Source organism: Janthinobacterium sp. SUN118 (assembly GCF_030397695.1).
GTDB lineage: Bacteria > Pseudomonadota > Gammaproteobacteria > Burkholderiales > Burkholderiaceae_D > Janthinobacterium.
The window spans coordinates 223947-273213 of record NZ_JAPUBV010000006.1; the positions used below are offsets into that span (position 1 = coordinate 223947).

A 49267-nucleotide genomic window follows, 5' to 3' on the forward strand; every position below is an offset into this window, starting at 1 on the left:
CCTCCACCTGGTGCAATTTCAAATAGGCACGCGATGATGCTGCTCGCGGAGCGTGCGGGTAGAAAGCTTGAGCGCCCGAGTAATCTGGCGCCTAGAGGAATGACTGTCATAGCGCCGACCTGCAAGGGAAGGCGCCGTAACAAAATCCGGCCTACCGGCCTGCTTCACTTGAATTCTTTGCCCTCTGGCATGCCAGGAGGTGTTCGGCGACGGTGTTTTTCGCACCGCCGGTATGACCAAAAAGCCCCGGCAACGGGGCTTTTTTGTTTCTAAAAATATAGTGCTGAAGATAAAGTTGTATATACAACTAAAAATGAACAATTGGTTAAAGTTTCTGAAGTTTAATTAATTGCTGCATTGCAAAAAAAGTTTTCGCGGGTATGGCCGGCCCCCGGAAAATCGGGCAAGCGGGGCATTGTGTGCTCATTTTTTTGCCATAAACCAAGTCTTTCCAGGCACTCGATTACCGTTGTGCTCGCACGACGAAACTATTGTCATGTGTCAACTAACTGTAAAAAATTCAATTTTTTCATTTCGTCTTTTTCGATGTTTACGGTAGGAAAACACATGTGTGCAGATGAGGTAGCACATTCACTATCTTTCATAAGTATCTAATTTATCGATATATTTTTATTTGAGACTCCTTCAACGATATGCGCTAAGTCCTTAATTTCATTACTAAAATTCCTGTTTTGCCAATCGGAAACCGCTTGACCACTATCTTTGCTTACTCTAAAGTGGGCAACTGTGTGAAAAAGTGTGTTTTTGTGGGAATTTTTCCCTTTTCTGCGTGACGCCAAGGCGTCGCAAGCCAAGCTCAAAAAAGGTCTTCCGTGTTTCAAGGCGCGTCCGCAATCAGTCTCGATGCCAAAGGCAGGATGTCTATCCCTGCCAAGCACCGTGACGCGCTGGCGATTCAATGCGAAGGTCGCCTGACCCTGACGAAACACCCCGATGGCTGCCTGCTGTTTTTCCCCCGTCCCGTGTGGGAAAGCCACCGCCAGCAAATCGCCACCTGGCCCATGTCGGCGCGCGCCTGGCAGCGCATCTTCCTCGGCAACGCCGTTGACGTCGAGCTGGACTCGGCCGGCCGCGTGCTGATCTCCCCTGAATTGCGCAACGCCGTCGGGCTGTCGCGCGAAGTGATGATGATCGGCATGGGCAGCCACTTTGAAATATGGGATGCCGCCAAGTTGGCCGAGCAAGAACAGCAGGCGATCGATGCCGGCACCCCTGATGTACTTTCCAATTTTTCTTTCTAAGGCTCCGTAATGACACAACTCACGGTGCCGGAATTTCAGCATCGCACGGTGCTGCTCGATGAAGCGGTCGATGCGCTCGACCTGTCGGGCGACCGCGCGCACGGTATTTACGTCGACGGCACGTTTGGCCGCGGCGGGCATAGCCGTTTGATCCTGTCGCGCCTGGCTGCAGACGCGCGCCTGATCGGTTTCGACAAGGATTTGCAGGCTATCGCCACGGCCGAACAGATCGCCGACCCCCGTTTTGACATCGTCCACGACAGTTTCGCCACCATGACGGCCAGTCTGGCCGAACGCGGCGTGCGGCAGGTCGACGGCATCTTGCTCGACCTGGGCATCTCGTCGCCGCAAGTCGACGACGCGGCGCGCGGCTTCAGCTTCCGCAACGACGGACCGCTGGACATGCGCATGGATACCACGCGCGGCATTTCCGCGGCCGAATGGCTGGCGGTGGAAACCGAGCAGAATTTAGAAAAGGTGATACGCGATTATGGGGAAGAACGGTTTGCTTTTCAGATTGCAAAGGCGATTGTTGCTGGCCGGGCAGTCCAGCCAATTTCAAGCACACGACAGCTTGCCAGCATCGTGGCAGGCGCCGTCAAGACCCGCGAGAAGGGTAAGGACCCCGCTACCCGCACCTTTCAGGCCATACGCATTTTCATTAACAAAGAGCTCGAGGATCTCGAGATCGGCCTGAACCAGGCGTATGCCTGCCTGGCGCCGGGCGCGCGCATGGCCGTGATCAGTTTTCACTCGCTGGAAGACCGCATGGTCAAGCGCTTCTTCGCCTCGAAGGCGAATGTGGAGCAGCCTGACCGCCGCCTGCCGATCCGCGCCGTCGACTTGCCGCAGCCGGAGATGAAGCTCATTTCCAAGATGAAGCCGTCCGACGCCGAGATCGAGGCGAACCCGCGTTCGCGCTCGGCCGTGATGCGCGTGGCACAACGCCTGCCGCTGGCGGCGCCTGCAAGCGGCGGCGCCCGATGACTGGCAAGCTCAGTGTCGTGCTGTCGGCCCTGCTGGTGTGCTGCGGCCTGTCGCTGGTGAACGCGCAGTACCAGGCGCGCCACCTGCTGATCGACCTGGAGCGCGCGCAAGCGCTGTCGCGCCAGCTCGACATCGACTGGGCGCAGCTGCAGCTGGACCAGTCCACCCTGGGCAAGCATGAGCGCATCGAATCGATAGCGCGGCGCGACCTGAGCATGACGCCGCTGACGGCGGCACGCACGCAGTACCTGACGGAGGGCGAATAATGAAGTTGGGCGGTAACAGCAACGGCCGGGTGGCGGCGTCGAAGGGCGTGCCATTCTCGAAAAACCCCGTACTGGCAGTGCGTCTGCCCGTCTGGCGTTCGCGCGTCGTGCTGTTCCTGCTGTTCTTCGCTTTCGCCGGCCTGGGCGCGCGCGCCTTGTGGCTGCAGGGCGTCTCGACGCAGTTCCTGCAAAAGCAGGGCAAGGCGCGCTATGAGCGCACGCTGGAATTGCCTGCCACGCGCGGCAAGATCACCGACCGCAACGGCCAGGTGCTGGCGTCGTCCGTTCCCGTGAAGGCCATCTGGGCCATTCCCGACGACGTGCTGCAGGCGACACCCGAAAAAATCAATGCGCTGGCCGGCCTGCTGGAAATGAACGTCAACGAATTGCGCAAGAAGCTCGATTCGGACCGCAGCTTCGTTTACCTGAAGCGCCAGGTCGAGATGGACGTGGCCGACAAGATCTCCAAGCTGGGCATCGACGGCATCGACGAACGCAAGGAATACAAGCGCTTTTATCCACAGGGCGAAGTGATGACCCACGTGGTCGGCTTTACCAACGTGGAAGACGTGGGCCAGGAAAGCATGGAACTGGCGCAGCAGAAAACCCTCGTCGGCACCACCGGCAGCCGCCGCGTGATCAAGGACCGCCTGGGCCATATCGTCGAAGACATCGGCTTCATCCACGAACCGCATGACGGCAAGGACCTGACCCTGTCCGTCGACAGCAAGATCCAGTACATCGCCTTCACGCAGCTGAAGGAAGCGGTGGAAAAGTTCAATGCCAAGGCGGGCGGCGCCGTCGTGCTCGACGTGCATACGGGCGAAGTGCTGGCCCTGGCCAATTACCCGAGCTACGACCCGAACGACCGCCGCAAGCTCACCGGCCAGCAGCTGCGCAACCGCGTCATGACCGATACCTTCGAACCCGGTTCGACCCTGAAGCCGATCACGGTCTCGCTGGCGCTCGACACGGGCCGGGTCAAGCCGGGTACCCTGATCGACACGGGTCCGGGCCGCTACACCATCGCCGACCGCACGATTACCGACACCAAGCCGCACGGCGTGATCAATGTCTCCGAGATCATCGAAATGTCGTCGAATATCGGCACCTCGAAAATCGCGCTGGGCATGCCGTCGCAGGAAATGTGGGAAATGTTTACCAAGGTGGGCTTCGGCCAGCAGCCGAAATGGGGCTTCCCCGGCGCCGTGGCCGGCCGCGTGCGTCCGTATAAATCCTGGCGCCCGGTGGAGCAGGCGACCATGAGCTACGGTAATGGCATTTCCGTGTCGCTGATCCAGCTGGCGCGTTCCTACATGATGTTCGCGCGCGATGGCGACACGATTCCCCTGTCGTTCCAGAAAGTCAATGAACTGCCTGTGGGCCAGCAAGTGATCAAACCGAAGACGGCCGCCGAAATGCGCGCCATGCTCGAGCTGGTGGTGTCGGGCGCGCACGGCTCGGCCAAGCGCGCCCAAGTTGCCGGCTACCGCGTCGGCGGCAAGACGGGCACGGCCTACAAGGTGGAAAACGGCCGCTACGCGATGCCGCGCAAATATATCGGCTCTTTCGTGGGCATGGTGCCGATGTCGGCGCCGCGCTTCATCATTGCCGTGATGATCGATGAACCGACCGGCCCGGCCCACTATGGTGGCCAGGTTGCCGCTCCCGCTTTCGCGGCGATTGCGACCAACGCGCTGCGCGCGATGAACGTACCGCCCGATTCCTCCGTTACCGAAATCGTGGTTCCGGCCAATGCCGGTCCGGAGGCCATGTGAAGTCACTCATGACCATACAAGAAATCAGTTTGTGGATCAAAGCGGCTGCCCCGTCCGGGCAGCTGACGTCCGATTCGCGCCGCGTGCAGCGCGGCGACGTGTTTTTCGCCTATGCCGGCGCCACCCATTTCATCGCCGCCGCCATCGCGCGGGGCGCCGCCGCCATCGTGCATGATGGCGCCGACTGGGACGCTGCATGGACCGTGCCGCAGTTGGCAGTGGCCGACCTGAAACGCCAGGCCGGCCCCATCGCCCATGCGTTCTACGGCATGCCCGACAGCGCCATGTTCAGCGCCGGCGTGACGGGTACGAATGGCAAGACCTCGTGCGCGCTGTGGCTGGCGCAGGCCCTGGCGCGCCTCGGTGAAACTTCCTCCGTGATCGGCACCCTGGGCGTGGGCCTGTGCAAGCCGCGCGGCGAGATCGACTTCGACGTCACCGGCTACACCACGCCCGACGCCGTGCTGCTGGCGCGCAAGCTCGCCGCCATGCGCGACGCCGGCGCGCAAGCCGTCGCCATCGAAGTGTCGTCGATAGGCCTGGACCAGGAACGCGCGGCCGGCATGCATTTCGACGTCGCCATGTTTACCAACCTGACGCGCGACCACCTCGATTACCACGGCGACATGGCGGCCTATGAGGCGGCGAAAGTCAAATTGTTCGACTGGCCCGGCCTGAAAACGGCCGTCATCAACCTGGATGACGCCATGGGCCTGCGCCTGGCGCGCCACGTGGACGGCAAGCTGGCCGGCGAGTATCCCGTCATCGGCTATACCTTGCAGGATGCGGCAGCCTTGCCCGACCTGCCGGGCGTGCTGATGCTGCGTGCCAGCCAGTTCCGCAGCCGCAATGCCGGCACCGACTTCCACCTGGAATGCCCGCTTGGCGTGGCGCTGGTCAAGACGCAGCTGGTGGGCCACTTCAATATCAGCAACGCGCTGGCCGTGCTGGGCGCCTTGCTGGCGCACGGCACCGGCCTGCGCGCGGCCATCGACGGCATCGAATCCCTGCAGCCGGCGCCGGGCCGCATGCAGCAGGTGGGCGGACAGGAAGCGCCGATGGTCGTCATCGACTATGCGCATACGCCTGACGCGCTGGAAAAAACCCTGGCCGCCTTGCGCCAGGTGGCGCAGGAACGCGGCGGTCAGCTGTGGTGCGTGTTCGGCTGCGGCGGCGACCGCGATCCGGGCAAGCGCCCGCAGATGGGCGCCATCGCGCAGCTGGCCGATCACGTGCTGGTCACCAGCGACAATCCGCGCAGCGAAGACCCGCATGCCATCATCGCGCAGATCGTCGCCGGCATGCGTGCGAATGGCCCGCAGCCGCAGGCCATCGAAGACCGCGCCGCCGCCATTCTGTCGGCCATCAAGCATGCGGCCAAGCCGGATGTCATCCTGTTGGCGGGCAAGGGCCACGAGCCGTACCAGGAAATCAAGGGCAAGAAATTGCCGTTCTCCGATGCCGACCATGCGCAGCTGGCCCTGTCCGCGCGCCTGACGATGATGAGGACGAACTGATGGATAGCCTGATGCACGCAAGCCTGGCTGAATTGATGCCGTCGCTGGATGGCGCACAGCTGATGGGCGACGCCAGTTTTTCGGGTGTGTCGACCGACAGCCGCAGCGCGCCTGCCGGCTCGCTGTTCGTTGCCCTGCGCGGCGAGAATTTCGATGCCCACGATTTCCTCGAGCAGGTGGCCGCCAGGGGCGTCGCCGCCGTGCTGGTCGAGCGCCTGCCGGAAGGCTGGGACAGCAGCAAGGTGCCGGCCATCGTCGCCGCCGACACGCTGGTGGCGCTGGGCCGCATCGCCAATTACTGGCGCCGCCGTTTCAGCCTGCCCGTCATCGGCGTTACCGGCAGCAATGGCAAGACCACCGTCAAGGAGATGATTTCTTCCATCCTGGCGGCGGCCTTTGGCGAAGAAGGCCGTCTGGCCACGCGCGGCAACCTGAATAATGAAATCGGCGTGCCATTGACCCTGTTCCGCCTGAGCGGGCAGCACAAGGCAGCCGTCATCGAAATGGGCATGAACCACCCTGGCGAGATCGCCCGTCTGGCCGCGATTGCCGCGCCGACCCTGGCGATGGTCAACAACGCGCAGCGCGAACACCAGGAATTCATGCATACGGTGGAAGCCGTGGCGCGCGAAAACGGCGCGGCGCTGGCCGCCCTGGCGCATGACGGCGTGGCCGTCTTCCCGCACGGCGATGAATTTACCGCCCTGTGGCGCGAGCTGGCCGGCGCGCGCACGGTCATCACCTTCGGCCTGTCGAAGGATGCGGAAGTGAGCTGCACGCACCGCGCCGCAGAGGATTTTGGCAGCGACCTGTTCGTCAGCGTGCGCGCGCAGGACGGCGGCTTGCGCCAGTTCTTCGTCGGTTTGCAGGCGGCGGGCGAACACAATGTGCGCAATGCGCTGGCCGCCGTGGCATGCGCCGTCGGCGCCGGCATCGCCATCGAACATATCAAGCAGGGCCTGGAGGCGTTCGCGCCGGTGAACGGCCGCCTGCAGAAAAAACGTGCCGCCAATGGCGCCACCATCATCGACGACAGCTACAACGCCAATCCGGATTCGGCGCGGGCAGCCATCGATGTGCTGGCGCAGGCCGCAGCGCCGCGCATCCTGGTGCTGGGCGAGATGGGCGAAGTCGGCACGCAGGGGCAGCAGTTCCACGAAGAGATCGGCGCCTACGCCGCCGCCAAAGGCATCGAACACGTGCTGGCGACGGGCGGCCTGGCGCGCCATCTGGTGAATCCGGCGCAGGCGGCCGCAAGCCAGGAATCAGGCACGGTCGTGGAGTATTTCGAACAGTTCGACGGCTTGCTGGCGGCGCTCGATGCGCATTTGTCCGGCCGATCGGATGCAACAGTATTGATCAAGGGCTCCCGCTTCATGAAAATGGAACGGGCCGTGCAGCATTTGATTGGTTCAAACAACAAAAACAAGGAAGCTCACTAATCATGCTGCTCTGGCTCGCTCATTATTTCCAGGACGACATTGGCCCACTGCGGGTCTTTAACTTCATAACCTTCCGCGCCGTCTTCGCGACCCTGACGGCCATCCTGATCGGCCTGTGCGCCGGTCCGGCCGTGATCCGCATGCTCACGCGCATGAAGGTCGGCCAGGCCGTGCGTACGGACGGCCCGCAAACGCATCTGAAAAAACACGGTACCCCGACCATGGGCGGGGTGCTGATTCTGATCGCCATCGGCATTTCCACCTTGCTGTGGGCCGACCTGTCGAACCGCTTCATCTGGCCCGTGCTGATCGTTACCCTGGGTTTTGGCGCCGTCGGCTGGGCCGACGACTACCGCAAGGTGGTGCACCAGGATCCGGAAGGCATGCGCTCGCGTGAAAAATACTTCTGGCAGTCGCTGATCGGTATCATCGCCGCCTTCTACCTGGCGTTTTCCGTGTCCGTCTCGGAACCCGACGCAGGCCATGTGTGGAACCTGATCTACGCATGGGTGCAGTCCGGCTTTGCCATGGACCTGCCGCCCAAGGCCGACTTGATCGTGCCATTCTTCAAGACCATCAGCTATCCGCTGGGCGTCTGGGGTTTCATCGCGCTGACCTATTGCGTCATCGTCGGCACCAGCAACGCCGTCAATTTCACCGATGGTCTCGATGGCCTGGCCATCATGCCGACCGTGATGGTGGGCACGGCCCTGGGCCTGTTCGCCTACCTGACGGGTAACGTCACGTACGCGCGCTACCTGTTCATCCCGCACATTCCGGGCGCCGGCGAACTGGTGATCTTCTGCGGCGCGCTGGCCGGCTCCGGCCTGGCCTTCCTCTGGTATAACACCCATCCCGCCAAGGTCTTCATGGGCGACGTGGGCGCGCTGGCCCTGGGCGGCGCGCTGGGCACCATCGCCGTTATCGTGCGCCAGGAAATCGTCCTGTTCATCATGGGCGGCATCTTCGTCGTCGAAACGCTGTCCGTGATCATCCAGGTGGCGTGGTTCAAGTACACCAAGAAGCGCTATGGCGTAGGCCGCCGCGTCTTCCTGATGGCGCCACTGCATCACCATTTTGAACAAAAAGGCTGGAAGGAGACGCAGGTCGTCGTGCGTTTCTGGATCATCACCATGATGCTGGTGCTGCTCGGCCTGACCACCTTGAAGCTGCGCTGATGATGTACGACGCTAAAACCGCACTGGTGCTGGGCCTCGGCGAATCGGGGCTGGCCATGGCCCTGTGGCTGGCCCGCAGCGGGGCTGCCGTGCGCGTGGCCGATACGCGCGAAGCGCCCGAGCGCCTGGCCGCCCTGCAGGCCGCCGTGCCGCAGGCGCAGTTCATCGCCGGCGCCTTCACGGCCGACCTGCTCGATGGCGTCGATTTCGTCGCCGTCAGCCCCGGCCTGGCGCCGGGCCGCGAATTGGCGCAGATTGCGCCGGCCGCGCTGGAAAAGAATATTCCCGTGTGGGGCGAGATCGAACTGTTCGCGCAAGCGCTGGCGTTCCTCAAGGCGGAGCGCGGCTATGCGCCGAAAGTCATCGCCATCACGGGCACGAATGGCAAGACGACGGTGACCAGCCTGGTGGGCCTGCTGTGCGAGCGCGCGGGCCTGGCCACGCGCGTGGCCGGCAATATCAGCCCGGCCGCGCTGGACGTGCTGCGCGAGGTGCTCGACGCCGCGCCCGCGCCGCAGCCTGTGTCTCAGCCTGAGAGTGACGGCGAGGACGCTGCAGAAGCCGCGGCACCCGTCGCCGGCAACCTGCCGCAGGCGTGGATCCTCGAGCTGTCCAGCTTCCAGCTGCACACGACCTTCAGCCTGCAGGCCGATGCGGCCACGGTGTTGAACCTGTCGCAGGACCACCTGGACTGGCATGGCGACATGGCTGCCTACGCCCAGGACAAGGCGCGCATCTTCGGCGACGAGACCGTGCGCGTCCTGAACCGCGACGATGCCGCCGTCATGCGCATGGCCAATCCGCTGGCGGAGAGCATCACCTTCGGCACGGGCGAGCCGGCCGAAGTGGACAGTTTTGGCCTGGTCAATGAACGCGGCATCTTCTGGCTGGCGCAAGCCGTGCCGAGCGAAGAAGTGATCGAGAAAAAGCGCAAGAAGAACGATCCGGCGCCGGAACCGGTGCCGACGATGGCGAAAAAACTGATGCCGGCCGATGCGCTGAAAATCCGCGGCCAGCACAATGCCTCGAACGCGCTGGCGGCGCTGGCCCTGTGCCGCGCCATCGGCCTGCCGTTCGCGCCGCTGCTGCATGGCTTGCGCGAATACCAGGGCGAACCGCACCGCGTGGAACTGGTCACGGCCGTCAACGAAGTCGAATACTACGATGACAGCAAGGGCACGAACGTGGGCGCCACGGTGGCGGCCCTGTTCGGCCTGGGCAAGGCCTTCGGCGGCGCGGAGCAGCGCCTGGTGCTGATCGCCGGTGGCGACGGCAAGGGGCAGGACTTCTCGCCGCTGGCCGAACCCGTGTCGCGCTATGTGCGCGCCGTGGTGCTGATCGGCCGCGATGCGCCTGCGCTGCGCGCAGCGCTCGAACCGGCCGGCGTGGACATCATCGACTGCGCCACTTTGCCGGAAGCGGTCAAGCGCGCCAGCGCCCTGGCCCTGGCCGGCGATGCCGTGCTGCTGTCGCCGGCGTGCGCCAGCCTGGACATGTTCAAGAACTATGCGCACCGCGCGCAGGTGTTTGTCGACGCCGTGCGCGACATCGCCCTGGAAAACGGACAGGATATCTGATGGCCTTCCAACTGCCCTTCAGCTTCGGTTCCGGCTCGGCTGCCAAGCCGCTGGATAGCCGTGCGCGGCAGTCGAAAATGATGGATTACGACCAGCCGCTGGTGTGGGTGGTCCTGCTGCTCATGCTGCTGGGCATGGTGATGGTGTATTCGGCCTCGATCTCGCTGTCGGATGCGCGCAAGTTTGCCGCCTACACGAACAATTATTTTGTCGTGCGCCAGGCGCTGTTTATCGGCGTGTCGATCATCGCCGGCGCGCTGGTGTTCCGCATCCGTATCGCGACCTGGCAAAAGATGGCGCCGTGGCTGTTCATCGGCACCCTGGTGCTGCTGGTGATGGTGCTGATACCGGGCCTGGGCGTATCGGTCAACGGCGGCCGCCGCTGGCTGAATCTGCCGGGCCTGCGGCCGCAGCCGTCCGAGCTGATGAAAGTGGTGATGGTGCTGTACGCGGCCGATTACACGGTGCGCAAGCAGGAATACATGCACAAGCTGACCAAGGGCTTCATGCCGATGGCGCTGGCCGTCAGCTTCGTCGGCTTGCTGCTGCTGATGGAGCCCGACCTGGGCGCCTTCGGCGTGATCGTCTGCATCGCCATGGGCATCCTGTTCCTGGGCGGCGTCAATGCGATCTGGTTCGGCGGCATCGGCGCCATGCTGACGGCGATTTTCGTCACCATCATCGCCCTGTCTAAATTCCGCCGCGAGCGGTTTTTTGCGTATCTCGATCCGTGGCAGGAAGACAATGCGCTGAACAAGGCATATCAGCTGACGCACTCGCTGATCGCCTTCGGGCGCGGCGAACTGTTTGGCGTGGGCCTCGGCGGCAGCGTGGAAAAACTGCATTACCTGCCCGAAGCGCATACGGACTTCCTGCTGGCCGTGATCGGCGAGGAATTGGGCCTGGTCGGCGTCCTGGTCGTGATTGGCATGTTCTACTGGATTATCAAGCGCGCCTTCGACATCGGCCGCCAGGCGATCGCCATCGACCAGACCTTCGCCGGCTTGACGGCGAAAGGCATCGCCATCTGGATTGGCGTGCAGACGTTCATTAACATGGGCGTGAACCTGGGTCTGCTGCCGACCAAGGGCCTGACCCTGCCGCTGATGAGCTATGGCGGCACGGGCGTATTGATTAACTGTATCGGCCTGGCGATTTTGCTGCGCATCGATTATGAAAACCGGATCCTGATGCGTGGGGGCCGGCTATGAGCAACGTGACGAATTTGAATCCGACTAAACGACTGATGATCATGGCGGCCGGCACCGGCGGCCATATTTTCCCTGGCCTGGCGATTGCGCAGACGATGCGCGCGCGCGGCTGGGAAGTGAGCTGGCTGGGCACGACCCACGGCATGGAGCAGGAACTGGTGCCGAAGAGCGGCATCCCGATGGACGCCATTGCGTTCTCGGGCATGCGCGGCAAGGGCCTGGCGCACACGCTGAAGGGCGGCTTTAAGATGCTGGCCAGCTTCTTTGCCATCCGCCGTTTCATCGCCAGCCGCAAGCCGGACGTGGTGATGGGCATGGGCGGCTACGTCACCGTGCCGGGCGGCCTGATGGCGCGCCTGAAAGGCGTGCCGCTGGTGCTGGTCAATGCCGACGCGGCGCTGCTGCTGTCGAACAAGACCCTGGTGCCGCTGGCGCAGAAAGTGTGTTTCGGTTTTCCCGCCGACTTCGGCAACGCCGCCGGCAAGGCCGTCGTCACGGGCAATCCCGTGCGCGCCGAGATCCTGGCCATGGCGCCGCCGGCGCCGCGTTTCGCGGGACGCAGCGGACCGCTGCGCATCCTGGTGGTGGGCGGCAGCCTGGGCGCGAAAGCGCTGAACGACAACCTGCCCGCCGCGCTGGCGCTGATGCCGGAGGGCGAACGCCCGCTGGTGACGCACCAGTCGGGCAAGAAGAATATCGACGCCCTGCATGCCGCCTATGCGCAGGCGGGCGTGCAAGCCAATGTGGTCGACTTCATCGACGACATGGCCAGGGCCTATACCGAGGCCGACCTGGTGATCTGCCGCGCCGGCGCGATCACCCTGTCGGAACTGACGGCGGCCGGCGTGGCAAGCGTGCTCGTGCCGCTGGTGGCGTCGACCACCAGCCACCAGCGCGACAACGCGCAATGGATGGCGCAACAAGGCGCGGCGATTCACCTGCCGCAGACGGAAATGAGTGCGGCGTCGCTGAGCGCCTTGCTGGCGTCGCTGGACCGCGACAGCTGCCAGCAGATGGCGCAGGCGGCACTGGCAGCAGGCAAGCGCGACGCCAATGAGGCGATCGCAAACGTATTGGAAAAACTGGCATGAGGTTAGCTCTGTGAAGCATAAAGTAAACAATATCCACTTTGTCGGCATTGGCGGCAGCGGCATGAGCGGCATCGCCGAAGTGCTGGTCAATCTGGGCTACAAGGTGTCGGGCTCCGACCTGGGCAGCAATGCGGCGACGCAGCGCCTGGCGAGCCTGGGCGCGACCGTCATGCTCGGTCACGCGGCTGAAAATATCGGCGACGCCGATGCGGTGGTCACGTCGGGCGCCGTCCCGCAGGACAATCCGGAAGTGGCGGCAGCGCGTGCGCGCAAGATCCCGCTGGTGCCGCGCGCCGTGATGCTGGGCGAGTTGATGCGCCTGAAACGCGGCATCGCGATCGCCGGCACGCATGGCAAGACCACCACCACCAGCCTGGTGGCATCGGTGCTGGCGCAGGGCGGCCTCGATCCCACCTTCGTCATCGGCGGTCGCCTGACCAGCGCCGGCGCGAATGCGAAACTCGGCTCGGGAGACTACCTGGTGGCCGAAGCCGATGAATCGGACGCCTCGTTCCTGAACCTGACGCCGATGATCGAAGTGATCACGAATATCGACGCCGATCACATGGACACCTACGAGCACGATTTTGAAAAGCTCAAGCAGGCGTTCGTGCAGTTCACGCACCGTTTGCCGTTCTATGGCCGCGCCATGCTGTGCATCGACGATCCGCACGTACGCGCCATCATCCCGTCCGTGACCAAGCCGGTCACCACCTACGGTTTTGCGGAAGACGCGCAAGTGCGCGCCATCAATGCGCGCGCCGTAGGGCTGGAAATGCATTTCACCGTGCTGCAGGAAGGCTATCCGGACCTCGACGTGGTGCTGAACCAGCCCGGCATGCACAATGTGCAGAATGCCTGCTCGGCGATCGCCATCGCGCGTGAAATCGGCATCGCCGATACCGCCACGCAGCAGGGCCTGGCCGAATTTTCCGGCGTGGGCCGGCGTTTCACGCGCTATGGCGACGTGGCGCTGCCGAACGGCGGCAGCTTCGCGCTGGTCGACGATTTCGGCCACCACCCTGTGGAAACGGAAGTGACCCTGGCCGCGGCGCGCGCCGCCTACCCGGGCCGCCGACTGGTGCTGGCTTTCCAGCCGCACCGCTACAGTCGCACGCGCGATCTGTTCGAGGATTTCGTCAAGGTGCTCAGTGCACCGGACGTGCTGCTGCTGTCCGAAGTGTATGCGGCGGGCGAAGCGCCTATCGTCGCCGCCGATGGCCGCGCACTGGCGCATGCGCTGCGCGCGCGCGGCAAGATCGAACCGATTTTCGTCGAGTCCATGAAGGACATGGCCGACACCATCATGAGCGTGGCGCGCGACGGCGACGTCGTGCTGACCATGGGTGCGGGCTCCATCAGCGGCATCCCGCAACAACTGACTACGTATCAATCCAACACTGTAAAGGCCTGATGTGAACCAAGCTTCAGCTATCGACGTAAAACAATTGGGCAAGGTCGGCGTCCTGTTCGGCGGCCGCTCGGCCGAGCGCGAAGTGTCGCTGATGTCCGGCGCGGGCGTGCTGGCCGCATTGAAAAGCCATGGCGTGGATGCGCATGGCTTCGACACGGGCGAACGCAGCCTGGCCGAACTGGCCGCCGAGAAATTCGACCGCGTCTTCATCGCGCTGCACGGCCGCTTCGGCGAAGACGGCAGCCTGCAGGGCGCGCTGGAACAGCTGGGCATTCCCTACACGGGCAGCGGCGTGATGGCCTGCTCGGTGGGCATGGACAAGGTCTACACCAAGATGATCTGGCTGATGCACCAGCTGCCGACGCCCAAGTACGCGGTGCTGAACGACAGCTCCGACCTGGCCAAGGTCGCTGCGGAACTGGGCTTGCCGCTGATCGTCAAGCCGCCGCATGAAGGTTCGAGCATCGGCATCACGACGGTCAACGAAGCGTCGGCCTTCCAGGCCGCCTACGACATCGCCGCCGGCCTCGATGATTCGGTGCTGGCCGAGGAATTCATCAAGGGCCGCGAATTCACCGTCGCGATCCTGGGCAAGGGCGCCACGGCGCGGGCGCTGCCGCCGATCGAAATCGTCGCCCCGCAAGGCAATTACGATTATCAGAACAAGTACTTCACGGACGATACGCAGTATTTCTGCCCGCCGCAGCTGGACCAGGCGATCATCGCAGAGATGGAACGTATCGCGCTGGAAGCCTACCGCGCCCTCGGCTGCGAAGGCTGGGGACGGGTCGATGTGCTGATGCGCGCGGCCGACAGCAAGCTGTTTTTGCTGGAGGTGAATACCTCGCCGGGCATGACCGGCCATTCGCTCGTGCCGATGGCGGCGCGCGCGGAAGGCACCAGCTATGAAGACCTGTGCCTGGAAATCGTCGCCGGCGCAAGCCTGAAAATGCACAAGGGAAAACGCTGATATGTGGCATGACGCTAAAAGCCTGAATACGACTGCCAACGGCTTGCTGGCCGCGGTGCTGGTCGTGTGCGTGGCGGCCGGCGTCTGGTGGGTGTCGCAGCGCCCGATGTTCGACCTGCGCAGCATCAAGGTGGAAAGCGCGGACGACAAGGGCCTGCGCCACGTGAATTACCTGACCCTGCGCAGCGGCACGCTGGGGCGCATCAAGGGCAATTTCTTCACGACCAACCTGGAAAGCGTGCGCGGCGTGTTCGAATCGGTGCCCTGGGTGCGCCGCGCCAGCGTGCGGCGCGAGTGGCCGAACCAGCTGATCGTGGCGCTGGAAGAACATGAGGCGCTGGGCACCTGGGGCGAGGATGGACGCCTGCTGTCGGTCAAGGGCGACGTGTTTACCGCCAATGTGGCCGAGGCCGAGGATGACCATGAATTGCCCGCGTTTTCCGGCCCCGATGGCAGCGAGAAGGAAGTGCTGGCCACTTACGTGCAGCTGGAAAAATGGTTCGCGCCGCTGAAGATGGTGCCCGAGACCCTGTCGCTGTCGAGCCGTTATGCGTGGACCGTGAAACTGAATAACGGCATGAGCGTGGCGCTGGGGCGCGAGCAGAATCATACGACCCTGAAGGCGCGGGTCGACCGGCTGGTGGGTATCTACCCGCAGCTGGCGAGCCGGCTGGAAAATATCGACACGATCGATATGCGCTACCAGAACGGCTTGGCCCTCAGTTCCGCAGGCCTGGTGATACCGGCCGAAGGCAAGGATGGCAGGCCGGCAGCAGCGATCAGGAAGAAAAATGGCAGTCCGATTAAAAAACCGACTTAACCGAATAATCAATTAACGAATAGCCCATACATTAGGCGACAGAAATGACAAAAGACGCGAAAAACCTGATCGTCGGCCTCGACATCGGCACCTCGAAAGTGGTGGCGGTGGTAGCCGAAGTGATGTCCGACGGGCGCCACGAAGTGATCGGGCTGGGCCAGCACGAATCGAAGGGCCTGAAAAAAGGCGTGGTGGTCAATATCGAGGCCACGGTGGAGTCCATCCAGCGCGCGCTGGAAGAGGCCGAGCTGATGGCCGACTGCAAGATCCGCAATGTCTACGCAGGCATCGCGGGCAGCCATATCCGCAGCTTCAATTCCAGCGGCATGGTGGCCATCAAGGACAAGGAAGTGACGGCGACCGACGTGGCGCGCGTCATCGAGACGGCAAAAGCGGTTAACATTCCGACCGATCAGCAATTGCTGCACACGGTGCCGCAAGAGTTCATCGTCGACAGCCAGGAAGATGTGCGCGAGCCGATCGGCATGAGCGGCATCCGCCTGGAGGTGAAGGTGCATATCGTCACCGGCGCCGTGTCGGCGGTGCAGAACATCGTCAAGTGCGTGCGCCGCTGCGGCCTGGAAGTGTCGGACCTGATCCTGCAGCCGATGGCATCCGCCGACGCGGTGCTCACGCCCGATGAAAAAGAGCTGGGCGTGGTGCTCATCGACATCGGCGGCGGCACGACCGACGTGGCGGTATTCTCCGATGGCGCGATCCGCCATACGGCAGTCATCCCCATCGCCGGCGACCAGATCACCAACGACATCGCCATGGCCTTGCGCACCCCGACCGCGGAAGCGGAAGAAATCAAGATCCGCTATGGCGTGGCCAAGCAGGTCCTGGCCGATCCCGGTGAATCGCTGGAAGTGCCAGGCCTGGGCGACCGCGGTCCGCGCAACCTGTCGCGCCAGGCGCTGGCGGCAGTGATCGAACCGCGCGTCGAAGAGCTGTTTGCGATGGTGCACCAGGTGGTGCGCGAATCCGGTTACGAAGGCGTGCTGTCGTCGGGCATCGTGCTCACGGGCGGCACTTCCATCATGCCCGGCATGGTGGAAATGGCGGAAGATATTTTCCTGAAACCGGCGCGCCTGGGCACGCCCGAGTATCGGGGACAGCTGGCCGACGTGGTGCGCAGTCCGCGCTATGCCACGGTGCTTGGCCTGCTGCTGGAAGCGAAGAAGCAATACCTGCGCGGCCACATCGTGACGCGTCAGGACGGCTCGGTGAAGGCAGTCTGGCAGCGCATGAAGGAATGGTTTTTAGGGAATTTTTAAGGGCGTGCTTCAGGCCCGGCATGACAGGTTTTTTGGCAGCATCGCAGGTAAACACACATAACTTAATTTTATATTTAACCGCAGTTTTCAATCTCCAGTTCTCCTACCAATATGAGGCCTGGCGCTTGGAAACCGCATCTGATAGGAGCACATCATGGAGTTCGATATGGTCGATAACACAGCTTTAGGTACCGTCATCAAGGTCGTCGGCGTCGGCGGTGCGGGTGGCAATGCAGTCCAACACATGATCAACAAAGGCATGTCGGGCGTGGAGTTCATTGCCGCCAATACCGACGCACAGGCCCTGTCGACATCGAAGGCCCACAACATCATCCAGATCGGCGATACGGGCCTGGGCGCCGGCATGAAGCCGGCCGTGGGTCGCCAGCTGGCCGAAGAATCGCGCGCGCGCATCGCCGATTCGCTGCGCGGCGCGCACATGGTCTTCATCGCTGCCGGCATGGGCGGCGGCACGGGCACGGGCGCGGCGCCTATCGTCGCGGAAGTGGCCAAGGAACTGGGCGCGCTGACGGTGGCCGTGGTCTCCAAGCCATTCTCGTACGAAGGCCAGAAGTGCATGGACATCGCCGACGAAGGCCTGGAGCAGCTGTCCCTGCACGTCGACTCGCTGATCATCATCCTCAACGAAAAACTGGAAGAGATCTACGAAGACGAAAGCATGCTGGAATGGATGCAGCATGCCGACGATGTGCTCAACAACGCGGTGGCCGGCATCGCCGAGATCATCAACGTGCCGGGCCATATCAACGTCGACTTCAACGACGTGAAAACCATCATGGGCGAGCAGGGCAAGGCCATGATGGGTACGGCGACCGCTTCCGGCGTCGACCGCGCGCGCATCGCCGCCGAACAGGCTGTCGCTTCGCCGCTGCTGGATGGCATCGATCTCTCCGGCGCGCGCGGCGTGCTGGTCAACGTCACGGCCAGCCGTGGCTTGAAAGGTAAAGAGATCAAGGAAGTCATGGCTGCCGTGCGCGCGTTTGCCGCGCCGGACGCGTCGATCGCGCAAGGTATCGCCTACGACGACGCCATGGGCGACGACATCCGCGTTACCGTGGTGGCCACGGGCCTGGGCCGCGCCAAGAAAAACATCCAGCTGGTACCGCAGCAAGTGCTGCGCACCGGTACCCACAACAGCCCGTTGACTCCATCGGCTGCCATGGGTAGCGCGCAAGCGGCGACGACGACGGTTGGCGTGGCTACGCCGGCTGCCGGTTTCGACGGCATGAAGGCGCCGGCAGTATGGCGCCGCGAATCGGCTTCCGAGCAGGTGCGCGCGATGGAAAAAAATGGCATGGAGACGTACGACATTCCAGCCTTCCTGCGCAAGCAGGCCGACTAAGGTGATCTGATGTCGGCAAACATGACGGCGGCCTGAGGGCCGCCGTTTTTTTATCTGTTTTCTTGATGTTTGCCTTTGCCTTCCCGGCCATTTTCTGCACAAATACGGCAAGTCAGGCATACTATCGCGCTGAGCCAGCATAAGTCATCCTTGAGAAATCACCATCATCGATTGGGGATGACTTTACGCTAGCCGAACCAGATCACGGCACTGTCCGCTTCATGGAGCGGACAGTGCCTTCAACCGACAGTACACAAGGAGTCAACATGACCATCAAGATCGGCGACACCCTGCCAGAAGGCACCCTGGCCGAATTCATCGAAAGCGAAACCGAAGGTTGCGCACTGGGCCCGAACACGTTCAACGTGCAAGACCTGGTCAAAGGCAAGAAGATCGCCATCTTCGGCCTGCCAGGCGCCTACACCCCGACTTGCTCCGCACAGCACGTGCCGGGCTACGTGCAGCACGCTGCCGACCTGAAAGCCAAGGGCGTCGACGAAATCTGGTGCATCTCCGTCAACGACGCGTTCGTGATGGGCGCCTGGGGCCGCGATCAGAAAGCCACCGGCGTGGTGCGCATGATGGCTGACGGCAATGCCGCCTACAGCAAGGCGCTGGGCCTGGACGCCGACTTCAGCAAGTTCGGCATGGGCACGCGCTCGCAGCGCTACTCGATGCTGGTCGACAATGGCGTCGTGACGCAATTGAACGTCGAGCAGGGCGGCAAGTTTGAAGTGTCGAATGCGGAAACGCTGCTGGGCCAACTGGCTTAAGCGCTACTCGCTTGCATGAAAACGGCGCCATCGGCGCCGTTTTCACGTTTACTGTACCGACGGCTTGGTGGCCTCGAACATGGCCGCATCGATGCTGAACGAGTAATCGTCCTGCAGCGCGAAATACCGGCGCGCTTCCTCGGGCGTGCCGTCGAACAGGTTGCGGATGGCGGCCACTCGCTCGGCCGGGGTGCGCATGCGCGCCGTCCATTCGTCGAACCGCATGGTCAGCTTCCACACGCTGCGCAGCTGGTGCGTGAAACCGGCGTTGTCGAACTTGGCGCCCCATTCGCAGGCGCGGTAGTTGCGCACGTGCGAAGCGTCGCGCAGCATTTCCACGGCTTGCAGGGTGGTGTCGTACAGGGCCGTTTTCGGCGCCACGATGTCGACCACCAGCAGGGTGCCGTTCGGACGCAGCACGCGCCACGCTTCGGCCAGGGCGCCGGCCACGTCGTTCCAGTGGTGGGCGGAAAAGCGCGTGACGACCATGTCGAAGCTGGCGTCGGCAAACGGCAGGCGCGCCACATCGCCTTGCTGCGTACGGATATTGGCTAAGCCGCGCTGCGCCCTGGCGTGGTCGACGACGTCGAGCATCGGCTGCGCCAGGTCATAGGCGACGACGGAGGCGGCCACGGGGGCGACGGCAAAGCTGGCGTGGCCGGCGCCGCAGCCCAGGTCCAGGACGGCCGGCTTGCCATGGCGGCGCGCGCATTCCTGCATCAGCACCAGGTCGGCGCCCTGCGCGTGGATTGCGCTGCTCAGGTAGGCGTTGGCGGTCTTGCCGAATTGTTCGGCGACAACATCGTGCTGCTGCATGGTTTTCTCCGGTTCGTGAGTAAGTTCCTGCAGCATAGGCATAAAATTATCCTGTAACAAGACCATAACTTATACTGGTATAACTACTACCATAAAACCCTGAGCCCTGAACCCTGCCATGTCGACCAAACTCGCTGAATTCATCCGCGCCCGGCGCGAAGCCCTCACCCCCGCCATGGCGGGCTTGCCCGGTGGCGGGCGGCGGCGCACGCCCGGTTTGCGGCGCGAAGAGCTGGCGCAGCTGTGCGACGTCAGTCCCACCTGGCTGACGTGGCTGGAGCAGGGGCGGCCCGTGTCGGCCTCGGCCAGGATGCTGGCGCGCCTGGCCCAGGTGCTGCAGCTGAGCGTGGCCGAGCGCGCCTATCTGTTCGAAGTGGCTGACAGGCATGACCCCAGCCAGGGGGCAGGAGAGGGCGATGGTCCCGCCGCCGCCGAACTGGCGGCCATCGTTGCCGCCATCGCTGCCCCCGCCTATATCCTGGACCGTGCATGGAATGCCGTGGCATGGAATGGGGCGGCGGCGATCCTGTTCGCCGACTGGCTGCGCGGCGATGCCGTCGCGCCGAACCAGCTGCGCTTCATGTTTCTCGAGCCGTGCGCGCGTGCCCTGGTCGTCGGCTGGCCCGAGCGGGCGCAGCGGCTGGTGGCGGAGTTTCGCGCCGATATCGGCCGCCATGCGGATCAGGCGCCGCTGGCCGGGCTGATCGCGGAACTGGCCGCGGCCAGCGCTGACTTCCGCCTGTGGTGGGGCGCGCAGCAGGTGCAGGGCCGCGATGGCGGCTTGCGCCGCTTCCAGCATGCGCAGCAGGGGCCGCTCAGCTTCAACCAGGTGACCCTGCACCTGGCGCGCCAGCACGAGCTGAAACTGGTGATGCTGTTGCCCGTATAGTTGTCCCTTTGAAAATGTAAAACGGTCGCGCTTGTTATAATCAGGCTGACCGCATGGCCTTGCCATGGGGTCCTGGCTCCGGCCGTCGCCATGATGACGGTCCAAGCTGCAACGAGCAGCCGAAGTTAGCCGCATTGTCGCCAGGAGTTTCCTTTGTCTTCCCCATCCTCGAACCTGCGCAGCATCTATGTGATGCTGGCCGCGGTCGCCATGTTTTCCCTGATGGACACAGCCATGAAGCTGTTGTCTGCCCACTATCCCGCCATGCAGGTGACGGCCTTGCGCGCGCTGTCGTCCCTGCCGCTCGTGTGCCTGTACCTGTTGTGCCGTGGCGCCTTCAGGAACGTGCTGAAGGTGCGCTGGCCGCTGCATGTGCTGCGCGGCGTGCTGGGCGTGCTGATGATCACGCTGTTCGCGTACGGCTTGAAGCGCATGTCGCTGGCCGAGACGTATGCGCTGTTCTTCGTCGCCCCCTTGCTGATCACGGTCCTGTCGGTTTTTATCCTGAAGGAAAAAGTCGACCTGGCGCGCTGGTGCGCCATCGCCGTGGGCCTGCTGGGCGTGCTGGTGGCGCTGCGCCCCGACGGTTCGGGATTCTTTTCGCTGGCAGGGCTGGCGGTGCTGGGCTCGGCCGCCTGTTACGCCATTTCCGCCGTCACGGGGCGCATCCTGAGCCGCACCGATGCCAGCGAAAGCATGGTCTTCTGGCTGATGGTGATGATGGCCATCGGCGGCGTGGCCCTGTCGGCGCACGAGTGGGTGAGCATTCGCCGCGAGGACTGGTGGCTGCTGGCGGGCCTGTCCGTCAGCGGCTTCCTGGGCCAGCTGGCCATCACGGAGGCGTTTCGCCATGGCAAGGCATCGAGCGTGGCACCGTTCGAATACTCGGCCCTGGCCTGGGGCATGGCCCTGGACTGGCTGCTGTGGCGCGCGCTGCCGGACCAATATACCCTGATCGGCGCGGCCATCATCATCGGCAGCGGGATTTACCTGGTGCGCCGTGAAGCCGTGCATGCGGAAAGCGAACATCCGTGAGGAACGCTTGTGGTATTTCTGGCGTGAGCCATGCCGCACCGCAACGAAAATCCGGCAAATAGATATAATCGTGGGATGTTAAAACAACGCACTATCAAACAATTGGTCCGCACCATCGGTGTCGGCTTGCATTCGGGAACCAAGGTGGAGCTGACCTTGCGTCCCGCCGCCATCGACACGGGCATCGTGTTTCGCCGTATCGACCTCGATCCCGTGGTGGAGTTTCCCGCCAGCGCCATGGCCGTGGGCGATACGCGCATGGCTTCCGTGCTGATCAAGGATGGCGCCAGGGTGTCTACCGTGGAACATCTGATGTCGGCCGCGGCCGGCCTGGGCGTCGACAATATGTATATCGACGTGAATGCGGAAGAGATTCCCATCATGGATGGTTCCGCCTCGTCCTTCGTCTACCTGCTGCAGCAAGCGGGAGTGGAAGAGCAGGAAGCGCCGAAGAAGTTCATCAAGGTCATCAAGCCGGTGGAAGTGCGCCATGGCAAGGGCGACGCGGAGAAATGGGCGCGATTGTCGCCGTACGACGGCTTCAAGCTCGATTTCTTCATCGAATTCAATCATCCGGCCGTCGATGGCACGATGCAGCGCGCCTCGGTCGACTTCGGCGACGTGTCATATGTGCATGACGTGGCGCGCGCGCGCACCTTCGGCTTCATGCAGGACGTGGAAAGCTTGCGCGGCATGGGCCTGGCGCGTGGCGGTTCGCTGGAAAACGCCATCGTCATGGATGAGTACCGCATCCTCAACGCGGATGGCTTGCGCTATGAAGACGAGTTCGTGCGCCACAAGATCCTCGACGCCATCGGCGACCTGTATCTGGTCGGCCACCCCTTGCTGGCCTATTACACGGCGCACAAGTCCGGCCACGCGCTGAACAACCAGTTGCTGCTGGCGCTGCTCGAGCAGCCGGAATCGTATGAAATCGTTTCGTTTGCCACCAACGAGACGGCGCCGCAATCGTACCTGCGCCAGATGGAGCGCGAATGGTCGCTGACCTGATCTGAGCGACACCTCATTAAACCTACTGCGCGTCGGTATAGGCGGCCTGCGATGCTCACCGGCTCGGCGCCCCCGTACTTCGTGCGGTTGCGCTTCTTAGCCACCTCTCCCTTCCGCTCGCTACGGTTTTCTGAGGTGTCAAAATGTCGTCGGACAGTCTTAATCTTTTGATTCGCGGTGGTGGCGCACTAAACTGCGCAGTGCCGCGATCAACTGCTCGTTCTGCTTCGATGCGGGCAGGGCCGTGCTCAGCTCTTCCAGGGCCGACATGGCCTTTTCCGGCAAGACCAGCGCCCGCGTGTGCACGATGGGCGCGATGCTCTTGATGACCTGCACTTTCAGCTTGATGCCTGAAATCTGCCAGCCCTTCCTTTCCAGTTCCCCTTGCAGTTTCGGCAATTGCTGCTTGAGCTTGGCCGCCAGCGCCGCATTGGGCGTGGCCAGTACCAGCTGTCCGCTTTCGAACTGCAGGATGTCGCAATGCTCGAACATCGCCGGCAAGGCCTTGGCGCAGTCTTTTTGCAGTGCGGCCAGGCGCGTGACGGTCGGCATCAGCGATGCCATCGTCGCGTTGCCGCGCAGAAAGTCAGTTGCGCCCGTGGCGGCCGGGCCCGAACGGGCAAAGCCGTAGCCGCGGCGCGGTGCCGGAGAATAAGTGGGAGTTCGCATGGCCGAAACATATCACACTCGCCCGCGCATGACGAGCGCGGCGGCCGGCGCGCCGTTGTCTGGCCCGTCGCATTGCCTTACAGTATGGAAAATGTCCGCAATTTCTGCCATTTGTTTGTCATTAAGCTATTGTTATATGGCGCATTACCCCAACCATGTCGGGAACGCATGATAAAATCATCGTCTTTTGCCATAGTCGAACTCCGTGCGGTGACGCGATTACTACCTCGTTGTTGCCTACCGAGCTTTTTTTAACGGCGTTTTTTCAAGAATTCAAGCATGTCATTACTGACCCAGATTTTCGGTAGCCGCAACCAGCGGCTGCTCAAGCAATACCAAAAAACGGTACGCGAGATCAATGCGCTCGAGCCGACCATCGAAAAGCTGACGGATGCCGAGCTGCAAGCGAAGACGCCGGCCTTCAAGGAACGCATCGCCGGTGGCGAATCGCTCGATGCCTTGTTGCCTGAAGCGTTCGCCGTCTGCCGCGAGGCCAGCAAGCGCGTCCTGCGCATGCGCCATTTCGATGTGCAGATGATCGGCGGTATGGTTTTGCACTATGGCAAGATCGCGGAAATGGGCACGGGCGAGGGCAAGACCCTGATGGCAACGTTGCCCGCCTACCTGAACGCCTTGTCGGGCAAGGGCGTGCACATCGTTACCGTCAATGATTACCTGGCACAGCGCGATGCCGAGACCATGGGCCGCCTGTATGCCTGGCTGGGTCTGTCGACGGGCGTGAACATGTCGCAAATCGAGCACAGCGCCAAGCAGCAGGCGTACAACTCCGACATCACCTACGGCACGAACAATGAATTCGGTTTCGACTTCTTGCGCGACAACATGGTCTACGAAGCGCGCGAGCGCGTGCAGCGCAGCCTGAACTTCGGCATCGTCGATGAAGTCGACTCGATCCTGATCGATGAAGCGCGCACGCCGCTGATCATTTCGGGCCAGGCCGAGAACCATACCGACCTGTATCACAAGATCAATTCCGTGCCTGGCATGCTGACCCTGCAGATCGGCGAAGAAACGCCGGACGGCAAGGGCAAGGTCGAGGTGCCGGGCGACTACACCAAGGATGAAAAAGCGCACCAGGTGCTGCTGACGGAAGCGGGCCACGAAAAAGCCGAACGCATCCTGATGGAGATGGGCCTGCTGCCGGAAGGCGCATCGCTGTACGATTCGGCCAACATCACCCTCGTGCACCACCTGTATGCGGCCCTGCGCGCGCATGCCTTGTACTTCAAGGATCAGCACTATGTGGTGCAGAACAATGAAGTGGTGATCGTCGATGAATTCACGGGCCGTTTGATGACGGGCCGCCGCTGGTCCGATGGCCTGCACCAGGCTGTCGAAGCAAAAGAGGGCGTGAAGATCCAGAACGAGAACCAGACCCTGGCCTCGATCACCTTCCAGAACTACTTCCGCATGTACGCGAAGCTGGCCGGCATGACCGGTACGGCCGATACGGAAGCGTACGAATTCCAGGAAATCTACGGCCTGGAAACGGTCGTGATCCCGCAAAACCGTCCGCTGCAGCGCAAGGACCGTCAGGATCAGGTCTACAAGTCGTCGGCGGAAAAGTACAACGCGATGCTCAACGACATCCGTGACTGCTACGAGCGCGGCCAGCCCGTGCTGGTGGGCACGACCTCGATCGAGAATTCGGAACTGCTGTCGGGCATCCTGACCAAGGCCGGTTTGCCGCACAACGTACTGAATGCGAAGCAGCATGCGCGCGAAGCGGAAATCATCGCCCAGGCCGGCCGTCCGAAAGCCATCACCATCGCCACCAACATGGCCGGTCGCGGTACCGACATCGTGTTGGGCGGTAACGTGGAAAACCAGATCAAGTTCATCGAAGCCAATCCCGAGCTGAGCGACGCCGACAAGGCGGAGCAGGCGCAGAAGCTGCGCGATGAATGGCAATCGCTGCATGACCACGTGGTCAATGCGGGCGGCTTGCACATCATCGGCACCGAACGCCACGAATCGCGCCGCGTCGACAATCAGCTGCGTGGCCGTGCCGGCCGCCAGGGCGATCCGGGTTCGTCCCGCTTCTACCTGTCGCTCGACGACGCGCTGCTGCGCATCTTCGCCGGCGACCGCGTGCGCGCCGTGATGGACCGCCTGAAGATGCCGGAAGGCGAACCGATCGAAGCGGGTATCGTCTCGCGTTCGATCGAATCGGCCCAGCGCAAGGTGGAAGCACGCAACTTCGACATCCGCAAGCAATTGCTGGAATACGATGACGTCGCCAACGACCAGCGCAAGGTCATCTACCAGCAGCGTAACGAGCTGCTGGAAACGACCGATATTTCTGACATGATCGCCTCCTTGCGCCATGGCGTCTTCACCGACCTGGTGCACCAGTACGTGCCGCAGGAATCGGTGGAAGAGCAGTGGGATATCAAGGGCCTGGAAAACACCCTGTCCGGCGAGTGGCAGCTCGATCTGCCGCTGCAGCAGATGCTGGAAGCCGATGCGACCCTGACGGACGAAGAAATCCTGGAAAAAGTGCTGGTCGCGGCCGATGCCGTGTACCAGTCGAAGATCGATATCGTCGGCAAGGAATCGTTTGGCGGCTTCGAGCGCAATGTCATGCTGCAAAGCGTGGACAGCCACTGGCGTGAACACCTGGCGGCGCTGGACCACCTGCGCCAGGGTATCCACCTGCGCGGTTACGCGCAGAAGAACCCGAAACAGGAATACAAGCGTGAAGCGTTTGAACTGTTTGGCCAGATGCTCGACATGATCAAGAACGACGTCACCAAGCACGTGATGACGGTGCGCATCCAGTCGCGCGAAGAAGTCGATGCGGCCGAGCAGGCGATGCAGCAGTCGCACGTGGAAAACGTGCACTACCAGCACGCCGAGTTCGACCCGAACGCGGCGCCGGAAGAGTTGCTGGCCCCTACGGCCGGCGGCAATATGGATAACGTCGACGACTTGAGCGTGAGCATGGGCGTCAAAGTGGGCCGCAACGACCCATGCCCATGCGGCAGCGGCAAGAAGTACAAGGCTTGCCACGGCAAGCTTGCTTAAGCCAAGCCGATAGGCAGGACAAGAACGGAGACTGCGGTCTCCGTTTTTTTATGTCCGGAATATCATGCACGGCTCCTGCTCAGGGAAATGCCCAGTATTGCGGCGCTCCGGATGGAATGCCTTTCAAGCCACCGCGGTTCCTTGCCCGTTGCCCCGTCTTGATCATGGTGGCGATATCGGTCAGCAAGATGCGGTTGCTGGCGAAGTAATCATGGCCCATGAAATTCATGATGACGGCCGAGGCGTCGACGAGTTCCATGCCGGGTATGCCGACGACGGGGCCGCGGATGTCGCCTATCCTGTCCCAGTCGGCAAAATTGTAGGAAGCGCGGATCGCCTTGTCGTTCGCGGAAGCGTACAGGGTGGCGGGGAGCCTGAGGCTGGCAAAGCGGGGGGCGATCTGGTCGCGGAAGACATCGGCATTGATGTCCGGCGCCGCCAGCACCACCTGCTTGAACAGGGGCAGCAGGTCGGGGCGCCGTTCCAGCAGGCTGGCCAGGGCCAGCGTCATCGGGCGGTTGCCCATGCTGTGGGCGATGATGTAGATATCCGTGGCGGACGAGTGCTCCGCGAAGTCGGCCAGGAAGGCTTGCAGGTGCGCCTGCGTCCATTCAACCGAATTCTGGTCGTATTCGTAGCCGGCCAGGGTGCCTTTCGACGGCCAGCTGTAGAACACGGGCAGGGCGCCGATATCGAGGTCGACCGCCATCTGCGCCGTGCGCCGGGCGGCGTCGTCGAACGAATTGCTGTAGCCATGGATATAGATGAAGGCGGCGCGGCGTTCCGGGGCGGCCTGTATCCTGGCCTTGACGGTGGCGAGGAAATCCGCGCGCGACAGGCGCGTGCCTCCCTTGATCAGCACATATTGTTGCGCATCGTCGCCGGACAGGATGTCGTACCAGGGCGGCAGCGGCAGTTCGCCCGGCGCTCTTTTTTCAGGGATGCTGACGAGGACGCTGCCGTAGCTTAGGTAGGGGGCCGCGCGGTTGGGCTGCCAGCCATAGTTGCGGCTGGCGGGCTGGTATTGCCTGTCGGTGGCGTAATACACGGTGACGTGCACGGCGCCGTCTGGCGGCGGATCGTTGTCGGACTTCAGCGTGGCGCTGCTGCCGGCCAGGTTGCCCAGGTTGCCGAGCAAGCCGCCGATGCCCGACCAGGAGCTGCTCCATGGGAAGGTGGATGGCGGAGGCCCCCAGGTCGAGGGGGGCAATGCTGGAGCTGGCGGCGTTTCGGCGGCCGGCGGCGCTGTGGAGGACGGTTCAGTGGCGTGGTCGACTGCGCGATCGTTTGCTCCAGGCTGCACCGTACAGGCCGTCAGCCAGGCCAGCAGGCAAAGCAGGCATAGGAGGCGGTGCAGCAGGCCTGAGGGTCCTGCGCCGTTGCGTGGCATTCGGTATGACTGAGCATGCGCCATGACATCCTCCCTGGGCGGCGCGCTTGCCAGACTCGCTATCGTCTGTTTCTATACCTTAGCGCCGCCAGGCGGCAGCGTTCTGATAAATCGCAAGGGCCATGCTGCCGGCCCCCATCGGCGCTGCCCGGGCCGCCGCGACGATTCCCTTGCCGCATGTTCACCCGGGCCGCGAAGGCGCTACAATAGCGCTTCCATTTTCCCACGCAGAAGAACTCATATGGCCGTCAATTCTCCCAAGCCCGTCGCCGCCGACCTGAAAGCCGTTGCCGGCATTGAAATCGGTGTTGCCGAAGCCGGCATCAAGAAACCCAACCGCAAGGATTTGCTGGTGTTGAAACTGGCGCCGACGGCCACCGTGGCCGGCGTCTTCACCCTGAACCGCTTCTGCGCCGCACCGGTGCAAATCTCGAAAGCCAACCTGGCCGCCGTGACGGCAGGCGCGGCGCCGATCCGCGCGCTGCTGGTCAACACGGGCAATGCGAATGCGGGCACGGGCGAATCGGGTCTGGCCGACGCACAAGCCAGCTGCGCCGCGCTGGCCGAGCTGCTGGGCTGCACGCCGCAGCAGATCCTGCCGTTTTCCACCGGCGTGATCCTCGAACCGTTGCCCGTGCAGCGCCTGGTGGCCGGCCTGCCGCAAGCGGTGGCCGCGCTGACTTCCGATAACTGGTTCTCGGCTGCCGAAGCCATCATGACCACCGACACGCAGCCGAAAGCCGGCTCGCGCACGGTGACCATCGCCGGCCATACGGTCACCCTGACGGGCATCAGCAAGGGCGCCGGCATGATCAAGCCGAACATGGCCACCATGCTTGGTTTCCTCGCGTTCGACGCCACCGTGGCCCAGAGCGTGCTCGATCAGCTGGTCAAGCAGGCGGCCGACAAATCGTTCAACTGCATCACCATCGACGGCGACATGTCCACCAATGACTCGTTCATGCTGGTGGCCACGGGCGCCGGCAGCCTGGTGATCGATTCCATCGACTCGCCGCACTACGCGGCACTGGCGGCCGCCGTCACCGAACTGTCGACCTTCCTGGCGCAAGCGATCGTGCGCGACGGCGAAGGCGCGACCAAGTTCATGACGGTCACCGTAGAAGACGGCCGCAACGTGGAAGAATGCCGCAAGATCGCCTATTCCATCGCCCATTCGCCGCTGGTCAAGACGGCCTTCTTCGCTTCCGACCCGAATCTGGGCCGCATTCTGGCCGCCATCGGCTACGCCGGCGTGGACGACCTCGACGTGGGCCAGCTGAACCTGTACCTGGACGACGTGTGGGTGGCCAAGAATGGCGGCCGCAATCCCGATTACCAGGAGCAGGATGGCCAGCGCGTGATGCAGCAGAGCGAAATCACCATCCGCGTCAAGCTGGCGCGCGGTGATGCCACGGCGACCCTGTGGACCTGCGACCTGTCGCATGACTACGTGTCGATCAACGCCGACTACCGCTCATGACCAGCCTCGATCAATTCCTGCTGCGCGCGGAAAGCCTGCTGGCGCGCGTGGAAGCGATCCTGCCGCAAGCCGTGCCGGCGCCGGACTGGAACAGCTTTGCGTTCCGCTGGCGCCGCCGCCAGGGCGCTGCCAGCCATTTGCAGGCCGTGGCCCATGTGTCGAACATCGCGTTTGACGACTTGCACAATATCGGCACGCAAAAAGCGCAGATCGAGCAGAACACGCGCCAGTTCGTCAGCGGACGCCCGGCCAACAACGTGCTGCTGACGGGCGCGCGCGGCACGGGGAAATCGTCGCTGATCAAGGCCTGCCTGAACCAGTTCGCCGACCAGGGCCTGCGCCTGATCGAAGTCGATAAAGCCGACCTGGCCGACCTGCCCGACATCGTCGACCTGGTGGCGGCGCGTCCCGAGCGCTTCATCATCTTTTGCGACGATCTCTCGTTTGAAGAGGGCGAGAGCGGCTACAAGGCGCTGAAAGTGGCGCTCGACGGCAGCATCGCCGCGCAATCGGACAATGTGCTGATCTACGCCACCTCGAACCGCCGTCACCTGATGCCGGAACGCATGTCGGACAACAGCAGCTACAAGACGGACGACGATGGCGATCTGCATCCGGGCGAAACGGTGGAAGAGAAAATCTCGCTGTCCGAGCGTTTCGGCCTGTGGCTGTCGTTCTATCCGTTCAAGCAGGACGATTACCTCGATATCGTCGCCCACTGGCTGGCCTCGTTCGGCTGCACGCCGGAGCACATCGCCGCAGCGCGCGGCGACGCCCTGCGCTGGGCCTTGCAGCGCGGCTCGCGGTCGGGCCGGGTGGCCTGGCAATTCGCGCGCGATTACGCGGGGAAGTTGCCGCAATGAGCGAAGTGACCTTGAAGGAAAAAATCCAGCCTGTCGATGTGGCCGTCGGCATCCTGATGAAGCCGAATGGCGACGTACTGCTGGGCCAACGCCCGGCCGGCAAGCCGTATGACGGCTACTGGGAGTTTCCTGGTGGCAAAGTGGAGCCGGGCGAAGCCATTCTCGATGCCTTGAAACGCGAGTTTGTCGAGGAGCTCGGCTTATATATCGACAGCGCCGAACCCTGGTGCGGCGTGGAATATGTGTATCCGCACGCCCATGTGCGCCTGCACTTCTACATCAGCCGCCACTGGCGCGGCGAACCGCAAAGCCTGGAAGGGCAGGCGTTCGCCTGGCAGGGCACGGTCGGCGTGGAACCCTTGCTGCCGGCCACCATTCCCCTGCTGGAATGGCTGGACGAGGTACGCCGGGTAGCGTTGCTGGCAACGGCCTGATTCCGCTTGCGCCAGGCATGCGGCGAGGAGCTGCATGGCTGGCGCAAGCTTTCCTCGACCTGCCCTTGTATCGGCGGCGCTTTGCGCTACAGTGCTCTAATCAGACACCGGGAGCTACGCATGGCGCTGACCCTGACCTTTACCGACACCGATGAATTGCTGCTGGCGGCGCTGCACAAGCGTGCCCGCGCGCATGGTCGCAGCATCGAGGAAGAACACCGCGACATCCTGCGCCATGCCTTGCGTCCGCTACCGAAGCGCCCGCTCGAGGATATCTTGCGCAGCATGCCCGCCGTGGGGCTCGACACGGATTTCGAACGCCGCTCCTGATGCCTGATCCGGCTTATCTGCTGGATACGGACGTGATCGTTGCCGCGCGCCGCGGCAGCGCTGCGCCGGCGGGCGTGGGGGCTTTTTTCGAACGCGTGGCGCCCGCGGCCCGCTATGTGCCGGTGCAGGTCATCGCGCAATTGCGCGCGGGCATACAGCAAAGCTGGCGGCGCGAGGCGGCATTGGAAGCGCTGGCCCTGGAAGCGTGGCTGGAAGCGCTGCTGGTCGAGTATGCGCCGCGCCTGCTCGAGTTCGACCTCGATTGCGCGCTCGTGTGCGCGCGCCTGCATGGCCGTGCCCATGCGCATGGCGTGGACGGGCAGATCGCGGCGATGGGCATCGCCTATGGCTTGACGGTGGTCAGTGGCAGGCTCGGCAGTTTCGTGGCGCAGGGGCTGCGCCTGGAAAATCCGTTTATCTGATGCGTGCTTCGCGGCGTCGCATGACGCCGTAGCGGGCGAAAGGGGATGTGCTTGAGCGGCGCAGCCCTGCCTTGGCAAGGTAGCGCAGGCCGGCGCCCACGCTGCCGGTGTTGGGCGCGGTTCTTATTGCGGCTTGTTGTCTTCGTCTGCCAGCGGATCCTCGAACGGATCGGCGGCGGGGATCGTGTACTTTTCCTCGGCCCAGGCGCCCAGGTCGATCTGCTTGCAGCGCTCCGAGCAGAACGGGCGGTATTTATTGGCTTCAGTCCATTCGACTTTGGCGGCACAGGTAGGGCAGTTGACTACGGTCATGGCGATTACAGTTAAAAATTACAGAGCGTGAGCTCGAATGGGACATCGTCTTCCAGCGGCTTGGGTTTCAAGTCGCCGCCCTGGGTGGTGAAGCGCACCCACAGCATGTATTTGTTGGCGGAAATTTCCGGGATGGCGCCGCTGGTTTCATCCAGGCTCAGGCGCAGCATCTGGTAGACCTTGCCTTGCAGCATTTGCTGGTAGCTGCCGCCATTGGCGATCAGTTTCACGGGGCCGCCCGAATCGCGCAGCAGGCGCAGCACGAGGGCCAGCGCATCGAACAGCGGGGCCAGCGGGGCAAACCAGGCGTGAATATCGGCCAGCCGTTGTTCCGAGCTGCGTTTTTGCCAGGCAAAGTAGGACGGCAAGTCGAATTCGCAGGCGCCGCCCGGGATGATGGTGCGGCCGCGGATGCTCATCAGCCATTCATTGTCGCGGATATTCTGCCCCGTCTTGCCTTGCGCCGCCACCAGGGCGCCGCTGACACTGTCGAGTTCCGCCAGGATGGCGTCCAGGGTTTCCGGTTCCACATTCGGATTGCTGCGGTAGCCCAGCAGGCTCTGGCGCTGGCGCTCGAGCTCCTGCAGCAAGTCGGATTTCAGGTCGGCGCGGCCGGCCACTTCGAGCATATCGAAAATAGTTGCCAAAGCAACATGGTGTTGCATTGCATGTTCCTGCTGGACGAAGAACTTGAATTTGTCGTACAGGTCTTCCAGCCGCAACAAGGTACGTATGCGTTCGTTGAAAGGGTATTCGTAGACAATCAAAATAGTTCCCTTAAGTAAGGACCTGCAAACAATCCCGTGATTTTGAACCAAGCGTCGACAAATTACAAACGTTGCGACCCGATTCCAGCCATTCTTTTTGAAAATGCCAGATATAAATCGTGCAACTGGGCAATCTGCGGCTCGAGTGCTGCCAAATCGCCATTGTTATCGATCACGTCGTCGGCCGCGGCCAGGCGCATGGTGCGCGTCGCCTGCGTCGCCATGATGGCCTTGACTTGTTCTTCCGATAAGCCATTGCGCGCCATCACGCGCGATACTTGCAGGCTTTCCAGGCAATCGATGACCAGCACGCGGTCGACCCGCTCCACCCATCCGCCAGACTCGACCAGCAGGGGCACGGCAAAGATCACGTAGCTGCCCGTCGCTTCGGCGGCCGCCGCCAGGGTCGCCTGGCGGATGCGTGGATGCAGGATCGCTTCCAGCCGCGCCTTGGCGTCGGCATCGGAAAACACGAGAGTGCGCATCCTGGCACGGTCCAGGGCGCCGCGCGCATCGGCATAGGCGGCGCCAAATTCGGCCACCAGGGCCGGCATGGCCGCGCCATTCGGTGCCGTCAGGCTGTGCGCGATCTGGTCGGTGTCGACGATGGTGGCGCCGCGCGCGGCGAACATGTCGGCCACCGTGCTCTTGCCGCAGCCGATGCCGCCAGTGAGTCCTACGCTGAAATAGGGCGCGTTCTGTGTTTCCATATCTGTTGTCCAATCCGGGGCAGCCATGCTGCGCGAAGAAAATCAGCCGATCAGGCCAAGCGTGAGTTGCGACAGCGGCGTGCCGTACAGCAGGGCGATAAGGCCCGCGGCGGCCAGGTAGGGGCCAAACGGAATCGGCTTGTCGCGTCCCCGCCGGGCAAACACGATCAGGCCGATACCGACCAGGGCGCCGACCAGCGACGACAATAAGATGATTGTCGGCAACATGGTCCAGCCCAGCCAGGCACCGAGCGCCGCCAGCAATTTGAAGTCACCATAGCCCATTCCTTCCTTGCCTGTCGCCAGCTTGAAGGCCCAGTACACGCTCCACAGGGCCAGATAGCCGGCGGCCGCGCCGATGACGGCATCCTGCAGGGGCACGAAAGTACCGTTGATATTGACCAGCAGACCGGCCCACAGCAGGGGGAAGGTGAGGTCGTCCGGCAGCATTTGCGTATCGGCGTCGATGAAGGTCATGGCGATCAGCAGGTAGGCAAAGACGAGCGTGGCCAGCCCCGTCCAGCCGCTGCCGAAATGCCAGACCAGCACGGCCGACAGCGCGCCCGTGAGCAATTCCACCAGCGGATAGCGGGCCGAGATCGGTGCCTGGCAGGCGCTGCATTTTCCGCGCAGCAGCAGGTAGCTGATGACGGGAATGTTTTCCATGGCCGTGATGCGGTGGCCGCAGGCGGTGCAGTTCGAATGCGGCAGCATCAGGTTGTAGCGGTCCGTATGCGGCAACGGCTGGCCGCTTTCTTCCGCCACGTAATTATCGGAGTCGCGCTGCATCATTTTCGGGATGCGGTGGATCACGACGTTCAGGAAGCTGCCGACGATCAGGCCGAACAGGGCGGCGACGAGGGCGACGGGCAGGTTGCCGGGCGCGGCGAACAACAGGGTATCTTGCAGCATGGTGACTAGTCTGAAGTGAAGATTGTTGCCGCGCAAACATTGCCTGGCACTGCCGCAGTGTAAAACATCCGCCAGCGCATGGGGGTGTTTTGGCGGCGCGATCGTTCAAATCACGGCGCCGAGCTTAAAAATGGGCAAATACAGGGCGATCACGAGGGCGCCGACCAGCACGCCCAGCACCACCATCAGCGCCGGCTCCAGCAGCGATGCCAGGACCGATATGCTGGCTTCGATTTCCCCTTCGATGATCTCGGCCGCGCGCGACAGCATGGCGTCCAGCGCGCCCGATTCCTCGCCGATCAGCGCCAGTTGCGTCAGCAGGTCGGGAAACACGCCGGCATGCTCCATGGCCAGGGCCAGGCTGCCGCCGGCGCGAATGTCGCGTTCGATGCGCTGCGTCGCTTCCCGGTACAGCGCGTGGCCCGAGGCGGCACCCACCAGGTCGAGCGAGTCGAGCAGGGGCACGCCGGCCGCGAACATGGCGGCCAGGGTGCGTGTCCAGCGCGCGATCGCCGCCTTGCGCAGGAGCGGGCCGAACAGTGGCAAGCGCAGCGCCTGCCATTGGGCGTGGCGGCGCAAGGCGGGCCAGCGGCGCCAGGCCAGGCGCAGCAGCAGGGCGGCCACGGCCAGCGCGACAGCCAATCCTGGCCAGTAGCGCACGAAAAAGGACGACAAACCCATGACGAGCAAGGTCGGCAGCGGCAACGGTGCGCCGAAGCTGTCAAAGACCTGGCGGAAGGCGGGCACGACCACGCTCATGATGATGGCCGTGACGACGATGGCGACAAGCACGATGGCCAGCGGATACATCAGCGCACCGCGCACTTGCCGCCGCAGGGCGATGGCTTTCTCCTGGTGAGTGGCCAGGCGCGCCAGCAATTCCTGCACGATGCCGGCCTGCTCGCCGGCGGCCAGCAGGTTGCAATACAGTTCGTCAAACAGCAGCGGATACTGGCGGAACGCCTGCTGCAGGCTGCTGCCCGCTTCGATATCGCTGCGCAAGTCGCGCATCAGCTGCGTGATGGCCGGCTTGGCGTGGCCCTTGCCGGCGATGTCGAAGGCATGCAGCAGCGGCACGCCGGCGGCCATCATGGTCGACAGCTGGCGCGTAAACAGGGCGATATCGTTGTGCGTGATGGCCTTGCCGGGCGCGGCGCGCGGGGCCTTGACCTTGCTGGCGAGGATGCCCTGACGCCTTAGCGCGACCTTGGCGGCGCCGGCATCGGCCGCGCGCAGGACGCCGTCCACCGTCTTGCCATGGCGGTCAGTGCCTTTCCATGCAAACCGCTGCTCGGCCGCCATGTACGCCTCCTGCCGTCAAGGTAGCAGCGGCAGGCCAAAGCGCCAGCGGCGCTGGCGGCAAGCTTGATCTGGCTCAGCCTTTTGTCGTTTGCACTTCCGTCTGCACAACGGCCTGGGCTTTCACATCGGCGGCGTCTTCCTCGTCGATGTCCGTGCCCTTGCTGATGCTTTCGCCATCGTCGCGGCGCAAGGTCCAGAAGGTCAGCGAGGACAGCACCGTCAAGGCGGCCAGGGTCAGGAAGGCGTGGTGCAATGCCGTGCTCAGCATGGCGCGGTCCGACTGCGGCATGTCGCCCAGGTACCAGCCCGTGATCAGCGAGCCGAAAGCGAGGCCAAAGCTCATCGACAGCTGCTGCATCGAGCTGGCGATGGTGCTGGCCATGCTGGAGTCGGCATTGTCCACGTCGGCATATGCGATGGTGTTCATGCTGGAAAACTGCAGCGAATTGAAAAAGCCCATGCACAGGCTGATGGCGACGATCACGTACAGGGGCGTACCCACGCCCACCTGCGAGAACATGGCGATGGTGACGCCGATCAGCACCGTGTTGACGATCAGCACCTGGCGGTAGCCGAAGCGGGCCAGCACGCGCGCGGAAATGAATTTCATGCCCATGGCGGCGGCGGCCGACGGCATCATCAGCAGGCCCGACTGCCAGGCGGGCAAGCCCAGGCCCAGCTGGTACAGCAGCGGCAAGAGGAAGGGCAGGCCGCCCACGCCCAGGCGCGTGACGAAGCCGCCCACCACGGAGACGCGGAAGGTGCGGATCTTGAACAGGGTCAGGCGCAGCAGCGGATGCAGCACTTCGCTCGAGTGCCAGGCATACGCGGCCAGCAGGCTGATCGAGATGAACAGCAGCACGGCAAACGAGGTGGGGTCGATGCGGTGTTCGCCGAAGATTTCCAGCAGCCACGACAGCAGCGCGATGCCCGTGCCGAACAGCACCAGGCCGATCAGGTCCAGCGGGCGCGGCTTGTCGCCGTAATAGTCGGGCATGTAGCGGTGCGCCAGGTAGAGGGCCACGAGGCCCACGGGCACGTTGACGAAGAAAATCTCGCGCCAGGACAGCCAGTGCACGATCAGCCCGCCCACCGTGGGGCCCAGCAGGGGGCCGATCAGGGCCGGGATGATGACGAAGTTCATGGCCGCCAGCAGTTGCGACTTGGGAAAGGTGCGGATGATGGTGAGCCTGCCCACCGGCATCATCATGGCCGCGCCCACGCCCTGCAGCAGCCGCGCCGCCACCAGCATCGGCGAATTGACGGACAGGCCGCACAGGATCGAGGCGATGGTGAAGATGGCGACGGCGGCGGAAAACACGCGCCGCGTGCCGAAGCGGTCGGCCATCCAGCCGCTGATGGGGATGCACACGGCCAGACTCAGGATATAGCTGGTGACGACGGCCTTCAGGCTCAGCGGCGTCACGTTCAGGCTGGCTGCCATGGCGGGAATGGCGGTGTTGACGATGGTGGAGTCGAGTTGCTCCATGAACAGGGCGGTGGCGACCACCCAGGGAAGGTAGCTTTTAATCGGGGAACTGGTCATGGATGCGGAGCCTGGTCGTGGATACTGCGCCTGTGTATGCCAGCAATTGTCACATAAATGGCCCCGCCACGTCGCCGGCTCCCCCTGCCATGATATTGCCTTATGGAAATATCGACGCTTTCTCCAGCTTGTCGAGCGCGTCCAGCAACGGTTGCGCCGCATCGGCGATGCGTTCCAGGCTGGCTTCGCGCAGGGCGCCGGTGTCGACCGCATGCCCGGATTTCAGTCCGGCCCAGCGCAGCAGCGCCACGCAGGCGGCGGGCGTGTCGAACATGCCGTGCAAATAGCTGCCCAGGATCTGCCCGTCGGGCGATACGGCTCCTTCGGGCCAGCCCTTGATGACAAACGCCGGCTGCTGCAAGGCCGCGCCCTGCGAGACGCCCATGTGGATTTCATAGCCGGCGACGGCAATGTCAGTCGCTTCGTCAAATGCGCAGTGGCCCGTGACCTGTTCCAGCGTCTTTTCGGCCGTCAGCTGCGTGTGCATGTCGAGCAGGCCCAGCGCCGTCGATACGCCGCTGGCGCCTTCCACGCCCAGCGGGTCGTGCACGGACTGTCCCAGCATCTGGAAGCCGCCGCAGATGCCGATCACCTTGCCGCCATAGCGCAGGTGTTTCGCCAGGTAGGCGGGCCAGCCCTGCTGCTGCAGCCAGGCCAGGTCGCCGCGCGTGTTTTTGCTGCCGGGCAGGATCACCAGGTCGGCCGGCGGGATCGGCTGCCCCTGCTTGATGAATTGCAGGTCGATATCGGGATGCGCGCGCAGGGCGTCGACATCCGTGTGGTTGCTGATGCGCGGCAGTTGCGGCACCACGACTTTGAAGGCTCCCCGTTCCGCCTGCGTCGCTTCGACGGCGTCTTCCGCATCGAGGAACAGGCCTTGCAGGTAGGGCAGCACGGCCAGCACGGGCTTGCCCGTCTGCTGTTCCAGCCAGTCGATGCCGGGCGCCAGCAGCGAGATGTCGCCGCGGAAGCGGTTGATGACGAAGCCGACGATGCGCGCCCGCTCGCTGTCGGACAAACAGGCCAGGGTGCCGATGATGTGCGCGAAGACGCCGCCGCGGTCGATGTCGGCCACCAGGATCACGGGGCAGTCGACGGCTTCCGCAAAGCCCATGTTGGCGATATCGCGCGCCCGCAGGTTGACTTCGGCGGGACTGCCCGCGCCTTCGACAACGACGGCGTCGTATTGCCCACGCAGGCGCGCATAGGATTCCAGCACGGCGCCCATGGCGATGGTTTTGTACTGCTGGTAGTCGCGCGCATCCATCTCGGCACGCACCTTGCCATGGATGATGACCTGCGCGCCCGTGTTCGACGAAGGCTTTAACAGCACCGGGTTCATGTCCGTGTGCGGCGCGATGCCGCAGGCCAGCGCCTGCAAGGCCTGGGCGCGTCCGATCTCGCCGCCGTCGGCCGTCACCGCGCTATTCAAGGCCATGTTCTGCGGCTTGAACGGCGCCACCGTCACGCCGCGCCGTTTCAACAATCGGCACAGGGCCGCGACGACGGTGCTCTTGCCGGCGTCGGACGTGGTGCCTTGCACCATCAGCGCCGGAAATGGCGCTTGTCGCGTCATGGGACGGCTTTCGCGCGGCGCTGGCGGGCCAGCTCCAGCTGCTCGCACATGGCGGCCGTGCCTTCGATCATGCGCGGGCCGGCGCGGTTCAGCAAATCGCCATTCAAGCGGAACAGGTTATTGCGGCGCACGGCCGTCATCGACGGGAAGGCGCGCCACATGGCCAGTCCGCCTTCGCTGCGCGCATCGCTTTTCTCGCTGGTACCGAAGATGACTTCCGGGTCTTCCTGCAGCACGCCTTCCGGCGTGACGACGGGCGCCACCACCTTCATCGCGGCAAACACATTCTGGCCGCCGCATACGCGCATCGAATCGCTGATGATGCTGGCGCCGCTCAAGGTATAGAGCGGCTTGTCCCACACCTGGTAAAACACGCGCACGGGCGGACGCTGCGCGTATTGCGACGTCAAGCTGGCCAGTTTGGCGCGCAGCTGGGCGGCCGCCGGTCTGGCGACTTTTTCCGTCCCCATCAGCTGGCCCAGGCGCTCCATGCTGTCGGGGATGTCGGCCAGCTTGCGCGGTTCGCTGTGGTAGATGGGCACTTTCAGCTGGCGCAGCATGGCGATCTGGCGCTCGGCGCTGCCATGCATCCAGACGACGATCAGGTCCGGCTTCATGGCGATGATGCGCTCCATGTCGTATTGGCGGTTGTCGCCCACCTGCGTGATTTTTTTCGCCGCCTCCGGGTAGTCGCTATAGCTGACGACGCCGGCGATCTTCTCGCCGCCGCCGGCCGCGAACAGCAGTTCCGTGACGTGCGGCGCCAGCGCCAGGATGCGCTGCGCGGGTTTTTCCACGGTGACGGTATTGCCGTCGTCGTCGCGCACGGTGATGGCGGCATGCGCCTGCAGCGAAATCAGTCCGGCCAGCAGCAGCGATCTGTTCAGGTTTTTCATGTGTGCTTCCATGCTGTGAGGGCCTGCTGCAGGCGCAGCCAGGCAGGTTCGTCGGGGGGCAGGCCCAGGCGGATGCCGTGGGCGGCGTGGCGGAACAGGCGCACCCAGATACCGGATTCCGCCATGTGGCGCCAGAAGGCGTCGGCGCGTTCTTCCGGCCACCATTGAAACAGCGCCGTGCCGTTGCTGGCGATGCCGTGGGCCGCCAGCAGCTGCCGCAGACGTTCGCCTTCCGTTTGCAGGCGTGCGCGCATCGCCTGCTGCCAGTACGTGTCGTTCAGGGCGGCCAGCGCCACTTGCTGGGCCGGACCGCTGACGGTCCACGGGCCCAGCAGGTCGGCCAGTTGTGCCAGCAGCGCGGGCTGGGCGGCGACAAAGCCCAGGCGCAGGCCCGCCAGGCCAAAGAATTTGCCCACCGAACGCAGCACGATGAGTCCCGGCTGCTGCGTATGGCGGCCCAGGCTGGCGTGCGATTCCGTATCGCCAAACGCTTCGTCGACCACCAGCCAGCCGCCGCGCGCGGCCAGCCTGGCGGCCCACTCCCGCAGCAGTTCGGGGGCGATGCGTTCGCCCGTGGGATTGTTCGGATTGCAGATGACCAGCACGTCGCAGTGGTCCACGGCGCCGGCCAGTTGCGCATACGGCATCTGGCGCAATTGATGGCCATGCTGGCCCCAATGGTGCGCGTGTTCCGCATACGACGGCGCGGCCACCACCACGCGCGATGGCGCGCGCAGCCGGGGCAGGGCCTGGATGGCGGCCTGCGTGCCCGCCACGGGCAGCATGGCCGGCGCGCCGTAGTAGGCGCAGGCGGCAGCGGCCAGCGCCGGATCGGCTTCCGGCAGCCGGTGCCAGGCGTTGGCGTCCGGTGCTGGCGCCGCATACCAGTGCGGGTTGATGCCGGTCGACAGGTCGATCCAGTCGGCCAGCGGCCGGCCATATTCGCGCGCCGCATCGCGCAGGTTGCCGCCGTGTTCAAGCAAGATAGGTCTCCCGCAGGTAAGACAGGCCCGCCAGCAGCGCCACCCAGATCAGCCACAGCACGGCCGTCTCGGCGACCAGGCGCCAGGCGCGGTCGATATCGTGCGCTTCGGCCGGGCGTCCGCTGCCCAGCGGCGGGCGGCGTTCCAGCTTGCCGTCGTAGATGGCGTCGCCGCCCAGGGCCAGGCCCAGAGCGCCGGCACCGCTGGCCATGACGGGCCCCGCATTCGGGCTGCCCCAGTGCGGCGCCTGACTGCGCCAGCAGTGCCAGGCGCGCTGCTTGTCCGCCATGCGCTTGCCCAGCAAGACATACGACAGGGCCGTCAGGCGCGCCGGCAGGTAGTTCAATATGTCGTCGATGCGCGCGGCGCAGCAGCCGAACCAGTCGTAGCGTGCGTTGCGGTAGCCCCACATGGCGTCGAGGGTATTCGCCAGCCGGAATAGCACGGCGCCGGGGCCGCCGGCCACGGCAAACCAGAACAGGGTGCCGAAGACGGCGTCGTTGCCGTTTTCCAGCAAGGATTCCGTGCTGGCCTTGGCCAGGCTGGCCGCATCGGCGTTGGCCGTGTCGCGGCTGACGATGCGCGCCGTCAGCAGGCGCGCGTTGTCCAGATCCCCGGCGGCCAGCGCGTCGGCGATCGGCTGGTTATGGTCGCGCAGGCTGCGCAAGCCGAGGCATAGATACAGCAGGAAGACGTGGAGGGCCGCACCGGCCAGGCCGCACAGCCGGTAGGCGGCATAGCTGATCGGCAGCACGGCGAGCATCCATGCCAGCGCACCGCGCACGAAGCGCCCGCGGCCCCGGTTCAGCAGGCGCTCGAGCGCATTCGCGAGGCGGCCAAAACCGACCAGCGGATGCCAGCGGCGCGTCTCGCCCAGCAGCATGTCGAGCAGCACGCCGGCCGTCATCAGGCCCGCCAGCATGGGCAGCGACAAGCCGCTCAGCATGGGCCGCCCTTCAGGTGCAGCGGCAGGCCGGCGGCGACAAAAACGGCCCTGTCGCAGAGAGCCGCGACGGCCTGGTTCAGGCGGCCCGCTTCGTCGGTGAAGCAGCGCGAGATGGCGCCATACGGCACGATGCCCATGCCCACCTCGTTCGATACCAGCACGAGGTCGCAGCCGGTTTCCTCGATTTCGGCCAGCGCGTACAGCAGGTGCGCGCGCTCGCTGTGAAACAGTTCGGGCAGGGCGATGTCGCCCACGTCCGGATAGGTCTCGCCGGTGGAAAACATCAGGTTCGTCAGCCACAGGGTCAGGCAGTCGACCAGCAGCAGGCGGCCGGGCAGCGCCTGCCGCAGGATGGCGTCGCCCAGGCGCAGCGGTTCTTCCACGGTGGGCCAGTCTGCCGGGCGCTGCGCCCGGTGATGCGCGATGCGCGTGGCCATTTCGCCGTCGCCCGCCTGCGCGGTGGCGATGTAGATGACCTCCTTGCCGGACGCTCGTGCCAGTTGCTCGGCGTAGGCGCTCTTGCCGCAACGGGCGCCACCGAAGACCAGGGTGCGCGTCATGGCGCTGTTACCACTCGGTGCCGAGTTGCGCGCCAATGCCGGCCGCATACGCATGCTTGACGACGGCCATTTCGGTGACGGTGTCGGCGATGGCGATCAGTTCATCGGGCGCGCCGCGGCCCGTGATGACCACGTGCTGCATGGCCGGGCGCTCGAGCAGGTCGGCAATCACCTTGTGCACGTCCAGGTATTTGTACTTGAGGGCGATATTGAGTTCATCAAACAGTACCAGGCCATAGGCTGGATCGGCCAGGAAGGTCTTTGCCTGTTCCCACGCCAGTTCCGCTTTCTCGATGTCGCGTTCACGGTTCTGGGTTTCCCAGGTATAGCCTTCGCCCATCGCGTGGAAGCTGATTTCGTCGGGGAAGCGGCGCAGGAATTTCTCTTCGCCCGTCGACATGGCGCCCTTGATGAACTGCACCACGCCCACTTTCATGCCGTGGCCCATGGCGCGGATGGCCATGCCGAAGCCGCTCGAGCTCTTGCCCTTGCCATTGCCCGTGTTGACGATGATGATGCCGATTTCCTTGTCGGCCTTGGCGATGGCCGCGTCGATGATGGCCTTTTTTCTCTCCATGCGCACGCGGTGGCGTTCGTTGATGGCGGCGGTGTCCGCGTCGATGTTCTTGTTGTCGCTCATGTCAGTCCTCTTTCGGTATGAATATTTTGCGTTTGCCGTGGGCGATGATTTCGATCGGGTGGCCCAGGTAGTCGCTCAGGGTTGGCGCCTGCATGACTTCGGCCACGGGGCCGGCCAGCCAGCCGCCATCGCCCATCAGCAGCAGCGCATGGGTCGAGACGCTGTGCGCCAGGTTCAGGTCATGGCCCACCATGACCACGGTTTTATTCTGTTCGCGGCAGAGTTTGGCCAGCAATCCCATGACGCTGACCTGGTGTGCCAGGTCCAGTGCGTTGGCCGGTTCGTCGAGCAGCAGCAAGGGCGTATCCTGTGCCAGCATGGCGGCGATGGCCACGCGCTGGCGCTCGCCGCCGGACAGGCTGCGCACGTCACGTTCGGCCAGGTGCTCGACTTCCATCGACGCCAGCGCCGCCAGGGCGATGCGCTGGTCGTCGCTGCCTTCCCAATAGTGGTTGTCGTGATACGGGTGGCGTGCCGACAGCACCGTTTCGATGACGCGGTAGGAGAACGCGTCGTGGCGCGCCTGCGCCAGGAACGCCCGTTCGCGCGCCAGCTCGTCGAGCGGCCAGTCGATCAGGGCGCGGCCCTGTATCGTCACGTGGCCAGCATCCGGTTCGCGCAAGCCGGCGAGGGCGCGCAGCAGGGTGCTCTTGCCGGCGCCGTTGCGGCCGATGACGCTCCAGCATTCGCCCTCCTGGATGCGCCAGGTGAGGTTTTCCACGAGGCAGCGCGCGCCGGCCTTCAGGCCCAGTTGATAGGTGCGGATCATGTTTGTTTCATCCCCTGCGCAATCGATGCAGCTGGTACAGGAAGACGGGCGCGCCTATCATCGCCGTGACGACGCCGACGGGCAGCTGCAACGGTGCCAGCACGGTGCGCGCCAGTGTATCGGCCAGCACCAGGAAGGTGCCGCCGGCCAGGGCGGCGGCGGGAATCAGCAGGCGGTGATCGGGACCGCAGGCGAAGCGCAGCGCATGCGGCACGATCAGGCCGACGAAGCCCACGCTGCCGGCGCTGGTGACGGCGCTGGCCGTGAGGAGGCCGGAACAGAAGAACAGGCCCTTGCGCAGGGCGCCCACGCGCACGCCCAGCGTGCTGGCCGCTTCCGCGTGCAGGGCCATGACGTTGAGCGAACGCGCGCAGCGCAGCGCGAAGACCATGGCGCCGCCCAGGACCAGCCAGGGCATCAGCCGCGCCGGCGCGCCGGACAGGTCGCCGATCATCCAGAACACCATGCTGCGCAAGCGGCTTTCCGGCGCGATCGACAGCATCAGGGTGACGATGGCCATGCAGGCCGAAGCCAGGATCACGCCCGTCAGCAGCAATAGCGAGGCGCCGCCTTCGGCCGCCGTGCCGCCGCGCAGGTCGCGCCGCGCAAACAGGTACAGCAGCATGGAGACGCCGACGGCGCCGGCGAACGCCGCCGCGTCGACCACCCACAGTGCGCACATGAACAGCAGCGCGGCCAGGGCGCCGACGGAGGCGCCGGCGGAAATGCCCAGCACGTACGGGTCGGCCAGTGGGTTTCGCAGCAGCGCCTGCATCATCACGCCGGCCAGCGACAGTGCCGCGCCGGTGACAAACGCGGTCAGCGCGCGGCCAAGGCGCAGGTCGAGCAGGGTGGCGGCGAGGGTGTCGGTCTTGCCCTGTACGACATGGAACAGGGCGGAGGGCAAGTCGGCGAGCGGAATCGCGATCGAACCGATCATGCCGGAGAAAATCAGGCTGGCAACTGCGCACGCGACCAGCACCGTGAGGATCACGGTGGCGCGGTGGCGCATGTTGCGGAAAAATGGGTGCATGCATACCTTTAAAACGGGGACTACAGAACTGCACTGCGGGCGATGACGGATAGCGTCACCGCCCGCAGCTTACATCATTACTACGTGCTTATTTCATACCGTAGCGCACACCGACGAAGAGGTTTGAGCCTGGTGTCGCGTAGAAACGGCCCAGTTCATAGTCCTTGTTGGTGATGTTGTTCCAGCGAGCCAGCACCGACCAGTCGCGTGCGAACTGGTAGGTGGTGTACAGGTTCAGCAAGCCATAGCCGCCGAGAGTGGTTTTGTTGGCGGTATCTTCAAAACGCTTGCCCGACAATTGCCACTCAGTACCAGCGGTCAAGGAACCTGTCGTGTAATCGACGGCGAAATTGGCGTGCTTTTTCGCGCGGCGTGTCAATTGTTTGTCCATCGATTCATTGCGTGGATCTTGCAGGTCGATATTGCCACTGACGTTGAAGGCGCCGAACTTGTGTCCACCAGCCAGCGTCACACCTTTGAGCACGGCTTTGTCGACATTCATGCTGCAGCCATAGCCTGGTTTCCAGCCAATGACTGGACACGCCGATACGTAGTTGATCAAATCGGTAATCTTGTTATGGTAGTAGATCGCGCTCAGTTGCGACTGGCCGTCGTTGTAATGCAAGCCGATTTCAGCGTTGCGGCCCTTTTCTGGCTTGTTCGTGGGGAGGCCGGAATCAGGGTAGTAAAGATCGTTGAAGGTCGGGGCGCGGAAGCTGGTGCCATAGCTGGCGTTGGCGCGCAAGGAATTGCTGAAACGATAACCATAGGCGACGCTACCGGTGTTATGCGTGCCAAACGCCGAGCTGTCGTCGCGACGGCCGCTGATGCTGGCCAGGTGAGCGCCGCGTACCAGGTTGTACGATGCTGCGAAAGATTTTGTATTACGTCCGCCGGACAGGCCTTTGGCGGAGCTCACGACATCTTCGTCACGGTATTCACCCAGCAATTGCAGGTTGTCGCGGCCAATGAGAATATCGTTTTGCCAGCTGATGTCCGTTTGCTTGGTGTCGAACTGGCTTTTGCCGAAGGCGCCAACTGCGGAAACAGAGGTTTGTTTGTCCTTGGCTTGTGCATAGCGCAGCTCGCTGGTCCAGTTTGGCAAGAATTGATTCTTCGTGAAGACCGAGATGCTTTCCAGCTTATTGTGATTGCGTGCGTCGAAGTTCAATCCCGAATCGTATTGTGCATCCAGTTTGCTGTTCAGGAAAACCAGGCCGACGTCATGCCCTTTCGCCATCTGGTAGCCAAACTGGCCGCTGACGCTTTCCTTGTCGTAGCCGTCCTTGTCCGGATTGTAGGTGTACGTCGAGGCGCCCAGCTTGGAAGCGGAAAAGCCATCCGATTTTTCCTTGCCCGCGGTCAGCGCGTAGCTGAAGCTGTTGTCGCCACCGGTAGAGCCGGCAACACTGGCTTCGGCCTGGCGCGTGTTGTAGCGGCCGTAGCCAGCGAAGGCGGAAAAGCGCGTCGCGCCATCGCCTTTCTTGGTAAAGATCTGAATCACGCCGCCGACGGCATCTGCGCCATACATGGTGCTCAGCGGACCGTAGACGATTTCAACGTGGTCGATGCTCGACAGGGGCAGGGCGCTCCAGTTGGCAGCGCCCGATGTGGCGGAACCAATGCGGACGCCGTCGACCAGCACGATATTCTGGTTGCTGTTTGCGCCGCGAATGAATACGCTCGAATTTGTCCCTGGGCCGCCATTGCGATTGACTTCAATGCCGCGCTGCTTTTGCAGCAGGTCGATCAGCGTACCGGCGCCCGAGCGCGCGATGTCTTCCGAGCTGATGGTCTGCGTGTCGCTCAATACTTCGCTCAGGTGCTGTGGGTAGCGGCTGGCGGTAACGACAACGGGATCGAAGGTGTCGGGCGTGGTCTGGGCGAAAGCGGCAGGTGCGGCAATGGCTAGCGCGAGCGACGTGAGCGCCGCGTGGCGGGAAACAGCATGGGTCATGATAATTTTCAGTAAGTAATATGCAACCAGCCGACGTCCCCGTAGGCCAGATTGAACAGAAGTGGGAACTGAAGATGACGATCGAAGATGGCCATGGGCCATTTGGATCGCGAACATCCCCGTTCGCACACTTCCACCTGTCCTGGCCGGTATCCGGGCTGGCAAGTACAGCGATCCCACCTTCCCATGCTCGATGCTTGCAAGCACAGTGGTTGTCAGAGATAGCTTGTCGCCCGCTTCCTGTAGGGAGGGGCGACACTTGCTTACCGTTGCGGGGGCAGCACACGTTCGCCGCGAGCGCGGCATCGTGTTTCCCGTTTAACTGCGCTCATGGACATGAGCGCGGGCACCAAAACCCCGCCATTATACGTGCAGCAGGCATGGACTGACATGACTGGCTGGACAATTCGATATCAGAAATCGACGACGACCGTCGCACCGTAGCCGATTTTATGGACCGAATTGGCTGCCAGCAGGGCCGTTTCCTCCAATGGCAGCCCGGCTTGCAATGCGCAGAGCAGGCGGATGGTGCCCGCATGGCAGATGATGACCGCCGTTTCGTGTTGTTCGCGCAACAGGTCATGCAGAAATGCATCGATGCGGGCGGCCATTGCCAGCACATTTTCACCGCCGCCGGGGCGGTAGTGGGCCAAGTCGGCCGCCCAGGCGTCGATCGCGGCGCGCTCGATGGCGTGCCAGGGGTGCATTTCCCAGGAGCCGAAATCCATTTCGGCTAGCCGGTCGTCAAAGCGCAGGGCGCTGGCAGGCAGGTCTTGCGCCAATGCTGTCGCCAGGTCGGCGCAGCGGCGCAGCGGGCTGGCGTAGAGCGGCACATGTGCCGGCAAGCTTGCTTGCAGGCTGGCTCGCACGGCAGCCATGTCATGCGGCGCCACCGCCACGTCGCTGCGGCCATAGCAGGTACCGCTGGCGACTTGCGGCGCGGGGTGGCGGACGAGGATCAGGCGCATGCGTGTTTAATAGAAGCGCACGGGAGGCTGGAAGCTGGAGAGGATGGCCAGGTAGACAGCCACTTCCGCCATCTGCTGCACGGCGCCCAGGCAGTCGCCCGTGTAGCCTTGCAGGCGGCGCTGGCATTTGCGGCCCAGCCAGAATGCGCAGGTGGCCGCCGCCACGATGGCAAAGGCCAGCGCGCCCCAGTCAAATATTCCCAGTACGCCGCAGGCAGCGGCCGGCAGCAGGCCGCAGACGGCGGCGATGATGAATTCACCCGTGCGCATTTCCTGCGCCATCGGCTTGGCCTTGCCTTCGTCGCGCGCGTAGTCCATGAACCGGATCAGCGAGACGGCGGCCAGGCGCGAGAGCGGATTGGCGATGAACAGGGTCGCCACGACGACGGCTGGCGGCAGCGAGGCCAGTGCCGCGCATTTGATGGCCAGCAAACAGAGGATGCCGATGGCGCCATAGGCGCCGATGCGCGAATCCTTCATGATTTCCAGCACGCGCTCACGCGTCAAGCCGCCCCCGAAGCCGTCGCACATGTCGGCGAAACCGTCTTCATGGAAGGCGCCCGTCAGGTAGATGCCGGCGGCGACGGCCAGCAGCACGGCCACAGCCGAAGGCAGCAGCCAGTTGGCCAGCAGATACACGGCGCCGCAGATGGTCGCCACCACTACGCCGACCAGGGGAAAGTAGCGCGAGGCGTGCTGCAGCCAGGCTGGCTCGAACCCCACCCAGCGCGGGATGGGCAGGCGCGTGAAGAACTGCAGCGCGATAAAGAACAGGCGGCACTGGTGGACTGCGGCGGGAAGGGGATTGGCCATGGTCTTAGTCCGGCGTGGACTTTTCGCTGACCTGGGCCGAGGCGAAGGTGGCCATCTCGCGCATGAAATTGACGGCCGCGTGCAGCAGCGGCAAGGCCAGCGCGGAACCCGTGCCTTCACCGAGGCGCAAATCAAGCTGCAGCAGCGGACGCGCGCCCAGGCTGGCCAGCAGCTGGCGGTGGCCGTTTTCATCGGAGCAGTGCGAAAACACGCAGTAATCGAGGATGGCCGGCTGCAAACGGGCCGCCACCAGCAGGGCGCTGCTGACGATGAAGCCGTCGATCAGCAATATCATGCGCCGTTCGGCCGCTTTCAGCATGGCGCCCGCCATCATGGCGATTTCGAAACCGCCAAAGGTGGCCAGCACATCGAGCGGCTCATTGGCTGCCGCATGATGCGCGACAGCCGCTTCGATCACCTGCTGTTTATGTAGTACGCCTTCTTTCGAGAGGCCCGTGCCGGCGCCGACGCAATCGGCGACGGGCGTGCCGGTCAGCTTGTGCATCAGTGCGGCAGCGGCCGTGGTGTTGCCGATGCCCATTTCGCCAAAGCCCAGCACGTTGCCGTCCAAGGTGGCGACCAGATCCATCCCGGCCTGCATGGCGGCCAGGCATTGCTCCTGGCTCATGGCCGGTTCCGTGGCGAAGTTGCGTGTGCCAGGACCTTGCTTGCGGTCGAGCAAGCCATCGCGCACACCGAAATCGTGGTTCACGCCCGCGTCTACTATATAGAGGGCGCAATCGGCCTGGCGGGCGAAGACATTGATGGCGGCGCCGTTACCGAGGAAGTTTTCCACCATTTGCCAGGTCACGCTTTGTGGATAGGCGGAAATACCTTCGGCGACGATGCCATGGTCGGCTGCGAAAACGATGATGGCCGGCTGGTGCAGCGCCAGTTGCGTGCTTTGCTGGATCAGGCCGATCTGACGGGCCAGGGTTTCCAGCATGCCGAGGCTGCCCAATGGCTTGGTTTTGCTATTGATGGCATGGTCGAGTGCGCTGGCCAGGGTAGGATGGGCGGTGGGGGAGATGTGTGGGATAGGCATGGGAATCTATGTGGATGAGGCAGGGGGCGGTCGGCGCTACGATATCACACGGCAATATTTGCCCAACTGCAAAATAGCGCTTGCGGGGCGTGCTGCGCTTTGCTATAGTTCGCCTCCCCAATGAGACGCAGTCAAATGCGGCTTTGAGGATCACCGGAAACGGCGATGCAGTAAAAAGAAGGTGTTGACGATTGTGCTGAAATGCTTCATACTCTTCCT

General features: G+C 63.6%; 46 protein-coding genes, 1 other RNA gene and 1 riboswitch (1 of these 48 running past the window's edge). Of the genes, 26 read left to right on the forward strand and 21 right to left on the reverse strand.

What is annotated here, in order from left to right; all coding sequences use genetic code 11:
• From rnpB to O0880_RS26795, 17 genes are all read left to right on the forward strand, one after another.
• Positions 1-170, forward strand: an RNA gene (gene rnpB, locus O0880_RS26715) — RNase P RNA component class A; it begins 192 nt to the left of the window's first position.
• A 663-nt stretch (positions 171-833) separates the two neighbouring features.
• Entirely contained in the window at positions 834-1262 is a 429-nt protein-coding gene (gene mraZ, locus O0880_RS26720; protein WP_071325291.1) for a division/cell wall cluster transcriptional repressor MraZ, read from the forward strand.
• 9 nt (positions 1263-1271) lie between these two features.
• Positions 1272-2249 (forward strand): 16S rRNA (cytosine(1402)-N(4))-methyltransferase RsmH, encoded by a 978-nt coding sequence (rsmH, locus tag O0880_RS26725; RefSeq protein WP_071325290.1) that lies wholly within the window; start codon positions 1272-1274, stop codon positions 2247-2249.
• Positions 2246-2515, forward strand: a complete 270-nt coding sequence (gene ftsL, locus O0880_RS26730; RefSeq protein ID WP_071325289.1) for a cell division protein FtsL — start codon at positions 2246-2248, stop codon at positions 2513-2515. The genes rsmH and ftsL overlap by 4 nt, the downstream gene beginning before the upstream one ends.
• On the forward strand, positions 2515-4293 hold the full coding sequence (locus tag O0880_RS26735; RefSeq protein ID WP_071325288.1) for a penicillin-binding protein 2: 1779 nt from the start codon (positions 2515-2517) through the stop codon (positions 4291-4293). Before ftsL ends, O0880_RS26735 begins: the two co-directional genes overlap by 1 nt.
• An 8-nt stretch (positions 4294-4301) precedes the next feature.
• Positions 4302-5810 carry a UDP-N-acetylmuramoyl-L-alanyl-D-glutamate--2,6-diaminopimelate ligase gene (locus tag O0880_RS26740; RefSeq protein WP_289889488.1) on the forward strand — a complete coding sequence of 503 codons (1509 nt, stop codon included), beginning with the start codon at positions 4302-4304 and terminating at the stop codon, positions 5808-5810.
• Between the two features lie 11 nt (positions 5811-5821).
• Positions 5822-7252: a UDP-N-acetylmuramoyl-tripeptide--D-alanyl-D-alanine ligase gene (murF, locus tag O0880_RS26745; protein ID WP_289889516.1), complete on the forward strand. Its 1431-nt coding sequence runs from the start codon at positions 5822-5824 to the stop codon at positions 7250-7252.
• A gap of 2 nt (positions 7253-7254) precedes the next feature.
• The gene (gene mraY / locus O0880_RS26750) at positions 7255-8430 is read left to right on the forward strand and encodes a phospho-N-acetylmuramoyl-pentapeptide-transferase (protein WP_071325286.1); all 1176 of its coding nucleotides are present in this window, start codon (positions 7255-7257) and stop codon (positions 8428-8430) included.
• The gene (gene murD, locus O0880_RS26755) at positions 8430-10007 is read left to right on the forward strand and encodes a UDP-N-acetylmuramoyl-L-alanine--D-glutamate ligase (RefSeq protein WP_289889489.1); all 1578 of its coding nucleotides are present in this window, start codon (positions 8430-8432) and stop codon (positions 10005-10007) included. Before mraY ends, murD begins: the two co-directional genes overlap by 1 nt.
• Positions 10007-11218, forward strand: coding sequence for a putative lipid II flippase FtsW (ftsW, locus tag O0880_RS26760; RefSeq protein ID WP_071325284.1), 1212 nt, complete (start codon positions 10007-10009; stop codon positions 11216-11218). Before murD ends, ftsW begins: the two co-directional genes overlap by 1 nt.
• 35 nt (positions 11219-11253) lie before the next feature.
• On the forward strand, positions 11254-12309 hold the full coding sequence (gene murG, locus O0880_RS26765) for an undecaprenyldiphospho-muramoylpentapeptide beta-N-acetylglucosaminyltransferase (RefSeq protein ID WP_071326694.1): 1056 nt from the start codon (positions 11254-11256) through the stop codon (positions 12307-12309).
• 10 nt (positions 12310-12319) lie between these two features.
• Positions 12320-13723 carry a UDP-N-acetylmuramate--L-alanine ligase gene (gene murC / locus O0880_RS26770; RefSeq protein WP_071325283.1) on the forward strand — a complete coding sequence of 468 codons (1404 nt, stop codon included), beginning with the start codon at positions 12320-12322 and terminating at the stop codon, positions 13721-13723.
• 1 nt (position 13724) lies between these two features.
• Positions 13725-14693, forward strand: coding sequence for a D-alanine--D-alanine ligase (locus O0880_RS26775; protein WP_289889490.1), 969 nt, complete (start codon positions 13725-13727; stop codon positions 14691-14693).
• Position 14694: 1 nt separating this feature from the next.
• A complete protein-coding gene (locus tag O0880_RS26780; RefSeq protein WP_071325281.1) occupies positions 14695-15513 on the forward strand; it encodes a cell division protein FtsQ/DivIB in 819 nt (272 codons plus the stop codon).
• Between the two features lie 44 nt (positions 15514-15557).
• Positions 15558-16790: a cell division protein FtsA gene (gene ftsA, locus O0880_RS26785; protein ID WP_010394955.1), complete on the forward strand. Its 1233-nt coding sequence runs from the start codon at positions 15558-15560 to the stop codon at positions 16788-16790.
• Positions 16791-16944: 154 nt separating this feature from the next.
• Complete coding sequence (gene ftsZ, locus O0880_RS26790) at positions 16945-18153, forward strand: cell division protein FtsZ (protein WP_034784974.1); 1209 nt, start codon at positions 16945-16947, stop codon at positions 18151-18153.
• Between the two features lie 266 nt (positions 18154-18419).
• Positions 18420-18926, forward strand: a complete 507-nt coding sequence (locus tag O0880_RS26795) for a peroxiredoxin (RefSeq protein ID WP_071325280.1) — start codon at positions 18420-18422, stop codon at positions 18924-18926.
• Between the two features lie 48 nt (positions 18927-18974).
• Here the strand turns inward: O0880_RS26795 and O0880_RS26800 are convergent, their stop codons facing one another.
• Positions 18975-19742: a class I SAM-dependent methyltransferase gene (locus O0880_RS26800; RefSeq protein WP_289889517.1), complete on the reverse strand. Its 768-nt coding sequence runs from the start codon at positions 19740-19742 to the stop codon at positions 18975-18977.
• A 118-nt stretch (positions 19743-19860) separates the two neighbouring features.
• Between O0880_RS26800 and O0880_RS26805 the strand changes: the two genes are divergently transcribed.
• The 3 genes from O0880_RS26805 (at position 19861) to lpxC (ending at position 22677) form a co-directional block, all read left to right on the forward strand.
• Positions 19861-20631, forward strand: coding sequence for a helix-turn-helix transcriptional regulator (locus O0880_RS26805; RefSeq protein ID WP_289889491.1), 771 nt, complete (start codon positions 19861-19863; stop codon positions 20629-20631).
• Positions 20632-20823: 192 nt separating this feature from the next.
• Positions 20824-21666: a DMT family transporter gene (locus O0880_RS26810; RefSeq protein WP_289889518.1), complete on the forward strand. Its 843-nt coding sequence runs from the start codon at positions 20824-20826 to the stop codon at positions 21664-21666.
• Positions 21667-21741: 75 nt separating this feature from the next.
• Complete coding sequence (gene lpxC / locus O0880_RS26815; RefSeq protein WP_289889492.1) at positions 21742-22677, forward strand: UDP-3-O-acyl-N-acetylglucosamine deacetylase; 936 nt, start codon at positions 21742-21744, stop codon at positions 22675-22677.
• Positions 22678-22836: 159 nt separating this feature from the next.
• Here the strand turns inward: lpxC and O0880_RS26820 are convergent, their stop codons facing one another.
• Positions 22837-23346, reverse strand: coding sequence for a DciA family protein (locus O0880_RS26820; protein ID WP_289889493.1), 510 nt, complete (start codon positions 23344-23346; stop codon positions 22837-22839).
• A gap of 279 nt (positions 23347-23625) precedes the next feature.
• Between O0880_RS26820 and secA the strand changes: the two genes are divergently transcribed.
• Entirely contained in the window at positions 23626-26394 is a 2769-nt protein-coding gene (gene secA, locus O0880_RS26825) for a preprotein translocase subunit SecA (protein WP_289889494.1), read from the forward strand.
• A 79-nt stretch (positions 26395-26473) separates the two neighbouring features.
• Here secA and O0880_RS26830 read toward each other — a convergent pair whose 3' ends face one another.
• Positions 26474-27604, reverse strand: coding sequence for an alpha/beta hydrolase (locus tag O0880_RS26830; RefSeq protein WP_289889495.1), 1131 nt, complete (start codon positions 27602-27604; stop codon positions 26474-26476).
• A gap of 421 nt (positions 27605-28025) precedes the next feature.
• Between O0880_RS26830 and argJ the strand changes: the two genes are divergently transcribed.
• The 5 genes from argJ to O0880_RS26855 all read left to right on the forward strand — a co-directional run bounded on the left by argJ (position 28026) and on the right by O0880_RS26855 (position 31313).
• Positions 28026-29264 carry a bifunctional glutamate N-acetyltransferase/amino-acid acetyltransferase ArgJ gene (gene argJ, locus O0880_RS26835; protein ID WP_289889496.1) on the forward strand — a complete coding sequence of 413 codons (1239 nt, stop codon included), beginning with the start codon at positions 28026-28028 and terminating at the stop codon, positions 29262-29264.
• The gene (locus tag O0880_RS26840) at positions 29261-30127 is read left to right on the forward strand and encodes an ATP-binding protein (protein WP_289889497.1); all 867 of its coding nucleotides are present in this window, start codon (positions 29261-29263) and stop codon (positions 30125-30127) included. Before argJ ends, O0880_RS26840 begins: the two co-directional genes overlap by 4 nt.
• Positions 30124-30561, forward strand: coding sequence for an NUDIX domain-containing protein (locus tag O0880_RS26845; RefSeq protein ID WP_071325272.1), 438 nt, complete (start codon positions 30124-30126; stop codon positions 30559-30561). The genes O0880_RS26840 and O0880_RS26845 overlap by 4 nt, the downstream gene beginning before the upstream one ends.
• A 120-nt stretch (positions 30562-30681) precedes the next feature.
• The gene (locus O0880_RS26850) at positions 30682-30891 is read left to right on the forward strand and encodes a hypothetical protein (RefSeq protein ID WP_071325271.1); all 210 of its coding nucleotides are present in this window, start codon (positions 30682-30684) and stop codon (positions 30889-30891) included.
• Positions 30891-31313 (forward strand): PIN domain-containing protein, encoded by a 423-nt coding sequence (locus O0880_RS26855; RefSeq protein WP_071325270.1) that lies wholly within the window; start codon positions 30891-30893, stop codon positions 31311-31313. The genes O0880_RS26850 and O0880_RS26855 overlap by 1 nt, the downstream gene beginning before the upstream one ends.
• Positions 31314-31436: 123 nt before the next feature.
• On the opposite strand, the gene yacG is transcribed toward O0880_RS26855, so the two are convergent.
• From yacG to cobT, 18 genes are all read right to left on the reverse strand, one after another.
• Entirely contained in the window at positions 31437-31625 is a 189-nt protein-coding gene (yacG, locus tag O0880_RS26860) for a DNA gyrase inhibitor YacG (protein ID WP_071325269.1), read from the reverse strand.
• An 11-nt stretch (positions 31626-31636) separates the two neighbouring features.
• Entirely contained in the window at positions 31637-32392 is a 756-nt protein-coding gene (gene zapD / locus O0880_RS26865; protein ID WP_071325268.1) for a cell division protein ZapD, read from the reverse strand.
• A gap of 62 nt (positions 32393-32454) precedes the next feature.
• Positions 32455-33102 (reverse strand): dephospho-CoA kinase, encoded by a 648-nt coding sequence (gene coaE / locus O0880_RS26870; protein WP_289889498.1) that lies wholly within the window; start codon positions 33100-33102, stop codon positions 32455-32457.
• Positions 33103-33144: 42 nt separating this feature from the next.
• Positions 33145-34014: an A24 family peptidase gene (locus tag O0880_RS26875; RefSeq protein ID WP_071325266.1), complete on the reverse strand. Its 870-nt coding sequence runs from the start codon at positions 34012-34014 to the stop codon at positions 33145-33147.
• 105 nt (positions 34015-34119) lie between these two features.
• Positions 34120-35316, reverse strand: coding sequence for a type II secretion system F family protein (locus tag O0880_RS26880; protein ID WP_289889499.1), 1197 nt, complete (start codon positions 35314-35316; stop codon positions 34120-34122).
• Positions 35317-35389: 73 nt separating this feature from the next.
• Positions 35390-36862: a DHA2 family efflux MFS transporter permease subunit gene (locus tag O0880_RS26885; protein WP_232250971.1), complete on the reverse strand. Its 1473-nt coding sequence runs from the start codon at positions 36860-36862 to the stop codon at positions 35390-35392.
• Between the two features lie 100 nt (positions 36863-36962).
• Positions 36963-38438, reverse strand: a complete 1476-nt coding sequence (locus tag O0880_RS26890) for a cobyric acid synthase (protein ID WP_289889500.1) — start codon at positions 38436-38438, stop codon at positions 36963-36965.
• Positions 38435-39334 carry a cobalamin-binding protein gene (locus O0880_RS26895; RefSeq protein ID WP_289889501.1) on the reverse strand — a complete coding sequence of 300 codons (900 nt, stop codon included), beginning with the start codon at positions 39332-39334 and terminating at the stop codon, positions 38435-38437. The genes O0880_RS26890 and O0880_RS26895 overlap by 4 nt, the downstream gene beginning before the upstream one ends.
• A complete protein-coding gene (gene cobD / locus O0880_RS26900; protein WP_289889502.1) occupies positions 39331-40317 on the reverse strand; it encodes a threonine-phosphate decarboxylase CobD in 987 nt (328 codons plus the stop codon). The genes O0880_RS26895 and cobD overlap by 4 nt, the downstream gene beginning before the upstream one ends.
• Positions 40310-41263: an adenosylcobinamide-phosphate synthase CbiB gene (gene cbiB, locus O0880_RS26905; RefSeq protein WP_289889503.1), complete on the reverse strand. Its 954-nt coding sequence runs from the start codon at positions 41261-41263 to the stop codon at positions 40310-40312. The genes cobD and cbiB overlap by 8 nt, the downstream gene beginning before the upstream one ends.
• Positions 41257-41823 (reverse strand): bifunctional adenosylcobinamide kinase/adenosylcobinamide-phosphate guanylyltransferase, encoded by a 567-nt coding sequence (cobU, locus tag O0880_RS26910; protein WP_289889504.1) that lies wholly within the window; start codon positions 41821-41823, stop codon positions 41257-41259. Before cobU ends, cbiB begins: the two co-directional genes overlap by 7 nt.
• A gap of 7 nt (positions 41824-41830) precedes the next feature.
• Positions 41831-42463 (reverse strand): cob(I)yrinic acid a,c-diamide adenosyltransferase, encoded by a 633-nt coding sequence (cobO, locus tag O0880_RS26915; RefSeq protein WP_289889505.1) that lies wholly within the window; start codon positions 42461-42463, stop codon positions 41831-41833.
• Between the two features lies 1 nt (position 42464).
• Positions 42465-43232 (reverse strand): ABC transporter ATP-binding protein, encoded by a 768-nt coding sequence (locus O0880_RS26920; protein WP_071325257.1) that lies wholly within the window; start codon positions 43230-43232, stop codon positions 42465-42467.
• A 7-nt stretch (positions 43233-43239) separates the two neighbouring features.
• Entirely contained in the window at positions 43240-44265 is a 1026-nt protein-coding gene (locus tag O0880_RS26925; RefSeq protein ID WP_289889506.1) for an iron ABC transporter permease, read from the reverse strand.
• A gap of 88 nt (positions 44266-44353) precedes the next feature.
• Positions 44354-46222 (reverse strand): TonB-dependent receptor, encoded by a 1869-nt coding sequence (locus tag O0880_RS26930; RefSeq protein ID WP_289889507.1) that lies wholly within the window; start codon positions 46220-46222, stop codon positions 44354-44356.
• Between the two features lie 126 nt (positions 46223-46348).
• Positions 46349-46591: riboswitch (cobalamin riboswitch) on the reverse strand.
• 44 nt (positions 46592-46635) lie between these two features.
• Positions 46636-47190, reverse strand: coding sequence for a histidine phosphatase family protein (locus tag O0880_RS26935; RefSeq protein ID WP_289889508.1), 555 nt, complete (start codon positions 47188-47190; stop codon positions 46636-46638).
• A 6-nt stretch (positions 47191-47196) separates the two neighbouring features.
• Entirely contained in the window at positions 47197-48003 is an 807-nt protein-coding gene (locus O0880_RS26940) for an adenosylcobinamide-GDP ribazoletransferase (protein ID WP_289889509.1), read from the reverse strand.
• A gap of 4 nt (positions 48004-48007) precedes the next feature.
• Positions 48008-49048: a nicotinate-nucleotide--dimethylbenzimidazole phosphoribosyltransferase gene (cobT, locus tag O0880_RS26945; RefSeq protein ID WP_289889510.1), complete on the reverse strand. Its 1041-nt coding sequence runs from the start codon at positions 49046-49048 to the stop codon at positions 48008-48010.
• Positions 49049-49267: the final 219 nt, after the last annotated feature.

Excerpts from the sequence above, each read along its gene's own strand:
- rsmH (WP_071325290.1), top strand. The coding sequence starts at position 1,272 with ATGACACAACTCACGGTGCCGGAATTTCAGCATCGCACGGTGCTGCTC.
- ftsL (WP_071325289.1), top strand. The coding sequence starts at position 2,246 with ATGACTGGCAAGCTCAGTGTCGTGCTGTCGGCCCTGCTGGTGTGCTGC.
- O0880_RS26735 (WP_071325288.1), top strand. The coding sequence starts at position 2,515 with ATGAAGTTGGGCGGTAACAGCAACGGCCGGGTGGCGGCGTCGAAGGGC.
- O0880_RS26740 (WP_289889488.1), top strand. The coding sequence starts at position 4,302 with ATGACCATACAAGAAATCAGTTTGTGGATCAAAGCGGCTGCCCCGTCC.
- murF (WP_289889516.1), top strand. The coding sequence starts at position 5,822 with ATGCACGCAAGCCTGGCTGAATTGATGCCGTCGCTGGATGGCGCACAG.
- mraY (WP_071325286.1), top strand. The coding sequence starts at position 7,255 with ATGCTGCTCTGGCTCGCTCATTATTTCCAGGACGACATTGGCCCACTG.
- murD (WP_289889489.1), top strand. The coding sequence starts at position 8,430 with ATGATGTACGACGCTAAAACCGCACTGGTGCTGGGCCTCGGCGAATCG.
- ftsW (WP_071325284.1), top strand. The coding sequence starts at position 10,007 with ATGGCCTTCCAACTGCCCTTCAGCTTCGGTTCCGGCTCGGCTGCCAAG.
- murG (WP_071326694.1), top strand. The coding sequence starts at position 11,254 with ATGATCATGGCGGCCGGCACCGGCGGCCATATTTTCCCTGGCCTGGCG.
- O0880_RS26780 (WP_071325281.1), top strand. The coding sequence starts at position 14,695 with ATGTGGCATGACGCTAAAAGCCTGAATACGACTGCCAACGGCTTGCTG.
- ftsA (WP_010394955.1), top strand. The coding sequence starts at position 15,558 with ATGACAAAAGACGCGAAAAACCTGATCGTCGGCCTCGACATCGGCACC.
- ftsZ (WP_034784974.1), top strand. The coding sequence starts at position 16,945 with ATGGAGTTCGATATGGTCGATAACACAGCTTTAGGTACCGTCATCAAG.
- O0880_RS26795 (WP_071325280.1), top strand. The coding sequence starts at position 18,420 with ATGACCATCAAGATCGGCGACACCCTGCCAGAAGGCACCCTGGCCGAA.
- O0880_RS26800 (WP_289889517.1), bottom strand. The coding sequence starts at position 19,742 with ATGCAGCAGCACGATGTTGTCGCCGAACAATTCGGCAAGACCGCCAAC.
- O0880_RS26805 (WP_289889491.1), top strand. The coding sequence starts at position 19,861 with ATGTCGACCAAACTCGCTGAATTCATCCGCGCCCGGCGCGAAGCCCTC.
- O0880_RS26810 (WP_289889518.1), top strand. The coding sequence starts at position 20,824 with ATGCTGGCCGCGGTCGCCATGTTTTCCCTGATGGACACAGCCATGAAG.
- lpxC (WP_289889492.1), top strand. The coding sequence starts at position 21,742 with ATGTTAAAACAACGCACTATCAAACAATTGGTCCGCACCATCGGTGTC.
- O0880_RS26820 (WP_289889493.1), bottom strand. The coding sequence starts at position 23,346 with ATGCGAACTCCCACTTATTCTCCGGCACCGCGCCGCGGCTACGGCTTT.
- secA (WP_289889494.1), top strand. The coding sequence starts at position 23,626 with ATGTCATTACTGACCCAGATTTTCGGTAGCCGCAACCAGCGGCTGCTC.
- argJ (WP_289889496.1), top strand. The coding sequence starts at position 28,026 with ATGGCCGTCAATTCTCCCAAGCCCGTCGCCGCCGACCTGAAAGCCGTT.
- O0880_RS26840 (WP_289889497.1), top strand. The coding sequence starts at position 29,261 with ATGACCAGCCTCGATCAATTCCTGCTGCGCGCGGAAAGCCTGCTGGCG.
- O0880_RS26845 (WP_071325272.1), top strand. The coding sequence starts at position 30,124 with ATGAGCGAAGTGACCTTGAAGGAAAAAATCCAGCCTGTCGATGTGGCC.
- O0880_RS26850 (WP_071325271.1), top strand. The coding sequence starts at position 30,682 with ATGGCGCTGACCCTGACCTTTACCGACACCGATGAATTGCTGCTGGCG.
- O0880_RS26855 (WP_071325270.1), top strand. The coding sequence starts at position 30,891 with ATGCCTGATCCGGCTTATCTGCTGGATACGGACGTGATCGTTGCCGCG.
- yacG (WP_071325269.1), bottom strand. The coding sequence starts at position 31,625 with ATGACCGTAGTCAACTGCCCTACCTGTGCCGCCAAAGTCGAATGGACT.
- coaE (WP_289889498.1), bottom strand. The coding sequence starts at position 33,102 with ATGGAAACACAGAACGCGCCCTATTTCAGCGTAGGACTCACTGGCGGC.
- O0880_RS26875 (WP_071325266.1), bottom strand. The coding sequence starts at position 34,014 with ATGCTGCAAGATACCCTGTTGTTCGCCGCGCCCGGCAACCTGCCCGTC.
- O0880_RS26880 (WP_289889499.1), bottom strand. The coding sequence starts at position 35,316 with ATGGCGGCCGAGCAGCGGTTTGCATGGAAAGGCACTGACCGCCATGGC.
- O0880_RS26885 (WP_232250971.1), bottom strand. The coding sequence starts at position 36,862 with ATGACCAGTTCCCCGATTAAAAGCTACCTTCCCTGGGTGGTCGCCACC.
- O0880_RS26890 (WP_289889500.1), bottom strand. The coding sequence starts at position 38,438 with ATGACGCGACAAGCGCCATTTCCGGCGCTGATGGTGCAAGGCACCACG.
- O0880_RS26895 (WP_289889501.1), bottom strand. The coding sequence starts at position 39,334 with ATGAAAAACCTGAACAGATCGCTGCTGCTGGCCGGACTGATTTCGCTG.
- cbiB (WP_289889503.1), bottom strand. The coding sequence starts at position 41,263 with ATGCTGAGCGGCTTGTCGCTGCCCATGCTGGCGGGCCTGATGACGGCC.
- cobU (WP_289889504.1), bottom strand. The coding sequence starts at position 41,823 with ATGACGCGCACCCTGGTCTTCGGTGGCGCCCGTTGCGGCAAGAGCGCC.
- cobO (WP_289889505.1), bottom strand. The coding sequence starts at position 42,463 with ATGAGCGACAACAAGAACATCGACGCGGACACCGCCGCCATCAACGAA.
- O0880_RS26920 (WP_071325257.1), bottom strand. The coding sequence starts at position 43,232 with ATGATCCGCACCTATCAACTGGGCCTGAAGGCCGGCGCGCGCTGCCTC.
- O0880_RS26925 (WP_289889506.1), bottom strand. The coding sequence starts at position 44,265 with ATGCACCCATTTTTCCGCAACATGCGCCACCGCGCCACCGTGATCCTC.
- O0880_RS26930 (WP_289889507.1), bottom strand. The coding sequence starts at position 46,222 with ATGACCCATGCTGTTTCCCGCCACGCGGCGCTCACGTCGCTCGCGCTA.
- O0880_RS26935 (WP_289889508.1), bottom strand. The coding sequence starts at position 47,190 with ATGCGCCTGATCCTCGTCCGCCACCCCGCGCCGCAAGTCGCCAGCGGT.
- O0880_RS26940 (WP_289889509.1), bottom strand. The coding sequence starts at position 48,003 with ATGGCCAATCCCCTTCCCGCCGCAGTCCACCAGTGCCGCCTGTTCTTT.
- cobT (WP_289889510.1), bottom strand. The coding sequence starts at position 49,048 with ATGCCTATCCCACACATCTCCCCCACCGCCCATCCTACCCTGGCCAGC.